At 62.2% G+C, this 57,197-nt stretch carries 52 protein-coding genes and 1 pseudogene (1 of these 53 running past the window's edge); 12 read left to right on the top strand and 41 right to left on the bottom strand.

The features are described 5' to 3' along the window. The 29 genes from hisA to B7G53_RS09810 form a co-directional block, all read right to left on the bottom strand. A protein-coding gene (gene hisA / locus B7G53_RS09950; protein ID WP_096667126.1) for a 1-(5-phosphoribosyl)-5-[(5-phosphoribosylamino)methylideneamino]imidazole-4-carboxamide isomerase crosses the window boundary here: on the bottom strand, positions 1-593 show its 5' portion. It extends 148 nt beyond the left edge of the window; 593 of the gene's 741 nt are visible here — the first part of the coding sequence; the start codon lies at positions 591-593; its stop codon lies off the left edge, out of view. A gap of 92 nt (positions 594-685) precedes the next feature. Continuing rightward, positions 686-1,354: an imidazole glycerol phosphate synthase subunit HisH gene (gene hisH, locus B7G53_RS09945; RefSeq protein WP_176491327.1), complete on the bottom strand. Its 669-nt coding sequence runs from the start codon at positions 1,352-1,354 to the stop codon at positions 686-688. Between the two features lie 83 nt (positions 1,355-1,437). After that, complete coding sequence (gene hisB / locus B7G53_RS09940) at positions 1,438-2,058, bottom strand: imidazoleglycerol-phosphate dehydratase HisB (RefSeq protein WP_096667122.1); 621 nt, start codon at positions 2,056-2,058, stop codon at positions 1,438-1,440. Then, positions 2,055-3,131 (bottom strand): histidinol-phosphate transaminase, encoded by a 1,077-nt coding sequence (gene hisC, locus B7G53_RS09935; RefSeq protein ID WP_096667120.1) that lies wholly within the window; start codon positions 3,129-3,131, stop codon positions 2,055-2,057. The genes hisB and hisC overlap by 4 nt, the downstream gene beginning before the upstream one ends. Continuing rightward, positions 3,128-4,447 (bottom strand): histidinol dehydrogenase, encoded by a 1,320-nt coding sequence (gene hisD, locus B7G53_RS09930; protein ID WP_096667117.1) that lies wholly within the window; start codon positions 4,445-4,447, stop codon positions 3,128-3,130. The genes hisC and hisD overlap by 4 nt, the downstream gene beginning before the upstream one ends. A gap of 7 nt (positions 4,448-4,454) precedes the next feature. Beyond that, positions 4,455-5,102: an ATP phosphoribosyltransferase gene (gene hisG / locus B7G53_RS09925; RefSeq protein ID WP_096667115.1), complete on the bottom strand. Its 648-nt coding sequence runs from the start codon at positions 5,100-5,102 to the stop codon at positions 4,455-4,457. Further along, positions 5,099-6,385: a UDP-N-acetylglucosamine 1-carboxyvinyltransferase gene (gene murA, locus B7G53_RS09920; RefSeq protein ID WP_096667113.1), complete on the bottom strand. Its 1,287-nt coding sequence runs from the start codon at positions 6,383-6,385 to the stop codon at positions 5,099-5,101. The genes hisG and murA overlap by 4 nt, the downstream gene beginning before the upstream one ends. 8 nt (positions 6,386-6,393) lie before the next feature. Further along, on the bottom strand, positions 6,394-6,642 hold the full coding sequence (locus B7G53_RS09915) for a BolA family protein (protein WP_096667111.1): 249 nt from the start codon (positions 6,640-6,642) through the stop codon (positions 6,394-6,396). Positions 6,643-6,660: 18 nt separating this feature from the next. Further along, positions 6,661-7,416, bottom strand: a complete 756-nt coding sequence (locus B7G53_RS09910; RefSeq protein ID WP_096667109.1) for an ABC transporter permease — start codon at positions 7,414-7,416, stop codon at positions 6,661-6,663. Then, a complete protein-coding gene (locus B7G53_RS09905; RefSeq protein WP_096667107.1) occupies positions 7,413-8,342 on the bottom strand; it encodes an ABC transporter ATP-binding protein in 930 nt (309 codons plus the stop codon). The genes B7G53_RS09910 and B7G53_RS09905 overlap by 4 nt, the downstream gene beginning before the upstream one ends. 112 nt (positions 8,343-8,454) lie before the next feature. Continuing rightward, a complete protein-coding gene (locus B7G53_RS09900; protein WP_369680277.1) occupies positions 8,455-8,754 on the bottom strand; it encodes an STAS domain-containing protein in 300 nt (99 codons plus the stop codon). Beyond that, a complete protein-coding gene (locus B7G53_RS09895) occupies positions 8,751-9,404 on the bottom strand; it encodes an MlaC/ttg2D family ABC transporter substrate-binding protein (RefSeq protein ID WP_096667103.1) in 654 nt (217 codons plus the stop codon). The genes B7G53_RS09900 and B7G53_RS09895 overlap by 4 nt, the downstream gene beginning before the upstream one ends. Before the next feature lie 148 nt (positions 9,405-9,552). Then, positions 9,553-10,305 carry an MlaA family lipoprotein gene (locus tag B7G53_RS09890; RefSeq protein ID WP_096667102.1) on the bottom strand — a complete coding sequence of 251 codons (753 nt, stop codon included), beginning with the start codon at positions 10,303-10,305 and terminating at the stop codon, positions 9,553-9,555. Continuing rightward, positions 10,302-10,808 carry an outer membrane lipid asymmetry maintenance protein MlaD gene (gene mlaD, locus B7G53_RS09885; protein ID WP_096667100.1) on the bottom strand — a complete coding sequence of 169 codons (507 nt, stop codon included), beginning with the start codon at positions 10,806-10,808 and terminating at the stop codon, positions 10,302-10,304. The genes B7G53_RS09890 and mlaD overlap by 4 nt, the downstream gene beginning before the upstream one ends. A gap of 10 nt (positions 10,809-10,818) precedes the next feature. Next, entirely contained in the window at positions 10,819-11,598 is a 780-nt protein-coding gene (gene mlaE / locus B7G53_RS09880) for a lipid asymmetry maintenance ABC transporter permease subunit MlaE (RefSeq protein WP_096667098.1), read from the bottom strand. Beyond that, positions 11,595-12,440: an ABC transporter ATP-binding protein gene (locus B7G53_RS09875; protein WP_096667096.1), complete on the bottom strand. Its 846-nt coding sequence runs from the start codon at positions 12,438-12,440 to the stop codon at positions 11,595-11,597. The genes mlaE and B7G53_RS09875 overlap by 4 nt, the downstream gene beginning before the upstream one ends. A gap of 366 nt (positions 12,441-12,806) precedes the next feature. Next, the gene (locus B7G53_RS09870) at positions 12,807-14,285 is read right to left on the bottom strand and encodes a glutamate synthase subunit beta (protein WP_096667094.1); all 1,479 of its coding nucleotides are present in this window, start codon (positions 14,283-14,285) and stop codon (positions 12,807-12,809) included. 24 nt (positions 14,286-14,309) lie between these two features. Beyond that, complete coding sequence (locus B7G53_RS09865) at positions 14,310-19,106, bottom strand: glutamate synthase-related protein (protein ID WP_096667092.1); 4,797 nt, start codon at positions 19,104-19,106, stop codon at positions 14,310-14,312. Positions 19,107-19,341: 235 nt separating this feature from the next. Further along, complete coding sequence (locus B7G53_RS09860) at positions 19,342-20,040, bottom strand: REP-associated tyrosine transposase (protein WP_096667090.1); 699 nt, start codon at positions 20,038-20,040, stop codon at positions 19,342-19,344. A gap of 81 nt (positions 20,041-20,121) precedes the next feature. Beyond that, the gene (locus tag B7G53_RS09855; RefSeq protein WP_096667088.1) at positions 20,122-21,273 is read right to left on the bottom strand and encodes an ABC transporter substrate-binding protein; all 1,152 of its coding nucleotides are present in this window, start codon (positions 21,271-21,273) and stop codon (positions 20,122-20,124) included. Positions 21,274-21,536: 263 nt separating this feature from the next. After that, positions 21,537-22,754 (bottom strand): MFS transporter, encoded by a 1,218-nt coding sequence (locus B7G53_RS09850; RefSeq protein ID WP_096667086.1) that lies wholly within the window; start codon positions 22,752-22,754, stop codon positions 21,537-21,539. Further along, a complete protein-coding gene (locus B7G53_RS09845; protein WP_096667084.1) occupies positions 22,751-23,965 on the bottom strand; it encodes a deoxyguanosinetriphosphate triphosphohydrolase in 1,215 nt (404 codons plus the stop codon). Before B7G53_RS09845 ends, B7G53_RS09850 begins: the two co-directional genes overlap by 4 nt. 84 nt (positions 23,966-24,049) lie before the next feature. Next, positions 24,050-25,165: a 3-dehydroquinate synthase gene (aroB, locus tag B7G53_RS09840; RefSeq protein WP_096667082.1), complete on the bottom strand. Its 1,116-nt coding sequence runs from the start codon at positions 25,163-25,165 to the stop codon at positions 24,050-24,052. Positions 25,166-25,275: 110 nt separating this feature from the next. Then, on the bottom strand, positions 25,276-25,818 hold the full coding sequence (locus B7G53_RS09835; RefSeq protein ID WP_255249959.1) for a shikimate kinase: 543 nt from the start codon (positions 25,816-25,818) through the stop codon (positions 25,276-25,278). Between the two features lie 177 nt (positions 25,819-25,995). Continuing rightward, the gene (gene pilQ, locus B7G53_RS09830; RefSeq protein WP_096667080.1) at positions 25,996-28,143 is read right to left on the bottom strand and encodes a type IV pilus secretin PilQ; all 2,148 of its coding nucleotides are present in this window, start codon (positions 28,141-28,143) and stop codon (positions 25,996-25,998) included. After that, positions 28,140-28,700, bottom strand: a complete 561-nt coding sequence (locus B7G53_RS09825; RefSeq protein WP_096667078.1) for a pilus assembly protein PilP — start codon at positions 28,698-28,700, stop codon at positions 28,140-28,142. Before B7G53_RS09825 ends, pilQ begins: the two co-directional genes overlap by 4 nt. Continuing rightward, complete coding sequence (locus tag B7G53_RS09820) at positions 28,697-29,371, bottom strand: type 4a pilus biogenesis protein PilO (protein ID WP_096667076.1); 675 nt, start codon at positions 29,369-29,371, stop codon at positions 28,697-28,699. The genes B7G53_RS09825 and B7G53_RS09820 overlap by 4 nt, the downstream gene beginning before the upstream one ends. A 27-nt stretch (positions 29,372-29,398) precedes the next feature. Next, on the bottom strand, positions 29,399-30,058 hold the full coding sequence (locus B7G53_RS09815) for a PilN domain-containing protein (RefSeq protein WP_096667278.1): 660 nt from the start codon (positions 30,056-30,058) through the stop codon (positions 29,399-29,401). After that, complete coding sequence (locus tag B7G53_RS09810; RefSeq protein WP_096667074.1) at positions 30,055-31,134, bottom strand: pilus assembly protein PilM; 1,080 nt, start codon at positions 31,132-31,134, stop codon at positions 30,055-30,057. Before B7G53_RS09810 ends, B7G53_RS09815 begins: the two co-directional genes overlap by 4 nt. Before the next feature lie 267 nt (positions 31,135-31,401). Between B7G53_RS09810 and B7G53_RS09805 the strand changes: the two genes are divergently transcribed. Next, the gene (locus tag B7G53_RS09805) at positions 31,402-33,831 is read left to right on the top strand and encodes a penicillin-binding protein 1A (RefSeq protein WP_096667072.1); all 2,430 of its coding nucleotides are present in this window, start codon (positions 31,402-31,404) and stop codon (positions 33,829-33,831) included. Here the strand turns inward: B7G53_RS09805 and cyaY are convergent. Beyond that, positions 33,821-34,183, bottom strand: a complete 363-nt coding sequence (gene cyaY / locus B7G53_RS09800) for an iron donor protein CyaY (RefSeq protein WP_096667070.1) — start codon at positions 34,181-34,183, stop codon at positions 33,821-33,823. The two genes, B7G53_RS09805 and cyaY, sit on opposite strands and share 11 nt — an antisense overlap. On the opposite strand from cyaY, the pseudogene B7G53_RS23200 reads away from it, so the two are divergent. The 4 genes and pseudogenes from B7G53_RS23200 to B7G53_RS09785 all read left to right on the top strand — a co-directional run. Next, a pseudogene (locus B7G53_RS23200) lies at positions 34,157-34,315 on the top strand (hypothetical protein); the annotation flags it as partial. The gene cyaY and the pseudogene B7G53_RS23200 overlap by 27 nt on opposite strands. A gap of 54 nt (positions 34,316-34,369) precedes the next feature. Beyond that, positions 34,370-34,495 (top strand): hypothetical protein, encoded by a 126-nt coding sequence (locus B7G53_RS23195; protein WP_255249966.1) that lies wholly within the window; start codon positions 34,370-34,372, stop codon positions 34,493-34,495. A gap of 11 nt (positions 34,496-34,506) precedes the next feature. Beyond that, positions 34,507-35,796: a diaminopimelate decarboxylase gene (gene lysA, locus B7G53_RS09790; RefSeq protein WP_096667068.1), complete on the top strand. Its 1,290-nt coding sequence runs from the start codon at positions 34,507-34,509 to the stop codon at positions 35,794-35,796. A gap of 85 nt (positions 35,797-35,881) precedes the next feature. Then, entirely contained in the window at positions 35,882-36,709 is an 828-nt protein-coding gene (locus B7G53_RS09785; protein WP_096667066.1) for an MBL fold metallo-hydrolase, read from the top strand. A 70-nt stretch (positions 36,710-36,779) separates the two neighbouring features. On the opposite strand, the gene B7G53_RS09780 is transcribed toward B7G53_RS09785, so the two are convergent. The 5 genes from B7G53_RS09780 to B7G53_RS09760 form a co-directional block, all read right to left on the bottom strand. Beyond that, entirely contained in the window at positions 36,780-37,424 is a 645-nt protein-coding gene (locus B7G53_RS09780; RefSeq protein ID WP_096667064.1) for a sulfite oxidase heme-binding subunit YedZ, read from the bottom strand. Positions 37,425-37,493: 69 nt separating this feature from the next. After that, positions 37,494-38,492, bottom strand: coding sequence for a protein-methionine-sulfoxide reductase catalytic subunit MsrP (gene msrP, locus B7G53_RS09775; RefSeq protein ID WP_096667062.1), 999 nt, complete (start codon positions 38,490-38,492; stop codon positions 37,494-37,496). 78 nt (positions 38,493-38,570) lie between these two features. Then, positions 38,571-39,917: a c-type cytochrome biogenesis protein CcsB gene (ccsB, locus tag B7G53_RS09770; protein ID WP_096667060.1), complete on the bottom strand. Its 1,347-nt coding sequence runs from the start codon at positions 39,915-39,917 to the stop codon at positions 38,571-38,573. After that, a complete protein-coding gene (locus B7G53_RS09765; protein ID WP_096667058.1) occupies positions 39,914-42,142 on the bottom strand; it encodes a cytochrome c biogenesis protein ResB in 2,229 nt (742 codons plus the stop codon). Before B7G53_RS09765 ends, ccsB begins: the two co-directional genes overlap by 4 nt. 180 nt (positions 42,143-42,322) lie before the next feature. Further along, positions 42,323-42,967 carry a c-type cytochrome gene (locus tag B7G53_RS09760; RefSeq protein ID WP_096667056.1) on the bottom strand — a complete coding sequence of 215 codons (645 nt, stop codon included), beginning with the start codon at positions 42,965-42,967 and terminating at the stop codon, positions 42,323-42,325. Positions 42,968-43,188: 221 nt separating this feature from the next. Between B7G53_RS09760 and yihA the strand changes: the two genes are divergently transcribed. After that, the gene (gene yihA, locus B7G53_RS09755; protein ID WP_096667054.1) at positions 43,189-43,917 is read left to right on the top strand and encodes a ribosome biogenesis GTP-binding protein YihA/YsxC; all 729 of its coding nucleotides are present in this window, start codon (positions 43,189-43,191) and stop codon (positions 43,915-43,917) included. A 108-nt stretch (positions 43,918-44,025) separates the two neighbouring features. Continuing rightward, entirely contained in the window at positions 44,026-44,952 is a 927-nt protein-coding gene (locus B7G53_RS09750) for an alpha/beta fold hydrolase (RefSeq protein WP_096667053.1), read from the top strand. 56 nt (positions 44,953-45,008) lie between these two features. On the opposite strand, the gene B7G53_RS09745 is transcribed toward B7G53_RS09750, so the two are convergent. Then, entirely contained in the window at positions 45,009-45,926 is a 918-nt protein-coding gene (locus B7G53_RS09745; protein WP_096667051.1) for an LpxL/LpxP family acyltransferase, read from the bottom strand. Further along, entirely contained in the window at positions 45,923-46,810 is an 888-nt protein-coding gene (locus B7G53_RS09740) for a lysophospholipid acyltransferase family protein (RefSeq protein ID WP_096667049.1), read from the bottom strand. The genes B7G53_RS09745 and B7G53_RS09740 overlap by 4 nt, the downstream gene beginning before the upstream one ends. 180 nt (positions 46,811-46,990) lie before the next feature. On the opposite strand from B7G53_RS09740, the gene metK reads away from it, so the two are divergent. Then, positions 46,991-48,172: a methionine adenosyltransferase gene (gene metK, locus B7G53_RS09735; RefSeq protein WP_096667048.1), complete on the top strand. Its 1,182-nt coding sequence runs from the start codon at positions 46,991-46,993 to the stop codon at positions 48,170-48,172. 488 nt (positions 48,173-48,660) lie between these two features. Here the strand turns inward: metK and B7G53_RS22490 are convergent, their stop codons facing one another. Further along, positions 48,661-48,873 (bottom strand): hypothetical protein, encoded by a 213-nt coding sequence (locus tag B7G53_RS22490; RefSeq protein WP_141396316.1) that lies wholly within the window; start codon positions 48,871-48,873, stop codon positions 48,661-48,663. A gap of 363 nt (positions 48,874-49,236) precedes the next feature. Here B7G53_RS22490 and groES point away from each other — a divergent pair, with 363 nt between their 5' ends. Continuing rightward, the gene (gene groES, locus B7G53_RS09730) at positions 49,237-49,527 is read left to right on the top strand and encodes a co-chaperone GroES (RefSeq protein ID WP_096667046.1); all 291 of its coding nucleotides are present in this window, start codon (positions 49,237-49,239) and stop codon (positions 49,525-49,527) included. Between the two features lie 106 nt (positions 49,528-49,633). Continuing rightward, positions 49,634-51,289, top strand: coding sequence for a chaperonin GroEL (gene groL, locus B7G53_RS09725; RefSeq protein ID WP_096667044.1), 1,656 nt, complete (start codon positions 49,634-49,636; stop codon positions 51,287-51,289). A gap of 180 nt (positions 51,290-51,469) precedes the next feature. Here the strand turns inward: groL and B7G53_RS09720 are convergent, their stop codons facing one another. The 3 genes from B7G53_RS09720 to tal form a co-directional block, all read right to left on the bottom strand. Next, complete coding sequence (locus B7G53_RS09720) at positions 51,470-51,793, bottom strand: DUF805 domain-containing protein (RefSeq protein ID WP_096667042.1); 324 nt, start codon at positions 51,791-51,793, stop codon at positions 51,470-51,472. 84 nt (positions 51,794-51,877) lie between these two features. After that, on the bottom strand, positions 51,878-53,443 hold the full coding sequence (gene pgi / locus B7G53_RS09715) for a glucose-6-phosphate isomerase (protein ID WP_096667040.1): 1,566 nt from the start codon (positions 53,441-53,443) through the stop codon (positions 51,878-51,880). 9 nt (positions 53,444-53,452) lie between these two features. Further along, complete coding sequence (gene tal, locus B7G53_RS09710; RefSeq protein ID WP_096667038.1) at positions 53,453-54,400, bottom strand: transaldolase; 948 nt, start codon at positions 54,398-54,400, stop codon at positions 53,453-53,455. Between the two features lie 122 nt (positions 54,401-54,522). On the opposite strand from tal, the gene zwf reads away from it, so the two are divergent. Then, positions 54,523-55,989, top strand: coding sequence for a glucose-6-phosphate dehydrogenase (gene zwf, locus B7G53_RS09705; protein WP_096667036.1), 1,467 nt, complete (start codon positions 54,523-54,525; stop codon positions 55,987-55,989). A 138-nt stretch (positions 55,990-56,127) separates the two neighbouring features. After that, positions 56,128-56,976, top strand: a complete 849-nt coding sequence (locus tag B7G53_RS09700) for a MurR/RpiR family transcriptional regulator (RefSeq protein WP_096667034.1) — start codon at positions 56,128-56,130, stop codon at positions 56,974-56,976. The last annotated feature ends 221 nt before the right edge of the window (positions 56,977-57,197 follow it).

The raw sequence follows: 57,197 nt of genomic DNA, 5'->3' as shown, positions 1-57,197 counted from the left end.
GAGGCAATCACGGGAATCGTCAGCGCCTGGGCGAGCTTGACGGTGGCCTCGATGTTGATGCCGGTGAGCATGCCGTCGCGGCCGATGTCGGTGTAGATGATGGATTCGACGCCGTAGTCCTGGAATTTCTTGCCGAGGTCCACCACTTCATGGCCGGTCATCTTGCTCCAGCCGTCGGTGGCGACCTTGCCGTCCTTGGCATCGAGGCCGACGATGATGTGGCCGCCAAAAGCCGTGCAGGCGTCCTGCAGGAAGCCGGGGTTTTTCACCGCGGCCGTGCCGATGATCACGTAGCGCAGGCCGGAGTCGAGGTAACGCTCGATGGTGTCGAGGTCGCGGATGCCGCCGCCGAGCTGCACGTCGATTTCGCTGCCCACTTCGGCCAGGATCTTGCGGATCGCCGCTTCGTTTTTGGGTTTGCCGGCAAAGGCCCCGTTCAGGTCCACCAGGTGCAGGCGGCGCGCGCCCTTGTCAACCCAGCTGCGCGCCATGGCGGCAGGGTCGTCACTGAAGATGGTGGACTGGTCCATATCGCCCTGTTTGAGGCGCACACAATGGCCGTCTTTCAAGTCAATCGCGGGGATGAGTAGCATGGGCAATGAGGCAACGGTGGATGAAAGTGAGACGTGAGGAAGCGGTGCGGCAGGGATGGGCGGGGACGGGGGCAGGCATGCCGGGTAGTGAGTCAGGGATTCCAGTGCAGGAAGTTGCGGTACAGGGCCAGCCCCTGGTCGGCGCTCTTTTCGGGGTGAAACTGGGTGGCGAAAATATTATCGCGCGCAACCACCGCCGTGAAGCGCGCACCGTAGTCGGCCTCGCCCGCGGTGTGGCGCGCATCCGACGGGCGCGCGTAAAAGCTGTGCACAAAATAAAACCAGGAACCATCGGGGATGCCCGCCCACAAGGGATGCGCCGGCAGCGACTGGTAGACCTGGTTCCAGCCCATTTGCGGCACCTTGTAGCGGCTGCCGTCGGGCTGCAGGCGGCCGGCCAGCTCAAACTTGAGCACTTCGCCCGGAATCAGGCCCAGGCCGCGCGTGCCTTCGCCGCCTCGCCCTTCCGCGCTGTGGTCCAGCAGCATCTGCATGCCGACACAGACGCCGAACAGCGGCTTGCTGGCAGCTGCGACCAGTACCGCCTCCAGCATGCCCGAGGCCTGCAGCTCATGCATGCAGTCGGCAATCGCGCCCTGACCAGGCAGCACGATGCGGTCGGCGTCCAGCACGTCCTGCGCGCTGGAGGTCACGACCACCTCGAAACCGCTGTCGGCCGTGACATGCTGGACCGCCTGCGACACCGAGCGCAGGTTGCCCATGCCGTAGTCCAGCACCGCGATTTTCTTGAATTTGGCCATCAGGAGGGGAATATGCTACTGTTTTTATAGCTGTCTGCGCAAGAACAGCAAAGGCTGGAGGGCAAAAACATATAAGAATCAGCCTACAGCGAGCCTTTGGTGGAGGGAATCACGCCCACCGACCGGGGGTCAATCTCCAGCGCCATGCGCAGGGCACGGGCAAAGGCCTTGAAGACGGTTTCGGCCTGGTGGTGCGCGTTGTCGCCCTTGAGGTTGTCGATGTGCAGGGTCACAAAGGCGTGGTTCACAAAGCCCTGGAAGAACTCGTAGGCCAGCTGGCTGTCGAAGGTGCCGATCATGCCGCTCTTGAACGGCACATGCATGTCCAGCCCGGGCCGGCCTGAAAAGTCGATGACCACGCGCGACAGCGCCTCGTCCAGCGGCACATAGGCATGGCCGTAGCGGCGCAGGCCCTTCTTGTCGCCGACGGCCTGGGCCACGGCCTGCCCCAGGGTGATGCCCACGTCTTCGACCGTGTGGTGGCCGTCGATGTGCAGGTCGCCCTTGGCCTGGATGTCCAGGTCAATCAGGCCATGCCTGGCGATCTGGTCCAGCATGTGGTCGAAAAAGCCGATGCCGGTGGACAGCCTGGACTGGCCGCTACCGTCGAGGTTGAGCTTGACGGTGATCTGGGTTTCGGCAGTGTTGCGCGAAACTTCGGCCGTTCTCGGGGCAAGGGGCGCCATGGCGGTGGGGGTGGTCATAGGGATTCTTTGAGGGCTGCCAGCATCTGTGCATTCTCGTCGGCGGTGCCGACGGTCAGGCGCAGGCAGTTGGCCAGCAATACATGCATTTTAGAAACGTTTTTGACCAGCACCCCGCGCGACCGCATGCCCTCGAAGGTTTTCTGGGCATCGGGCACCCGCACCAGGATCATGTTGGCATCGCTTTTCCAGGGCTTGAGCCCCGGCAGGGCCTGCAGCGCTTCGAAAAGAATAGCACGCTGCACCCGTATCTCCTGGGCCTGCGCCGCAAACACGTCGGCATGTTCGAGCGCAAACAGCGCGCACTCGTAGTTCAGCACGCTGATGTTGTAGGGCGGACGCACCTTGTCGATCTCGGCAATCAGGGCCTTGGGGCCCATCATGTAGCCAATCCGCACGCCGGCCAGGCCGAACTTGCTCAGCGTGCACATCAGCAGCACGTGGCTGTGCCGGCCGATGCGGTCGATGTAGCTTTTGCTCGAAAACGGCTGGTAGGCCTCGTCGATCACCACCAGGCCGGGGGCGGCGGCGATGACCTTCTCGATCACCGCGTCATCCCAGAGGTTGGCCGTCGGGTTGTTCGGGTAGGCGATGTAGATGATGGACGGCTGATGCTCCGCAATAGCGGCCAGCATGGCGGCTTCATCGAGCTCGAAGTCAGCCGTCAAAGGCACACCGATGAACTTCAGGCCCTGCAGTTGCGCACTCATGGCGTACATCACAAAACCGGGCAGCGGCGCCAGAATCGAGGCGCCGGGTACATCGCAGGCCATGGCCAGCAGTGAAATGAGTTCGTCGGAACCGTTGCCCAGCATGAGGTCGAAACCTTCGGGCATCTGCGCGTAGCCGGCCAGCGCCTGGCGCAGGTCGTTCACGCGGCCGTCCGGGTAGCGGTTCAGGGCCAGTGCGCCCAGGCGCTGGCCCAGCTGCGCCTGCAAGGCCGGCGGCAGGCGATGCGGATTTTCCATCGCGTCGAGCTTGATCAGCCCCGCCGAGTCCTGAATGGCGTAGGCGTGCATGGACTGGACGTCCTGCCGGATCAGTTTTTTCAGCGCGGGCGCGACATCGCTCATTTTTTCAACCTCATTTCGGCGGCACGCGCGTGCGCCTGCAGGCCTTCGCCATAAGCCAGTTCGGCGGCAATTTTCCCCAGGGTCTGCGCGCCGGCTTCGCTGACCTCGATCAGGCTGGAGCGCTTCTGGAAATCGTAAACGCCCAGCGGGCTGGAAAAACGCGCCGTGCCGCTGGTCGGCAACACGTGATTCGGGCCGGCACAGTAGTCACCCAGGGACTCGCTGGTGTAGGCGCCCAGGAAAATCGCGCCGGCGTGTTTGAGCAAGGGTTCCCACTTGTGCGGCTCGCGGCTGGAGACTTCCAGGTGTTCGGGCGCAATGCGGTTGCTGATGGCGCAGGCTTCTTCCATGCTGCGCGTGTGGATCAGGGCGCCGCGGCCGGTGAGGGACTTGGCGATGATCTCCGCACGCGGCATGGTGGGCAGCAGGCGATCAATGGCCTCCTGAACGGCATCGATATAGGCCGCATCCGGGCACAGCAGGATGCTTTGCGCGAGTTCGTCATGCTCGGCCTGGCTGAACAGGTCCATCGCCACCCAGTCGGCCGGCGTGCTGCCGTCGGCCAGCACCAGGATTTCGCTGGGGCCGGCAATCATGTCGATGCCCACCGTGCCAAACACGCGTTTCTTGGCGCTGGCCACGTAGGCGTTGCCGGGGCCGGTGATCTTGTCGACCTTGGGCACGGTCTGCGTGCCGTAGGCCAGCGCCGCCACCGCCTGCGCGCCGCCGATGGTGAAGGCGCGTGTGACGCCGGCCACATAGGCGGCAGCCAGCACCAGCGCATTTTTTTCGCCTTTGGGCGTGGGCACCACCATGATGATTTCACCGACACCGGCCACATGGGCGGGAATGGCGTTCATCAGCACCGAAGACGGATAGGCCGCCTTGCCGCCCGGCACGTAAATGCCGACGCGGTCCAGCGGCGTGACCTTCTGGCCGAGCAGGCTGCCGTCTTCGTCGCGGTAGCTCCAGCTCTCGCCATTGGCCTTTTTCTGCGCCTCGTGGTAGCTGCGCACGCGCCGCGCCGCGGCTTGCAGCGCTTCGCGCTGCGCCGCGGGAATCGTGTCGAAAGCGACCTTGAGTTCGGCCTGCGTCAGTTCCAGCGCCTGCATGCTGGCTGCGCTGAGCCCGTCGAAACGCGCGGTGTATTCGAGCACGGCCGCGTCGCCGCGCTGCTGCACATCGGCCAGGATGTCGGCCACACGCTGCTCGATCGCCGCGTCGGTGTCGGCCGACCAGTGCAGGCGCGCCGTGAACAGGGCCTCAAAAGCAGCGTCAGCCGTTGAAAGACGGGCGGGAGTAGCTATTAAATTCATAGCATTTTCAGGCGACAGGCCGGGTTATGGCCGACGAAAAGGCATCGATGATGGCGCGTATCGGTGCCTGCTTGAGCTTGAGCGCCACCTGGTTGACCACCAGGTGCGAGCTGATGTCCATGATGCGCTCGACCTCGACCAGGTGGTTGGCCTTGAGCGTGTTGCCACTGCTGACCAAGTCAACAATCGCGTCGGCCAGGCCCGTCAGCGGCGCCAGCTCCATGCTGCCGTAGAGCTTGATCAGGTCCACGTGCACGCCCTTGGTGGCGAAAAAATCGCGCGCGATGCTGACGAACTTGGTCGCCACTTTCAGGCGCGAGCCCTGCTTCACCGCCGCTTCATAGTCGAAACCGGCACGCACCGCCACACTCATGCGGCATTTGGCAATCTGCAGGTCCAGCGGCTGGTACAGGCCCTGGCCGCCGTGTTCGATCAGCGTGTCCTTGCCGGTCACACCGATGTCGGCGCCGCCGTACTGCACATAGGTCGGCACGTCGGTGGCGCGCACCAGCACCACACGCACGTCGGGCCGGTTGGTGCCTATGATCAGCTTGCGCGATTTTTCCGGGTCTTCCAGCACCTCGATGCCGGCGGCCTTGAGCAGCGGCAGGGTCTCGTCGAAGATGCGGCCTTTGGAAAGTGCCAGCGTGATCATGACTTGAGCCGTTCAATATCGGCGCCAATGCCACGCAGCTTGGCTTCCATCTGGTCGTAGCCGCGGTCCAGGTGGTAGATGCGGTCAATCAGCGTCTCGCCCTCGGCCACCAGGCCGGCGATCACCAGGCTGGCGGAGGCGCGCAGGTCGGTGGCCATCACGGTGGCACCAGAGAGTTTTTCCACCCCTTCGATGACCGCGAACTTGCCGTCGATCTCGATCTTCGCGCCCAGGCGCACCATTTCGTTGACGTGCATGAAACGGTTTTCAAAAATCGTTTCCGTGACCTTGCTCGGACCTTCGGCAATCGCGTTGAGCGCCATGAACTGGGCTTGCATGTCCGTTGGAAAACCCGGGTACTCGGTGGTGCGGAAGGACTGCGCCTGCATACGCCCCGAGGCCTGGACCCGGATGAAGCCGTCACCCGCTGTGATCACCGCACCGGCGTCGCGCAACTTGTCGATCACGGCTTCGAGGTGCTCGGCGCGGCCGTGGCGCAGCACCACATCGCCGCCGGCGGCCGCCACGGCGCACAAAAAGGTGCCGGTCTCGATGCGGTCGGCCACCACCTGGTGGGTGCAGCCGTGCAGGCGCTCCACACCCTGGATGCGGATGCGGCTGCTGCCATGGCCTTCGATCTTCGCGCCCATCTTGATCAGCATTTCAGCCAGGTCGCCGATTTCGGGCTCCTGCGCCGCGTTTTCGAGAATGGTTTCGCCCTCGGCCAGGCTGGCCGCCATCATGAAATTCTCGGTGCCGGTGACGGTGACCATGTCGGTCAGGATGCTGCAACCCTTGAGGCGGCCACGTTGTCCTTGGGGCCCGGCCGGCAGTTTGGCGATCATGTAGCCGTGTTCCACCACGATGTCGGCGCCCATCGCCTGCATGCCCTTGATGTGCTGGTCCACCGGCCGCGAGCCGATGGCACAGCCACCGGGCAGCGAGACGGTCGCCTCGCCGAAGCGCGCGAGCAGCGGACCCAGCGCGAGCACCGAAGCGCGCATGGTCTTGACCAGCTCGTATGGTGCTTCAGGCGAACTCAGGGCGCCCGCGTTGATGACCACGCTGCCGGGCGTGCTGTCGCTGCGCTCGGCCGTCACCCCCATGTTGCGGATCAGCTTGAGCATGGTGGCCACGTCCTGCAGGCGCGGCACATTTTCAAGCGTCACCGTGTCTGCCGTCAGCAAGGCTGCGCACAGTTCCGGCAGTGCGGCGTTTTTGGCGCCAGAGATTTCGACGGTGCCGGCGAGCGGCCGGCCGCCCCTGATGAGTAGTTTGTCCATAGGTCTGTTTATTCTTCCGCGCCGCTGGCGGCCCACTCGGCCGGTGTGTAGGTTTTCATGGACAGGGCATGCACCTCGTCCGTCTGCATGCGCCCGCCCAGCGTGGCATAGACCCGCTGGTGACGCTGGATCAGGCGCTGGCCTTCAAAAGCGGCAGACACGATGGTGGCATACCAATGCCGGCCGTCGCCGGTCAGGGCAATGTGTTCGCAGGGCAAACCCGCGGCAATGATGGTTTGGAGTTCTTCGCTGGTCATGTTGTGCTGTGGATCCGGTCAGTGTCTTATTTTGTAGCCAATGCGAAGCAAATTCACCGCGATGCCGCTGACCACCAGCAGCGCGCTGCCCACGATGGCCAGACTCAGCCACGGGGACACGTCGCTGACGCCGAAAAAGCCGTAACGAAAACCGTCAATCATGTAGAAAAACGGGTTCAGGTGGCTGACGGTCTGCCAGAACGGCGGCAGCGAGTGGATGGAGTAGAAAACGCCACTCAGGAAAGTCATGGGCATGATCACAAAATTCTGGAACGCCGCCATCTGGTCGAATTTTTCAGCCCACAGGCCGGCGATCAACCCCAGGGAGCCGAGCAGCGCCGCACCGAGGACCGCGAACACGATGATCCACAAAGGCGCCACAAAGCTGGGCTGGCCGAAATACACGGTGACCACAAACACCCCCAGACCAACCACCAGGCCGCGCACGACCGACGAACCGACGTAGGCAAAAAACCAGTGCCAATGCGACAGCGGGCTGAGCAGCACAAACACCAGGCTGCCCATGATCTTGCTCTGGATCAGCGAGGACGAGCTGTTGGCAAAGGCATTCTGCAACACACTCATCATGACCAGGCCTGGCACCAGAAAGGCCGTGTAGCCGACCGTGCCGTAAACCAGCACCTTGTCCTCCAGCACATGGCCGAAGATCAGCATGTACATGACCGCCGTGAGAATGGGCGCGCCGACGGTCTGGAAGCCGACTTTCCAGAAGCGCAGCACTTCCTTGTAGAACAGGGTTTGCCAGCCGGTCATGCCGCCACTCCGATTTTCTCCGCCATGACTTCCAGGAATACGTCTTCCAGGTCGGCCTTGCGGATTTCGACGTCTTCGGCCACCAGGCCGGCCTCGCGGATGGCGCTCAGGTACTGCTCGATTTCATGCGCGTTGTGAGCCGGCAGCTGCACGATGCGGCCGGTGATACGGGCCTTGTCGGCCAGCGCCTTGGGCAGCTCGCTGTCAATTTTAAAACGCAGCACGTTCGATGACGCGGACTTGAGCAACTCGGAGGTCTGGGCCAGCGCCACCATGCGGCCCTGCTTGAGCATGGCAATCCGGCTGCACAGCGCCTCGGCCTCTTCGAGGTAATGCGTCGTCAGCAGCACGGTGCTGCCCTGCTTGTTGAGTTTGGCGACAAATTGCCACAAGGTCTGGCGCAACTCCACATCGACACCGGCGGTGGGTTCATCCAGCACGATGACCTGGGGTTTGTGCACCAGCGCCTGCGCCACCAGCACGCGGCGCTTCATGCCGCCCGACAGCTGCCGCATATTCGCATCGGCCTTGTCGGCCAAGCCAAGACTGAGCAGCAACTCGTCGATCCAGTCGTCGTTGTTCTTGACGCCGAAATAGCCGGATTGAATGCGCAGCGCCTCACGCACCGTGAAAAAGGGGTCAAACACCAGTTCCTGCGGCACGATGCCGAGCTTGCGGCGGGCCGCGGCGTAGTCGGTCACCACATCGCTGCCATGCACCAGCACGCGGCCGCTGCTGGCCCGCGAGAGGCCGGCCAGGATGCTGATCAGCGAGGTTTTGCCGGCCCCGTTGGGACCCAGCAGGCCGAAAAACTCGCCCTGCTGGATGTCAAAGCTCACATTGTCCAGCGCCCGGACGCCGGGACCAGTCTGGCTGCGTGTCGATGGGTAGATTTTGGAGACGGACTGGAATGAGATGGCGGGCATGAGCGGGCTATTTTAAGGGCTGACGCCTGTTTCTTTCGGCCGGCAGCGCAAATGCCCCCAGCCGTGCACCCAGGCAGGCCCCGCCCTCCCAAAAACCCACCCGCCTTCAGGTTCAGGCCGTGGCAGCTGCTGCTGGTGGAATCAGCTCCGCGACGCCGTACAGCTCGGCCAGTTCCAGCAGACGCGCGGGAGCACCGCACACAGAGAAGCGCTTGCCGGCTGCCAGCGCATGGCGTCGGCACTCCAGCAGAACCGCCAGCGCAGAGGAGTCAAACTGCTGAAGCGCACGGGCATCGGCTACCACTTCCGCAGGCCCGGCAAACAGCTCGGGTTTCAGGCCGCGGGCAAAACCAGCCGCCACGGCGTGGGTCAGGACAGGAGGAAGCGTCAGCACGGCAGCATTTTCGTTCAGGACTTTTTCTCGCCCGCGTTCGTTTTCTCGGCTGCGTTCGACTTGTTGCGCTGGGCCAGTGCAGCAATCAGTCCATCCACGCCCTTGGTCGAGATTTCCTGCGCAAACTGGGTCCGGTAGGTTTCCACCATCCAGATGCCAAGGACGTTCAGGTCGTAGATTTTCCAGCCGCTGGGCGTTTTTTCCATGCGGTAATCCAGCTGGATCGGTTCGCTGCGGCCCAACACCTCGGTCCGTACGATCACTTCGTTGTCCGTTGGCGCGGCGCGCAGGGGCTTGACGCTGACCGTCTGGTCCTTGACCTGGGCCAGCGCCCCGGAATAGGTGCGCACCAACAGAATCTTGAACTCATCCTGCAGGCGCTTTTGCTGCTCAGGGGTGGCTTGGCGCCAGTTCCGGCCCACGGTCGCCGCCGTCATGCGCGTGAAATTCACATGGGGCATGACCTTGCCATCGACCAGGGCGATGACCTTCCCGGTGTCGCCGGACTGGATGGCCTTGTCGGCCTTGATGATGTCCAGCACTTCGGTGGATGTGCGTTTGATCAGCGCGTCCGGGGCTTCGTCGGCCGCACCGGCAACAGGGCCCGCGACCAGCAGGACGCCTGCGAGGCAGGCACCGAGGACATGGCTAAAAATTCGACGGTTCATGGTTTTCTTTCGGTTCGGAACACAGGCCTGGCCGGCCGGACGGATGCCCCTTTGGCTCAATTGGCAGGCAAGTAGTTGATTTGACAGCGTTTTTCCGGCTTTGGTTCATGCGATTCAGTGAAGTTATGACATCGCATGTAAGTGTTCTTTACTTGGCCGGTGCCGGCGAAGGCTCCTCGGGCAGGTCATAACGCTCCTCGGTGTCGCCATTGCTGTCTGTGTCTATCACCACGCCGCGGCGCTGCAGGTAGGCGTCGCGCGTGAAACTGTATTTGTCCAGGGCCGCCTGATCCAGCACCTCCCCGGCGCGCAGCAAGCCGGCGCGAAGGTCTACCGCGCGCAGCACATACAGCGAATTACGGACAGGCACATTGTTGATCTGCATCACCAAGTCGCCTTGGGCGTCGACCACACGGGCGGCCGCATCACGCACCGTCGAGGGGCCTAGCACCGGCAACACCAGGTAAGGGCCGGCCGCCATGCCCCAGCGCCCCAGCGTCTTGCCAAAATCCTCGCTGTGACGCTCTATGCCCATGGGCGTGGCCCAATCGAGCACGCCGCCCAGGCCAATCAGCGTGTTGACGCTGACACGCATGAAGCTGTCGACGGCCGCTTGCGGCTTGGCTTGGAGCACGTTGTTGACGAACGACCAGGCGTCCGACAGGTTGCCGAAGAAGTTGTTGACACCGGTACGCACCGGCGAGGGCACCGTATTCTGGTAAGCCTGCGCCACCGGCTTGACGATGGCTTCGTCGAGGCCGTCGTTGAAACGGGTCACGCTGCGGTTGAACGGTTCGAACGGGTCGCGCGGGTTGGGGCCGACGGCGCAGCCCTGCAGCAGCGCCAGCGCCAGCAGCCCTGCCCACAGGCCGGTTCGGTTCATGGTGATTCGTGGCTTCATTTTTTTTCTTTACTCCCTGTAGGCGGTGTAGTCACCGGGCCAGAACTGCTGTCCGCCGCCTTGCTGTACAAAAACTGGCTGATGAGATTTTCCAGCACAACCGCTGATTGCGTACTGGAAATGGTGTCGCCAGCCACCAGATTCTTCTCGCTGGCCCCGGCCTCGATGCCGATGTACTGTTCACCCAGCAAACCGCTGGTCAGGATCTTCAGCGAACTGTCCTTGGGGAAGGCGTAACGGCTTTCCAGGGCCAGCGTCACGCTGGCCTGGAAGGCCTTGTCATCGAACACCAGCGACTCGACGCGGCCGACCACGACCCCGCCGCTGCGCACCGCGCCCTTGGGCTTGAGGCCGCCGACGTTGTCAAACTTGGCCGTGATCCGGTAGGTGGACTGGAAACTCAGGTTCAGCAAATTGGCGGCCTGCAGCGCCAGAAACAGGATGGCCGCAGCGCCGATCATGACAAAAATACCAACCCACACATCAATTTTTGAGCGTTGCACAACACCCTCCTCAGGTAAACATCATCGCGGTCAGGATGAAATCCAGACCCAGGACCGTCAGGGACGCCACCACCACCGTGCGCGTCGTGGCGCTGGCCACGCCTTCCGGCGTAGGTTGCGCCTCGAACCCCTGCAACAGGGCAATAAACGTGACGGCAAAGCCGAAAACAACACTCTTGATCACACCGTTGCCCACATCTTTCCAGACATCGACCCCCCCTTGGATCTGGCTCCAGAAAGACCCTGCATCGACCCCAATCATGACCACGCCAACGGCCCATCCGCCAATCACGCCCATCGCGCTGAACACGGCAGCCAGCAGGGGCATGACAATCACGCCCGCCCAGAAGCGGGGCGCCAGGATGCGTTGCACCGGATCGACGGCCATCATCTCCATGACGCTGATCTGCTCGCCCGCCTTCATGAGGCCGATTTCGGCGGTCAGCGAGGTGCCGGCCCGCCCCGCAAACAGCAAGGCCGTCACCACCGGCCCGAGTTCACGCACCAGGGTCAGCGTCACAAGCAAGCCCAGCGCATCCGACGAGCCAAAACGCTGCAGCGTGTAATACCCCTGCAGGCCGAACACAAAACCGACAAACAGGCCGGACACCGCAATGATGACCAGCGAATAGTTGCCCAGGAAGTGGATCTGGTCGCGCACCAGGCCAAAACGCCGGAACGTCGAAGGCAGGGAAAGGAGAAGCCGAAAGAAAAGGCGCGCGCCCAGACCCAGATCGGCGAGTTTGCTGCGGGTGGCACAGCCGACATCCGAAGGTTTGTACCAGCTCATGCGGCGGCTCCTGGCTGCCGGGCGACGGCCTTGGGGCCGGGGCCAAAATCTTCCTCCACCGACAGGCCGGGATAGTGGAACTGAACCGGGCCGTCCGGCAGGGCATGGACATACTGATAGACCAGCGGATCGGTGCTTTGCCGGACTTGCTCGGGCGTCCCCTCGGTCGCAATTTTCCCGTTGGCCAGGATAATCACATGGTCGGCCACGGCAAACGTCTGCTCGAGTTCGTGGGAGACAAAAATGCTGGTCAGCCCCATGGCATCGTTCAGGTGCCGGATCAGCCGCGCCGCAGTTCCCAGTGAAATCGGGTCCAGGCCGGAAAAAGGTTCGTCGTACATCACCAGCTCCGGGTCCAGCGCGATGGCGCGGGCCAGCGCGATGCGCCGCGCCATGCCGCCGGACACCTCGCTGGGCATGAGATCGCGCGCGCCGCGCAGGCCGACCGCGTTGAGCTTCATGAGCACAATGTCGCGAATCAGGGCTTCGGGCAGATCGGTGTGTTCGTGCAGCGGAAAGGCCACATTTTCATAAACGCTCAGGTCGGCGAACAAGGCCCCGAACTGGAAAAGCATGCCCATGCGACGCCGCGCCGCATAGATCTGCTCCTGATCCATCCGGGTGACATCCTGGTCATCGAACAGCAATTCGCCGGATTGGGCACGGATCTGGCCGCCAATGAGACGCAAAATAGTCGTTTTTCCGCCGCCGGAAGCCCCCATCAATGCCGTCACTTTGCCGCGCGGCACCGACAGGGAAATGTCGTCCAGGATGACCCGCTCACCGTAACCAAAGGTAAGGTGACGCAGTTCAACAAGCGATGGATTGGAAGAGGGGGCCATAAAAAGACAAAAGCCGGTTAGCCGGCTTATTGATCATAAGGGATTACTCTGCCCCACGTGGGCGATCGGATTCGTTCATTTTTCACAGGAATAGCCCGGGACGGTGCCCCATTCAGGCCGGCCGCCCGACTTTCCTGCCCCCGCCAAAAAGATGGCGGAACGCCTGCCGTTTCGCGCGACAGGTCGCGGCAAGGCGCACCGTCGTTACACTTTTCTGCCATCACACCGGTTTCGCAGCTGTGGTGCGGTTGGGACGCAGTCTTCAACCAGAGCCAGGACCACCTGCAACAGGCTCAACTGCGGCGCTGCCAGCAAATCCCGGCCTTGATGTCACACCCCTCGGCCATTCGGGAGTGGCTATGGCTTTCAGCGCGGCAAGTCGCTGAAGCCCATCAGGAACTCGTCGACCGAGCGGGCCGCCTGGCGACCCTCGCGAATCGCCCAGACCACCAGACTCTGACCACGACGCATGTCCCCCGCCGCAAAGACCTTGGGGACATTGGTGGCATAACCGCCCGTGAAGTCGGTGGTCGCCCTGGCGTTACCGCGTGTGTCTTTCTCGACCCCAAAGGCCTCCAGCACCGGCGCAACCGGCGCCACAAAACCCATGGCCAGAAGCACCAGATCGGCCTTCAGCAACTGCTCGGAGCCGGGTACTTCCTGCATCTTTCCGTCTTTCCACTCCACGCGCACCGTTTTCAGACCAGTGACCTTGCCCTTGTCGCCGATGAATTCCTTGGTGGAAATGGCGAATTCGCGTTCGCAGCCCTCCTCATGGCTGGAACTGGTACGCAGCTTGATGGGCCAGTAAGGCCAGGTCATGGGACGGTTTTCCTCGACAGGGGGCTGCGGCAGCAGTTCGAACTGCGTGACGCTGGCCGCGCCATGACGATTGCTGGTACCGACACAGTCCGAACCGGTGTCACCGCCACCGATCACGATCACGTGTTTACCATCGGCGCGCAACTGGTCCTTGACCTTGTCGCCGGCGTTGACCTTGTTTTGCTGTGGCAAAAACTCCATCGCGAAATGGATGCCTGCGAGTTCACGGCCGGGCACGGGCAGGTCACGCGACTGCTCGGCACCGCCAGTCAGCACGATCGCGTCGAAGTCCTTTTGCAGTTGCTCGGGCGTGATGGTTTCCTTGGCCCAGTTGATGACTTTCGAGTCCTTGCCCAACCCGTCCTTCGCACGCCCAACCATGATGCCGGCACGAAAGGTCACCCCTTCGGCCTGCATCTGCTCGACACGGCGGTCGATATGGGTTTTTTCCATCTTGAAGTCGGGAATGCCGTAACGCAGCAGGCCGCCAATGCGGTCATTTTTCTCGAACACCGTCACATCGTGACCGGCCCGCGCCAGCTGCTGGGCCGCAGCCATGCCCGCCGGCCCCGACCCCACCACGGCCACTTTTTTTCCGGTCCGGTGCGCGGGCGGCTCGGGCTGGACCCAGCCCTCGGCCCAGGCGCGATCAATGATGGCGTGTTCGATGGACTTGATGCCCACCGCACCGTCGTTCACGTTAAGCGTGCAGGCCGCCTCACAAGGTGCGGGGCAAATCCGGCCCGTGAATTCCGGAAAGTTATTGGTGCTGTGAAGGGTTTCAATCGCACTTTTCCAGTTGCCCCGAAACACCATGTCGTTGAAATCCGGAATGATGTTGTTGACCGGGCAGCCGCTGTTGCAAAACGGCGTGCCGCAGTCCATGCAACGCGCGGCCTGCTTGTTGGCCTGCGCATCGTCGAGCCCGATCACAAACTCCTTGTAGTTTTTCAGCCGCTCGGGCACAGGCTTGTAGCCTTCCTCGATGCGCTCGTATTCCATGAAACCGGTGACTTTTCCCATGAGGCTACTCCAGATACTTCTTGTTTAGGCTGCGGCTTTGGCGGCTTTTTCGCCAGCCGGTTTGGAAGCCGCTTTGGCGGGTGCGGCGGCGGCGAGTTTCCTGGCCGCCATTTCGCCGAGTGCCCGCTTGTATTCCAGCGGGAACACCTTGACAAACTTGCCGCGCGCTTCCGCCCAGTTGTCCAGCAACTCGCGGGCACGCTTGCTGCCGGTCCAGCGGTTGTGGTCTTCCAGCAGTTTCTTCAGTTGCGCCTCATCGGTCTTGCCGCCGTGCCACAAGGCGTGGTCGGTCCCGGCCTCCTGCTGGGCAGCAGGCTGGACTTTCTCCAGCGACACCATGGCCGTGTTGCAGCGCTTGGCAAACTGGCCGTCCTCGTCGTACACGTAAGCCACGCCACCGCTCATGCCGGCCGCGAAGTTGCGTCCGGTTTTCCCAAGCACCGCGACGGTGCCGCCGGTCATGTATTCACAACCGTGGTCGCCCGTACCCTCGACGACCGCCGTGGCACCCGACAGGCGCACCGCAAAACGTTCGCCGGCCACGCCACTGAAGAAGGCCTCGCCGGTCGTCGCGCCATAGAGCACGGTGTTGCCGACGATGGTGTTCTTGACCGCGTCACCGCGAAAATCGATGCTGGGCCGCACCACGATGCGGCCACCCGACAGGCCCTTGCCGGTGTAGTCGTTGGCATCGCCGATCAGGTACATGGTGATGCCCTTGGCAAGGAAGGCGCCGAAAGATTGCCCCCCCGTCCCCTCAAGCTGGATGCGCAAGGTGTCGTCCGGCAGACCCTCCGGGTGGCGCCGCGTCAACTCGCCGGACAGCATGGCGCCGACGGTGCGATTGACGTTGCGTACCACTTCAATGAACTGGACTTTCTCGCCTTTTTCGAGGGCTGCTTTCGATTTCTCGATCAGGCGCACGTCCAGCGCTTTTTCCAGCGCATGGTCCTGTTCCATGACATGTTTGCGCGGTACATCGGCGGGCACATTCGGCTGGTAGAACAGCCGTGAGAAGTCCAGGCCATCGGCTTTCCAGTGTTCAATGCCTTTCTGGGTATCGAGCAGGTCTGCGCGACCTATCAGGTCTTCGAACTTGCGCACGCCGAGCTGGGCCATCAACTGACGCGCCTCTTCAGCGACGAAGAAGAAGTAGTTCACGACGTGTTCGGGCTTGCCGCTGAATTTCTGGCGCAGCACCGGGTCCTGCGTGGCGACGCCGACCGGGCAGGTGTTGAGATGGCATTTGCGCATCATGATGCAGCCCTCGACCACCAGCGGCGCCGTGGCGAAGCCGAATTCGTCAGCGCCGAGCAAGGCGCCGATCACGACGTCGCGGCCGGTTTTCATCTGACCGTCGGCCTGCACACGGATGCGGCCGCGCAGGCGGTTCAGCACCAGCGTCTGCTGGGTTTCCGCCAGGCCGATTTCCCAGGGTGATCCTGCGTGCTTGATCGACGACCATGGGGACGCACCGGTGCCGCCGTCATGCCCGGCGATCACCACGTGATCGGACTTGGCTTTGGCCACGCCGGCAGCAATCGTTCCGACCCCGACTTCACTGACCAGCTTGACGCTGATGCTGGCGCGCGGGTTGACGTTTTTCAGATCGTGGATCAGTTGCGCCAGGTCCTCGATGGAGTAAATGTCGTGGTGCGGCGGGGGCGAGATCAGGCCCACACCCGGCACGGAATAACGCAACTGACCAATGTACTCGCTGACCTTGCCGCCCGGCAGCTGCCCCCCCTCACCTGGCTTGGCGCCCTGCGCCATCTTGATCTGGATCTGGTCGGCCGACACCAGGTATTCCGCCGTGACGCCGAAACGCCCCGAAGCCACCTGCTTGATGCGCGAACGCAGCGAATCCCCGTCCTGCAAGGGCAGGTCGACCTCGACCACGCTTTCACCAATCACACTCTTGAGCGTCTCACCCTTTTTGATCGGGATGCCCTTGAGCTCCTGACGGTAACGGTTCGGATCTTCGCCGCCCTCCCCGGTATTGCTCTTGCCGCCAATGCGGTTCATGGCCACGGCCAGCGTGGCATGCGCCTCGGTGCTGATGGAGCCCAACGACATCGCGCCGGTGGCAAAACGCTTGACGATCTCCTTGGCCGGCTCGACCTCGTCGATCGGGATGGCCCGGGACGGATCGATCCTGAACTCGAACAGGCCACGCAGGGTCATGTGGCGACGGTTCTGGTCGTTGATCAACTGGGCAAATTCCTTGTAGGTGTTCCAGTTGTTCGAGCGTGTGGAATGCTGCAGCTTGGCAATCGCATCCGGTGTCCACATGTGGTCTTCACCGCGCACGCGCCAGGCGTATTCACCGCCGGCGTCCAGCATGTTGGCCAGCACCGGGTCGTTGCCGAAGGCAGCCTTGTGCATGCGCAGCGCTTCTTCGGCGATTTCAAACACGCCCATGCCTTCGACCTGGCTGGCGGTACCGGTGAAGAACTTGTCGACGGTCACGCGATTCAGGCCGATCGCCTCGAACAGCTGGGCACCGCAGTAACTCATGTAGGTGGACACGCCCATCTTGGACATGATCTTCGACAGGCCCTTGCCAACCGCCTTGGTGTAGTTGTAGATCGCCTTGTCGGCACTCAGGTCACCGGGCAAATCCCTGGCGAGTTCGGCCAGCGTTTCCATGGCCAGATACGGGTGCACGGCTTCCGCGCCGTAACCGGCGAGCACGGCAAAATGATGGACTTCCCGGGCCGAGCCGGTTTCCACCACCAGGCCCGCCGTCGTGCGCAGGCCCTCCTTGACCAGATGCTGGTGAATGGCCGACAGCGCGAGCAAGGCCGGAATCGCGACCTGGGTCGGGCTGATGCCACGGTCACTGACGATCAGGATGTTCTTGCCGCTCTTGATCGCGTCGACCGCCTCCGCACACAGCGAGGCGAGCTTGGCTTCCACCCCCTCGTGGCCCCAGGCCAGCGGGTAGGTGATGTCCAGGGTGTAGCTTTTGAATTTCCCCTGGGTGTGGGTTTCGATGTCGCGCAGCTTGCGCATGTCGGCGACATTGAGGACCGGCTGACCGACCTCCAGCCGCATCGGCGGGTTGACCTGGTTGATATCGAGCAGGTTGGGCTTGGGGCCCACAAAGGACACCAGCGACATCACAATCGCCTCGCGGATCGGGTCGATGGGCGGGTTGGTCACCTGCGCGAACAGCTGTTTGAAGTAGTTGTACAGCGGTTTGTTCTTGTTGGACAGCACGGCCAGCGGGCTGTCGTTGCCCATGGAGCCGGTGCCTTCCTCGCCATTGACAGCCATGGGCGACATCAGGAACTTGATGTCTTCCTGAGTGTAGCCGAAGGCCTGCTGGCGGTCCAGCAGGGAGTGGGACTCGGTCAGGCCGGAGCTTGATGCCGAGGTCGCGCTCGCCTCGTCGGCGCCCATCTTCAGGCCGTCCGTCGGCGCAGGCACCGTCGTCGCCTGCACATCATCGAGCCGGATGCGCAGGTTTTCAATCCATTGTTTGTAGGGCTTGCTGTGGGCCAGCGTGGCCTTGATCTCTTCATCGTCAATCATGCGGCCCTGCTCGAGGTCGATCAGGAACATCTTGCCGGGCTGCAGACGCCATTTGCGCACAATCTTGTTTTCCGGAATCGGGAGCACGCCCGATTCGGACGCCATGATGACCAGGTCGTCATCGGTCACGCAATAACGGGACGGACGCAAGCCATTGCGGTCCAGCGTTGCGCCGATCTGGCGCCCGTCGGTGAACACGATGGACGCCGGACCGTCCCAGGGCTCCAGCATGGCAGCGTGGTACTCATAAAAGGCCTTGCGGCGCTCGTCCATGGTGGTGTGCTGCTCCCACGGTTCGGGAATCATCATCATCACCGCCTGGCTGATCGGGTAACCCGCCATCGTCAGCAGTTCCAGGCAGTTGTCGAACGTGGCGGTGTCGGACTGGTCGGAAAAGCTGATCGGGTAGAGCTTTTGCAGGTCGGCACCCAGCACCGGTGAAGACATCACGCCTTCGCGCGCCTTCATCCAGTTGTAGTTGCCCTTGACGGTGTTGATCTCTCCGTTGTGGGCGACATAACGGTAGGGGTGAGCCAGCGGCCACTCGGGAAAGGTGTTGGTCGAAAACCGCTGGTGCACCAGACCCAGCGCCGACACGCAACGCGGGTCCTGCAGGTCCAGGTAATAAGTGCCCACCTGGTCAGCCAGCAACAGGCCCTTGTAGACCACGGTACGGCTGGACATGCTGGGGACGTAATATTCCTTGCTGTGGGTGAGCTTCAGGCGCTGGATCGCGGCACTGGCGGTCTTGCGGATCACGTAAAGCTTGCGCTCCAGCGCGTCCTGCACGATCACATCGTTGCCGCGGCCGATGAAAATCTGGCGCAGGATGGGCTCTTTTTCGCGCACCGTCGGCGACATCGGCATGTCGCGATTGACCGGCACATCACGCCAGCCCAGCAGCACCTGGCCCTCCATGCGCACGGCACGCTCAAGCGCCTGCTCACAGGCCAGCCGCGAGGCATGCTCTTTGGGCAGGAACACCATGCCCACGCCATACTCGCCCGGAGGTGGGAGGTTAACACCCTGCCCGGCCATCTCTTCACGGTAAAGGGCGTCAGGCAGCTGGATCAGGATGCCGGCCCCGTCACCCATCAGTTTGTCAGCACCCACCGCGCCCCGGTGGTCCAGGTTCTCGAGGATTTTCAGGCCCTGCTGCACGATGGCATGGCTTTTGTGGCCCTTGATGTGCGCAACAAAGCCGACGCCGCAGGCGTCATGCTCATTGGCCGGGCTATAAAGACCGTTTTGTTCAAAATGCTTGATTTCAGCAGCCGTGGTCATGGCTTACTCCTGGGTCGGTAGGGAGAACAGCGCTGGTGTACACGTTGCACGCCAGCCTGTCCGCCAAATTTTGTAATGGATCGCGAGAAGCGAAAGCATAGTGCAGTGCAACAACAATGCCAAGCACAAAAATTAGGGTCAGATTCTAATTAAAATACGGCAAATGCTTTTTAATTTAAATGGGGGACAGATTAATAACGAAGTCCGCATTGGAACGGCAGCTCGCAAGTCCCACTCAGGGGATGTCTGGCTTTCGCGCCGGGCGTCCCACCCGCGCTTTGACGACCCGGCGTTCCGTACGTTTTTGCAGGTCCCCCAAGAAATCAGCATCTCCCAAGGCCCAGCCGCTCAGGGCCGACTCCGTCAGCGCTGCCTGCTGATGGGCCGACACACCGGAGCGCACCATGTCGGCGTAGGCCGCCTCTCGCGCAAAAGGCGTGTTCCCCAAAGTCCAGAACAGGGGATGTGGCGTTACCAGTTTGTCGCTGCGCAAGCCGACGTAGTGGCCGTGGCTGGACCAAGGGTAGTCGCGCGCCTCAGCGACCAGCCCTGCCCGCACCGGATTGAGATCGATATAGGCCATGCAGGCCAGCAGATAGGTTTCGGTCTGGATGGGCGTGGAACGGTAGCGCCCCTCCCACAAGGTGCCCGATCGCCCCTGCCTGTCATTGAAATAACGCACATAACGCCTGCCCACGGCCTGCATCATGCGTGGCAGGGAATCGGCGGCCTCCGGTGTGACCAGCAAATGAACGTGGTTGCTCATCAGCACATAGGCGTGCACAGCAACGCCTGATTTTCTGGCGTGTTCCTCGATCAGATCCAGCATGGTCTGGTAATCGGCGGGACACGAAAAAATGGCCTGCTGGTTGTTACCGCGCAGGATGACGTGGTGCGGATAGCCGGGAAGGCTCAGACGGGGAAGGCGGGCCATGACAATGTACGCTGTGATTCAGCGCCATCATAGGGGCACTCGCCTCCCTGGATGCATTTCCCGATCAGACGCGCGTTGCGCTTAGCGGACCACTTTGCCGTCCGGGGTGATGGTCACCAGATCCACCAGGCGGACTGACTCGTATTTTTTGGCGCGCAGATTGACGCGAAAGCCGCCCACGTCATAGTCGGTCATGGATTCAAAGGCTTTCTGAAGCCCGGCGCGATCGGCTTTTCCACCGCCTGCGGCACTGCGCCGCACACCCTCCGCAAAGGTGCGCGCTGCGATGTAACCTTCAACACTTTCATAACTGGGCGTCTGGTCGGTCACATTGAGGACATCCAGGTATTCCTTGATGATGGGGGTTCCCGCGCTGCGCGGCGAAGGTACAACCTGCGAGATGACCACGCCACCGATTTCCTTGCCCAGCGCCGTGAACAGCGGGTCAATCCCAACCACCGAGAAGTTCAGGAACTGGCCGGCGAAACCAGTCTTTCGCATGGCGCGGATAAAGGCCGCCGAGGTGTTGAACAAACTGACCTGGATGATGGCTTGGGGCTGGGCCTTGGCCAGCATGGCAACTGCAGCTCCGACCTTGTCGCTGTTGACCGGCGCGAAGGCGCTCGCCACAAGAGGCGGCCGTTTCAGATCAACCAGGGCCTGGTTCACGGCCACCAGCCCTGCCCGGCCCATGGCATCGTCTTCTGCAAAAACAGCGATGCGGTCCTGGCTCAGGGTCGCGCAATGGCGCACCATTTTGTAGGCCTCGTCAGCCAGCGCCGGACGGACATGAAATGCGTTGGTCAGCGCAGCTTCACGCAGGGCGTCCGATGCGGCGAACGGGGCGACAAACAGGGTGTTGGCCGGTTTGGCGACGGCAAAAGCAGCATCGCAACTGGCTGTTCCTACAAAACCGAACAAGGCATCCACACCCTCGTCAATCAACTGCTTGGCGTTGCTGGCAGCCTTGGCCGGGTTGTAGCCGTCATCCATCGCCTTGACTTCTATCCTGTAGCCTGCCGCACCGTTTTTGGCATTGATCGCATCAAAATAGAGCTTCGCACCGTTGAGATAGGCCAGTCCGATTTGATCGGCCGCCCCCGTCAAAGGGACCGATTGCCCGATCACCAGCTTGCGGCCGCCCTTGCCCGCCTGTGCATGGGTCAACGGGGTGAAGGTCGCCACGCCAGCTGCCAATCCGCCCATCACGAGCGCACGTCGATTGAGTCTCATGCAATGCCTTTTTGAAATGTCATCTCGTTAAGCACGATGGATGCCTGAATGCGGGCAAACGATCCAGGCGCTCTCTTCGTAACAAATTGAACAAGTCCTGCAGCGTAGTCGCTCGGCGCAAAAAAAGGCGGTGTGGAGAATGCCAACACGTCATAAGGCTATGCAAGGGCGAGTTTCCGGCCATGGGTAAACCAGGCAAGGCCACGTCAATGGCATGGCATGGCCAATTCGTGCTGCGACCCCGGAGCGAGGTCGGCACGAAGCTAGCGCTCGCGTCCCAACAGGCCGTGAATCTGCCAGGCCAGCCCCATGCCGGCCAGCGCGCACGCACCGGTCACGGTCCAGGTCAGCTGCCAGTGTCCCGCCAGACCCGCCACCCACGCCACCAGCGGCGGTCCGCAGAACTGGCCAAAGGCCGACCATTGTTGCATCCAGCCCACCGTGGCGGGCACGGTGGCCGTGCTCGGAGCCAGACGAACCGCCAGGCTGAACAGTGTTCCCGGGATCAGGCCCCCCAGCATGGAGAAAGCCAGCACCGCCAGATAACGTACCCAGGGGCTGGCATCCACCCCAAAGGCCAGCAGGGCGCCCCCGCCCATGGCGGCAAAGCCTGCAACAAGCAAGGCAAGCGGAGGTACACGCAGGTGCAGCAAGCGACCAGCCGCGAGGTTGCCGATGATGTTGACGGCCGCCGCCAGTGCGGTGAGCCAGGCAGCGGAGGCAGCAGGCAATCCAGCCTGGGCGTAAATCGACGGCAAAAATCCGACCACAGCCAGCCACTGACCCGAATACATGGAAAAACAAAGCGCCACCAGCCAGACGCCGCGTGAGCGCAGCGTCAGGCGCAGCAGGTCATGGCTACCGGAAAAAAGCGACGTCGCCGGGGATGGGGTACGCGATGGCGCCAGCCCCGGAGACTGGTCCGCAGGGACGCTGCGATACACCCCGGCGGCGAGCAAAACGGAAAAGGCGGACAAGAGCCACCACCAGATTCGCCATCCCCAGGCGACATCGGCCTGCGCCATCACCCACGGCCCCACGAGCATGGCCAGTGCTGCGCCCAGCGGCATGTAAGCCCCCCACGCGCCCAACGCGCGACTCAAGCGCCCGGGAGCCACCAGCGCACGCAGAAGGCCGGGCGCGGGCAACACCACACACAGAAACCCCAACCCTTCAAAGACGCGGCTTGCGAGCAGCCCGGCGGTCCCTTGCGCCGCGCCACCCAGGGCACTGGCCAGGCTGAGCACCAGCAAACCGGCGAGCATGCTGCGCCGCGCACCGTAGCGCTGAATCAGCAAGCCGGCCGGCAAACCGAGTGTCATCCCGGCGAGCTGAAACAGCGCCAGCAGAAAACCCGCCTGCACCAGGGACACACCCAACACCTGCTGCAGCGCCGGCAAGGCCGGCGGCAGCTTGCCCACATGCAGCGCCGCCACCACGCCAGCGGCGATTACCAGGCTGGCAGGGTGAATGGCCTTCACACAGGGAACACCACGCGGCCGTTCAGGCGCTCGTGTTCCCTGGCGGCAAACCGGTCTGTCATGCCAGCGATGTAGTCGGCCACCACGCGCTCGGGCCTGGCCTGGTGTCGTGCACTGCCGAACGGCCGGCTGTCAAGTTGGTCGAACCGGTCGCTGTGCGCCTGCGGCATCTGCGCCGGGTCGGCCATGTAAGCGGCAAACAGGTCCCGCACCACCTGCTGGGCGGTCTGTGTGGTCTCGACCACCTGCGGGTGGCGATATAAATTTTGTAGCAGAAAACGCTTGAGGGTCGCGGACTTCATGGCCATTTCATCGCTGAAACAGACCAGCGGCGGATAGTGGCGCACGGCCTGCACATTGGCCGGCATCGCCGCGCGCAAGGCGGCGCCCGTGGCGTCCATCACGTCGTACACCTGGGCACTGAGCATGCGGCGTATGGTTTCAAACAACAGTCGCCGTCCCTGCAAACCAGGGTGACTCGCCAGAGTTTCCCGGTGGTACGCCTCAAACAACTCGACCTCCATGAGCTGCTCCAAGCTGAGCAGCCCGGAACGCACGCCATCGTCAATGTCATGGGCGTTGTAGGCGATCTCGTCGGCGAGATTGGCAAGCTGGGCTTCGAGGCTGGGCTGCTGCGTGTGCGGGCCGTCGCCGCATGGCGCCAGGAAACGCTGCGCCACGCCACCGGGTTCGCGCGCTTCCATCCGCCGGGCGTTGCGGCGGGAGCAATGCTTGAGAATGCCTTCCCGGGTCTCAAAGGACAGGTTCAGGCCGTCGTAGTCCGGGTAACGCTCCTCGAGCGTGTCCACCACACGCAGGCTTTGCAGGTTGTGCTCGAAACCGGCGCTGTCCGGGTTGTGGCTTTTCAGGCAGCTGTTGAGCGCATCCTGACCGGCGTGGCCAAACGGCGTGTGGCCGAGATCGTGCGCCAGCGCGATGGCTTCAACCAGGTCCTCGTTCAATTGCAGCGTGCGGGCGATGGAACGGCCAAGCTGTGCGACTTCGAGCGAATGGGTCAGGCGGGTACGAAACAAATCGCCCTCATGGTTCAAGAACACCTGGGTCTTGTAGACGAGGCGGCGAAATGCGGTGGAATGCACGATCCGGTCGCGGTCGCGCTGAAAGGCCGAGCGGGTCGGCGCAGCGGGCTCGGGGTAGCGACGGCCGCGCGACTGGGCCGGGTCGCAGGCGTAAGGAGCCAGTGCAGTCATGAATCAAGCATCCAATCGGGTCTCCACCCTTTCAATACGTGCGCAGATAGCTATTATTTTGATAGCAATTGATCAGGAAAACACTCATTCGCAGCATGCGTCGATCACCTCGCGCACCAGTGCATCCGGCGCGCTGCGCACAGTTGCGTTGCCGGGACCGTTGATCAAGACAAATCTGATTTCGCCAGCTTCCGCCTTTTTATCCACACGCATCAGTTCCAGGTAGCGCCCCGCATTGTCGGTGGCAGACAGTCTGGGGCCGACCACCGGAAGGCCGGCGCGCTGGACAAGCACACGCAAGCGGTCGACAAACGCCGTATCAATGAGGCCCAGCCTCTGCGAGAGCCGGGCAGCCATCACCATGCCGCAGCCCACGCCTTCACCATGCAGCCATTGGCCATAACCCAGCCCCGACTCGATCGCATGCCCAAAGGTGTGCCCGAAATTGAGGATGGCGCGCAGCCCAGCCTCCCGTTCATCCTGGCCCACCACCGCGGCCTTGATCTCGCAACTGCGCCGGACGGCGTGTGCCAGCGCCGCCGGTTCACGCGCAAGCAGGGCCCCGATGTTCGCCTCGATCCAGTCCAGAAAAGCCATGTCGGCAATCGGCCCGTACTTGATGATCTCCGCCAGCCCGGCACTCAACTCGCGCGGGGGCAAGGTCTGGAGCACGTCCAGGTCGCAGATCACGCGTTCCGGCTGGTAAAACGCGCCCACCATGTTTTTGCCCAGCGGGTGATTGATGCCCGTTTTTCCACCGACCGAAGAGTCCACCTGCGCCAGCAACGTGGTGGGCACCTGCACAAACGGCACACCGCGCATGTAGCAGGCCGCCGCAAATCCCGTCATGTCACCCACCACGCCGCCGCCCAGCGCAAAAAGCACGGTCTTGCGGTCGCAGCCGTTGGCCAGCAAGGCGTCGAAAATCAGTTGCAGGGTGGGCCAGTCCTTGTGCGCCTCGCCGTCGGGCAGGATCACCTGCAGCACCTTGTTGTAATGCCCCTGCAGTGCCTGTTGCAAGGCCTGGGCATAAAGAGGCGCCACCGTGTCATTCGACACAATCAATGCAGTGCTTGCGGCTGGCAAATTCAGGTAGGTGCCGGGGTCGCCGAGCAGGCCGGCACCAATGATGATGGGGTAGCTGCGCTCGCCCAGGTCAATGAAAACCTGCTGCGTCGCCAAGGGGGAATTTGAAGCCATGGCCCAAGTGTAGAGGCTCTGCTGGCTCGTACGGCGCCCTGTGGCCTGCCTCACGGCGCTCCGCTGTCGCACCGCGTTGGCTGGAGCTGGCGTCCGCAGCCGAGGGTGTGTCAGGCACCCGGAGCGGGGAGGACACCCGCCAGTTCAAGCTGCATCACCACCATGTTGACCAGTGCCGCCACCGAAGGCCGCCCGGTTTCCACCACAAACCGGGCGCTTTCGCGGTACAGAGGGTCACGCAGCGCATACAACTCCCGCAAGCGCGCCAACGGGTCAGGCACCTGCAACAGTGGTCGATTCCGGTCGTGCCTCAAACGGCGAAAAACCTCTTCGGGCGCCGAATGCAGGTACACCGCCTGCGTGCGCTGCTTCAAATGCTGGCGATTGGCCAGCCGCAACACCGCCCCGCCACCCGTCGATAAAACGCAGGGCTCACCCAGCGTCAATTCGTCGATGACGCTTTGTTCAAGGTCACGGAAGGACTCCTCGCCCTCCCGCTCAAAAAACTCCCGGATGGACAAGCCGACGCGCTGCTCGATGACCTGGTCGGTGTCAATGAAGGGGCGGCCGAGACGTCGGGCCAGTTGCCGTCCGACGGTGGACTTCCCCGATCCGGGAAGACCGACCAGGGCCACATGCGCTGGTCCGCTCAACAGCTTCTCCTGTCAGGATGGATCACGGCAACAAAAAATGGGAAAGAAGGCGTTGTTGAACATATCTACCGCGGACCGGGTCCATGCAGAATTTGCCTGCAACGCACCCAAGCGATACCGCAAGCCTGCAATAACGAGCCGGGAGGCCATCCCGGCTTCGCGTTGCGCGGCCAACGCTCAGCGCAGGGGCGCGCCGTTGGAAATCATTTTGGGCGAGATGAAGACCAGCAACTCGGACTTGTTGGCGGTACGCGTCCTGGTTTTAAACAGATTGCCCACTCCCGGCAGATCACCCAGCAAAGGAACCTTGGTTACGTCCTCACGTTCGTTCTGCTCAAAAATGCCGCCGATCACCACCGTGCCGCCGTTTTCAACCAGTACCTGGGTCTGGATGTGTTTGGTATCGATCGCAAAACCATTGGTTGTCGACCGCCCCACACTGTCCTTGTTCACGTCAACATTCAGGATGATGTTTCCTTCAGGCGTGATTTGCGGGGTCACTTCCAGCTTCAGGTTGGCCTTGCGGAAGGCGATGGAGGTCGCGCCACTGGAGGTCGCTTGCTGGTAGGGCAACTCGGTACCTTGCTCGATCAGGGCCTTGACCTGGTCGGCCGTCACGATACGCGGGCTCGACACAATTTTGCCTTTGCCATCGGCTTCCATGGCAGAAATTTCAAGATTAAGTAGCCGGGTGGCACCTGACGAGAACAAGGAAACTGCAAAAGTGGCCGCACTGAATCCGTTTTGGCCGATGCCGGGGAGGTTTAAAAAGTCGCCGGTGGTGGTTCCGTAGTTCACGCCCTGGACCGGAGCCCCCGGCGTGGTACCCGGATTGATGTAGGTTGGCCCGAACGATGCGTTGCTTGAGCCATTGAGCGTGAACGGCCGGCCACCTAGCCGAACACCCAATGATTTCCCGAAAGTATCCGAGGCTTCCACGATACGCGCCTCAATCAGGACTTGCCGCACGGGGATATCAATTTTCGCGATGAAGGCCTGCACCTGCTCGAGCTTCGAGGGAATGTCGGTCACAAACAGCTGGTTCGTTCTGGCCTCGGCAATCGCGCTGCCGCGATTGGACAGGATGCGGGCACTGGTCGGCCCGGTGCCGCCCGCCGTGATTTGGGCACCGATATCTGCTGCCTTTGCATAGTTGATCTGGAAAGATTGCGTGCGCACAGACTCCAGGGTCTGGATCGCGTTGCGCGACTCCAGCTCGAGCTTGTCTTTGGCAGCCAGTTCGTCCTTGGGCGCAATCAGCAATACATTGCCTGTTTTCCGCATACCCAGACCTTTGGCCTGCAAAATGATGTCCAGGGCCTGATCCCATGGCACATCCTTGAGGCGCAGGGTCACGGCACCCGACACACTGTCGGACGTGACGATATTGAAGTTGGTGAAATCGGCAATGACTTGCAACAGGGACCGTGTCTCGATGTTCTGGAAATTCAGAGAGAGTTTTTCACCGGTGTAGCCCGGCCCCTGCGACAGTTTGGACTCGTCCACTTTTTGCTGGCGGACTTCCAGCACAAACTGGTTGTCGCTCTGGTAAGCACTGTGTTCCCACGAACCTTTGGGTTCAACCACCATGCGAACCTTGTCCCCCAGCTGGGAAGTGGTCACGCTTTGAACCGGCGTGCCGAAATCGGACACATCCAGCCGGCGACGCAAGCCTTCGGGCAAGGCGGTTTTCAGGAATTCCACCACCAGGGTCTGCCCCTGCTGGCGGATGTCGACGCCCACCTGGTTGTTGGCGAGATCGACCACAATGCGGCCGGAAGCGTCCGTCCCCCGTCGGAAATCGATGTCTTTCAGCGGCAAGGTGTCGCGGTTGCGATTTTCGGCGAAAACAGGCGCCACGACGGGCGAGGGTGTGGCAACGGCGACCGGGTCCAGCGTGATCAGCAAGGATTTCCCCTGAATCTGCGCCGTGTAGGCCGTCGAAGCCTTCAGATTGAGGACAACGCGCGTTCTTTCGCCGGCCTGGACCACGTTGGCGGACCGAAGATTGCCCAGGTTCAGATCAAGGGCCGAGCGCCCCATGGAGTTGCTGACGCCAGGAAAATCAAGCGCAATCCGCGCGGGGGACTGAATCGTGAAGCCAGTGGGAACGGCCGTCAGGGCCTCTTTCAGGTCGATACGAATAACTTCAGAGCCTCCCTGGACGGAACCCGACACCGCCTCGATGGCATTGGGCGCCTGGGCCCAGGCCTGCGTTGCCAGCGCGAGCGTCACCCAGGCTGTAGCGATGGCCAGGCCACCCGATATCCGCGACCACGCACCCCGCACCGGGACTGCCTGCGTCGTCCATGCATTCTTGTTCATTTCGACCCCTCTTGAAGCTGTAAAGTCGCTGTCCGCTCTAACCACTCGCCTGCAGCGTCCTGCACAATTTCCCGCAGGGCGACCTCAGTCTCAGAAATTTTTGTGATGCGCCCGTAGTTCTGGCCCAGGTAGTTGCCCACCCGCACCTGGTAAAGCAGGTTATCCACCCGCACCAGCGCCACTGGCTGGCCCTGCTTGATCAGGCTTCCCACCATGGCGACCGCATCGAGCGGCATGGCTTCCAAAGGCTCTTTGCGCCGGCTCAACTCCGGCGCAATCAGGCCGGCGTTGGCAGTCGCCCGATTGGAGTCGCGGTTCAGCGCCTGCGTCAATTTCTGGGGGCTAAAGGGCTCGACAGCCCCCTCCTGCGTATACGCCTGTGGCGAAAACTTGGTGGGCTCCGGCAAGGGTTCCACTTTGGGTTTTGTCAGGTTGCGTTGCTCGGTCATCCACTGCTGCAATTCCTCCTGCCCGGAAGAACTGCAGGCCGTCAGAACCAAGCACACCACGGCTGTAGACACCAGCGTCAACGCCTTTTCAATACCTGTCCGCTTCATTTTTTGGGGCCTTTCGCGGGCGCTGCTTTACGCTGCAAGGCAACTTCTTCGGGATCCAGATAACGGAATGTCTTGGCGGTGGTGTCCATGCTCATCATCCCGTCCTTGAGCGGAGTAATCGTCATGTTGTTGAGCGTCACAATGCGCGACAGGTTGGCAATATCAGCTGCAAAAGCCCCGATATCGTGATAACGCCCAGACACCTTGATCGCAATGGGCAGTTCCGCGTAATACTCCTTGACGCTGACCTGCCCGGGCCGAAACAGCTCAAACTGCAGACTCCGGCCCAGTCCGGCCTGGTTGATATCCGACAGCAGCGCATCCATTTCAGCCTTGCTCGGCAACTGCTTCTCCAACTGGGTCACGTACTGCTGCACCTGTTCGCGCTGCTTCTTCAAAGCCTCCAGATTGACTGCTTGCGCCAGTTTTTTCTTGAAATCTTCGCGCAACTGCACTTCTTTGGCCTGTTCTGCCTTGAGTTCCTCGTCAGAATCGGCGAGCCATACAAACCAGAGTGCAACCACCACGGCGGCGGTTACAAACAAACACAGAAGAAAACGAGGGAACGCCGGCCAGGACGACGGGTCATTCGGGTTGAGGCCGACAAACTGCGCCTTCAGACCGTCCTGAAGTGCAGAAAAATCCACATTGAATTTGGGTTTACGTGCCATAGTCAGTGTTTGTTCCGGACCGGTGGGTCAGCTCTTGGCCGCAATCGGGCTTGGCAGGGCGGGCTTGCCCGCGGCGGCGCCGGAAGGCCCCGCCGCTGATGCGGCAGCGGCGGCTTTCTGCACATCCGTGGCCCGTTTGAGCCCCACACGCATCGAAAAATTCGCCACACGCCTTTGGTCGCGTGCGCCCAGCGTGATGGTTTTGCCCGTGATTTCAATCAGCTCGGGCCGGGTCAGCCAGGGGCTGTTGTTGCTCAGATTGCGCAGCAACTCGGAGACCCGCTCATTGGACTGAGCCACCCCCGTCAACAACACCACCTGGTTCTCCTGTTTCATGCTGGTGACGTAAACGCCATCAGGCAATTGCCTGACCAGCTCATCGAGCAGGTAGACCGGCAGATTCCGGTTGCCCTGCAGGTCTTCCACCGCCATTTGCCGGGCACGCAAGGCGGCAATTTCCTGCTGAAGGCCCGCAATTTCCTTGATCTGGCTCTCAAGACGGGTAATTTCGGTTTTCAGAAACGTATTCTTGCCCTGCTGCCCCGAAATTTGGGCCTGATACCAGGAATAAACCGCGCCACAGAGCAGAACGCCGGCAATGGCGGCAACACCCAAGGCGACGAAGAAAGCCTCGCGGCGGCGTTTACGCGCCGCTTCGCGGTGGGGAAGCAGATTGACCAGAATCACTGGAAAAACCTCCGCAAAGCCAATCCACAAGCGGTCAGATAAGACGCTGCTTCACGCTTCACTTTGCTCTCCCTTACGTTGTTGCCCAGAACCATGCCTTCAAAGGGATTGGCGACCATGCAGGCAAATGAGGTCTGCTGGGTCACCGCTTCGGTCAATCCCGGCAATGCCGACGAGCCGCCCGCCAGCATCACGTAATCCACCTTGTTGTGTGGCGTGCTGGTAAAAAAGAACTGGAGCGCGCGGCCAATTTCCTGCGCCATGCTGTCGACAAAGGGCTTGAGCACGCTGGCATCGTAGTCATCCGGCAGGTCCCCGCTGCGCTTTTTTCCTTCGGCCTCTTCCGGAGAAAAACCATACTGGCGCACGATCAACTGAGTCAGCTGAGCCCCGCCAAAAGCCTGGTCGCGCTCATAAAGCACTTCATCGTTATTGATGACCTGCATGCTGGTGGTCAGGGCACCGACTTCGAACAGGGCCACCATGGTGTCCAGGCCCTTGTTCGGCAGGCTTTCGATCAACCGGGCTGTCGCCAGTCGTGAAGCATAGGATTCCACATCCACCACCACCGGCTTGAGACCTGCCGCCTCGGCCAAGCCCTGCCTGTCGTTGACTTTTTCCTTGCGGGAGGCGGCGATCAGCACCTCCACATCACCCGCCGAGCTGGCGCTGGGGCCTATGACACAAAAGTCAAGGCTGACTTCATCCAGCGAAAAGGGGATGTATTGATTGGCCTCGGCTTCGACCTGGATCTCCAGCTCCTGCTCGCTCATTCCGCCGGGCAGGATGATTTTTTTGGTGATCACGGCCGACGCGGGCAAGGCCATGGCCACATTTTTGGTGCGTGTCCCGCTCTTTTTGACCAGTCGGCGCACGGCCTCGGCCACTTCGTCAAATTTCTCGACGTTGCCGTCGGTGATCCAACCCCGCTCCAGAGGCTCGATGGCGCACCGGTCCAGCACCAGGTTGCCAGCCTTGTCGCGGCTGAGCTCCACCAGCTTGACGCTGGACGAACTGATGTCCAGACCCAGCAAGGCTGACGATTGACGGTTGATTAAAGACCCCAGAGAGATCAAAACGGTCCCCAGATGACGGCTAATATGTAGCCCTACAAACTTAAGAAATCACTTGAATGCTATCAGTAAGGTCCTTGTACAACAAAGGATTTTCCTGTTTTAGCTTACTATCACCGTTGTCAAAAGTTGACGCTTTCGATAGCTTGGCCGGCGTGGCGCCGGCGCGGCGACAAGGCCACAATTGCAAAATGTGAAATTCCTGACAACCTGCCAAGTCTTCCCAGCATCGGGGTTTTTTACAATGCTGGCGCGAACTTACGTTAAACCATGCCGTCCAATTCATCGACCTCCGAATCCCATCCCTCCTCCGCCCACCGGCGGGCCTGGTTGCCCAAGCTGCTCAAGGTCTTTGCATGGGGCCTGGGTCTGGCGCTGGCTGGCCTTGTCTCACTTCTCATCATCATTGCGGTTGCGCTGGCGGTCGCCTACCCGAACCTGCCGGATGTGTCCGATTTGCTGGACTACCGTCCCAAGCTGCCTCTGCGCGTCTATTCAGCAGATGCCGTTCTAATTGGTGAGTTTGGCGAGGAGCGCCGTAACCTGACACCGATAGGCGAGATACCCAAAGTGATGAAGGACGCGGTGCTGGCCATTGAGGATGCGCGCTTTTTCTCCCATGGCGGGGTTGATTACATCGGTGTGATCCGGGCCGGCCTCGCCAATGTGGGGCGGGCCAAGAGTCAGGGCGCGTCAACCATCACCATGCAGGTCGCCCGCAACGTCTACCTGTCGACCGAAAAGAGCTACACGCGGAAGATCTATGAGATTCTGCTGACCTTCAAGCTGGAACACCTTCTGAGCAAGGACCAGATTCTGGAGATCTACATGAACCAGATTTTCCTGGGACAACGCGCTTATGGCTTTGCCGCCGCGTCGGAGATCTATTTCGGCAAGCCGCTGAAATCCATCAGCATTGCGGAGGCCGCCATGCTCGCAGGCCTGCCCAAGGCCCCGTCCGCCTACAACCCGGTCAGCAACCCCAGGCGGGCCAAGGCGCGCCAGCTCTACATCATTGAGCGCATGGAAGAAAACGGATTTATCACGCCGGAACAGGCGGTGGCAGCCAAAAACGAGGACCTCAAGGTCAAATCCGGCCCTGACGCCGGGCGGGTTCATGCCGAATTCGTGGCGGAAACTGTGCGCCAGCTGGTGTACAGCCAGTATGGCGACGAAACCTACACGCGCGGGCTCAATGTCTTTACCACCTTGCGGGCTGCCGACCAGACCATGGCCTACAGGGCGCTGCGCAAAGGCATCATGGACTATGAAAGGCGGCAGATCTACCGCGGCCCCGAGAAATTCATTGCCCTGTCCAGCGACCCCCGGGAAAACGAAGACGCGATTGACGATGCACTGGCGGAGAGTCCGGACAACGATGATGTGATGTCGGCTGTGGTGCTGGAAGCCGGCCCGAAAAAAATCGTCGCCCTTCGCCAGAACAGCGAAACCATTGAAATCACCGGCGACGGTCTCAAACCGGCCCAGTCGGGCCTGTCCGAAAAAGCGGCGCCCAACATCAGAATCCGTCCCGGCGCCCTGATCCGTGTGACCAAAACGCCCAAAAACACCTGGGAAATCACGCAGCTACCGGAGGTCGAGGGCGCTTTCGTGGCACTTGACCCGCGCAACGGCGCCGTCAAGGCATTGGTCGGCGGCTTCGACTATGAGAAAAACAAGTTCAACCATGTGACGCAGGCCTGGCGCCAGCCTGGCTCCAGCTTCAAGCCGTTTATCTATTCAGCCGCCCTCGAAAAAGGCTTCACCCCGGCGACGGTCGTTAACGACGCCCCCCTGTTTTTTGACGCCGGCGTCACCGGCGGCCAGCCCTGGGAGCCCAAAAATTACGACGGCACCTTCGAAGGCCCGATGAGCCTGCGCCGAGGTCTGGCCAAGTCAAAAAACATGATTTCCATCCGGATACTGCAGGCCATAGGTCCCAAATATGCACAGGAGTGGGTCACCCGGTTTGGTTTTGACGGCGAGAAACACCCCGCCTACCTGACGATGGCCTTGGGTGCCGGCTCGGTCACACCGCTGCAAATGGCCTTGGGCTATTCCGTGTTTGCCAATGGCGGCTACCGCGTCAATCCCTATCTGATCACCAAAATCACCGACCAGAAAGGCAAGGTCGTGGTCGACAGCCCGGCGCCGACACTCGTCGAGTCAGTGCGTGGCATCGAAGCGCGCAACGCCTTCATCATGTCCAACCTCTTGCAGGAAGTGGCCCGCAGCGGCACCGCCGCCAAAGCCCAAGCGACACTGAAACGGCCCGACCTCTATGGCAAAACCGGCACCACCAACGATTCGATCGACACCTGGTTTGTGGGCTTCCAGCCGACCCTCACCGCGGCCGTGTGGATGGGCTACGACACGCCGAAAAAACTCGGTGATCGGGAGACCGGGGGCGGCCTGAGCTTGCCGGTCTGGATCAACTTCATGGAATACGCGCTCAAAGGGGTGCCAGTGACCGAGTTTTCAGCGCCAGAGGGTGTGGTCAATATCGGCGGTGAGTGGTTTTATGACGAATACGCCAAAGGTTCCGGCATCAGCAGCGTGGGGCTGGGAAGCCGCCCCGCCGCCACCGGCGCCGGTGTGGACAACCCGGTCACCGGCCAACCAGTGCCGCCCGGCGCCGTCATCCAGACCCCGCCACCGAGCGACGAACGCCGCCGGATTCTGGATCTGTTCAAGAACTAGCGGAGCGCGCGCCTGACGGTGCGCTGAACACCAGCGGCTGCCCGGCCTGTGCGCTGGCGTAACGCGAGAGTTCCGCAAACAGCGCGCTGCCGTCCTTGGTGTCGGTCCACTGGCCCAGGCCCTGGCTGAACCGGTAATGAAAACCACCCGCGCGGGCGGCCATCCAGATTTCCTGAAGCGGCTTCTGGAGATTGATGATGATCTGGCTGCGGTCGGCAAAAGTCAGCGTGATCATGCCCCCGGTCCTCTGGTTGTCGACGTCGGCATCGGTTTCGTCGTTGATGCGGTCACACGCCATTTCAATCGCCTTGAGGGCGGCTTCGGCATGGTCCAGATACTCGAGGTCGGTCATTACAATCCCATCATGTTTGCAAGATTTCAAATCCAGCGTCAAATTCTAGGCCGCCGCCCACCTGCCTCCTGCGCTCATGGCCTTTCAACGGTGGCCGCGGCCCTCGCCTTGGCCATGGGTCTTGCGGCTTGCGGCCAGAAGGGCCCCCTCTTTCTCCCGCCGCCGCCCAAGGCGCGCCCGGCGGGCATGACCCCTTTCACGGCGCCCGCACCCGCTGCCGCCGCCAGCGCACCGGAGAGCGCCACGGTCACCCCGAGCGATCTGCCGGCACCGCCACCCGCCTCCGGCCCCACGACCTTGCCGCTGCGATGAAAGCACCGGCCATGAACACGACGGCATCGACCGCCCTGCCGGGCGCACCCCAGCTGGCCTACCGCCAGGACGGCCTGTACCTGGAAGCGGCCCGCCTCGATGACCTGGCCAGCCAGTACGGCACACCGCTGTTCGTGTACTCCAAAGCTGCCATGCTGGCGGCCCTGGCGGCCTACCAGCAGGGCTTTGCCGGACGCGATGCGCAGATCTGCTACGCCATGAAGGCCAACTCCTCGCTGGGCGTGCTGCAGGTGTTTGCCCGTGCCGGCTGCGGTTTTGACATTGTTTCCGGCGGCGAACTCGAGCGGGTGCTGGCGGCCGGCGGTGATATGCGTAAAGTCATTTTTTCCGGGGTCGGCAAGACACGCCCGGAAATGCGGCAGGCCCTGGCCGCCGGCATCGGCTGCTTCAATGTCGAGAGTGAAGCTGAACTGGATGTGCTGTCCGGGGTGGCGCTGGCCATGGGCCGCGTCGCACCGATCAGCATTCGCGTCAACCCCAATGTCGACCCGAAAACCCACCCCTACATCTCGACCGGCCTCAAGGGCAACAAATTTGGCGTGGCGCATGAGGATGCACTGCGGATCTACCGGCACGCGGCGTCGCTCCAGGGGCTGCGAGTGGTCGGGATCGACTGCCACATCGGCTCGCAGATCACCGAGACCACGCCTTACCTGGACGCCATGGACCGGATACTGGACCTGGTCGACAGCATCGAAGCGGCGGGCATCACGATTGAACACATCGACTTTGGTGGCGGCCTGGGCATCAACTACAACCAGGACGCACCGCCCGCGGCAGATGTGCTTTGGCAGGAACTGCTGGCGAAACTGGATGCACGCGGCCATGGCGGCAAAAAGCTCATGGTCGAGCCGGGCCGCTCGCTGGTGGGCAATGCCGGCGTCTGCCTGACCGAGGTGCTTTACCTCAAGCCCGGCGAGCAGAAGAATTTTTGCGTGATCGACGCCGCGATGAACGACCTGCCGCGTCCCGCCATGTACCAGGCGTTTCATGCAATCGTGCCGCTGGAGCCGCACCGGGACAGGCAACAGGCGTCCTACGACGTGGTAGGCCCGGTCTGCGAAAGCGGCGACTGGATAGGCCGGGACCGCACGCTGGCTGTGGCCGCCGGCGATCGTCTGGCCGTGCTTTCAGCGGGGGCCTACTGCATGAGCATGGCCAGCAACTACAACACCCGGGGCCGTGCCGCCGAGGTGCTGGTCGATGGTGAACAAGCCCACCTCATCCGCGAGCGCGAAACAGCGGCCGACACCTTCCGCGGCGAAAAACTGTTGCCATGAGGACCACGTCTCTTGATACCCATCAAGAGACGTCTGCAGAGGTGGAAGTACAGTCGGTTTTTTCAAATCGACGTTACGCACGCACATGCCTCTGGAACTTTATCGCGACAAAAATCACGCCTGCCTGATGTTCACCGACCTCATCGAGGAAGATGGACAGGCGGTTCAGGCCAACCAGTTTCTCATCGTGGACCACGGCACGGGGGCCATCATTGATCCCGGCGGCAACCTGGCCTACAACGAATTGTTCATGGGCATGACGCAGCATTTTCCACCGCACAAGCTGTCCTACATCATCGCTTCACATGCAGACCCCGACATCATCGCTTCGCTGGATCGCTGGCTGAGCAGTACCCAGGCCATGCTGGTGATCTCGCGGGTGTGGGAGCGTTTTGTTCCGCATTTCACCAAGGTCGGCAAGACCGACAAACGCGTGATCGGCGTGCCCGACGGGGGCGGGCGCCTGCCTCTGGGCGCCAATGAACTGTGGTTGATCCCGGCGCACTTCATGCACTCTGAAGGCAATTTTCACTTCTATGATCCGGTCAGCCGCATCCTGTTCACAGGGGATCTCGGGGTGTCGATGATGTCCGGCGCCCAGGCGCGCCAACCGGTCACCAGTCTCAAGCCGCACATTCCGCTGATGGAAGGTTTCCACCGCCGCTACATGGTCTCGAACAAGATCCTGCGGCTGTGGGTCAACATGGTGCGTCCCCTGGACATCGCCATGCTGGTGCCGCAACACGGCGCACCCATCGTCGGCAAGCAGGCGGTGAACGAATTTTTCGACTGGATTGAAAACCTGATGTGCGGGATCGACCTGTTTGACGATCGCGCCTACCAGCTGCCTGTGGCAGGCATCGACCCGGTCGGACGCCAGACCCGGCCGGCGCTGCGCGCGGTGAACGCCTAGGTTTCAGGTAAAAACCTGCGCCAGCCCTTATCAGTCGTGCGTCGTCAGCTCCTGAATCAGGAGCAGTCAGTCACTGCAGCCGCGTCGCTGTGGCAGGACGGGGAGCCGCGGGATGCTTGCGCCGCCCCCAGCGCTGCCATACACGCCAGCCCAGCAGCGCCGCGATGATGGCCGCATAAACCGCCACCTCGGCAAAATCGTTTTTGCCGGAGCGCATCCAGAAAAAATGCAAAAGGCCCAGGCCTGCAATCAGGTACACCAGCTTGTGCAGCATCTGCCAGCGCTTCGCGCCAAGCCGGCGGATGGCTGCATTGAAGGAGGTCGCGGCCAGCGGTGTCAACAGCAGGAAAGCGGCAAATCCCACCAGAATGAACGGCCGCTTGATGATGTCCCTGACAATGTCGGCCACATCAAAACCCATGTCGAACCAGCTGTAGCTGAGCAGGTGGACCAGCACGTAAAAATAGACAAACAACCCCAGCATGCGGCGAAAACGCGCCAGCGCGGGCGTGCTGCTGATCACCCGCAGTGGCGTGACGGCCAGCACGATACACAGGAAACGCAGGGTCCAGTCGCCTGTTGCCCGGATCAGCGCTTCCGCGGGGTTGGCGCCCAGCTGGTTGGTCAACGCGCTGTAGAACAGCCAGATGAACGGCAACAGGCAGGCAAAAAAGACCGCGGGCTTGGCCGCCGGATGGAGGAGAAGTTTTTTCATGGTTGAAAAGCCGAACCGGCGCCGGGGTGCCGGACCAGAGGTCAGGTCCTGGCGCGCCCCGGCTGCGAATCAATAAAACTTCTTCAGATCCATGCCCGCATACAACTGCCCCACCTGGGCCTCGTAGCCGTTGAACATCAGGGTTTTGCGCTTCTTGGCAAACAGGCCATCTTCGCCAATGCGGCGCTCGGTTGCCTGGCTCCAGCGCGGATGGTCCACGGACGGGTTCACATTGGAATAAAACCCGTATTCGTTGGCCGCCGCCTTGTTCCACGCGGTACGCGGTTCCTTGTCGGTAAAGCGGATCTTGACAATGCTCTTGCCGCTCTTGAAACCGTATTTCCATGGCACCACCAGGCGCACCGGCGCACCGCTCTGGTTGGGCAGCACTTCGCCGTACATGCCGAAGCTCAACAGGGTCAGCGGGTGCATCGCCTCGTCCATGCGCAGTGCCTCGACATAGGGCCAGTCCAGCACACGCGAGCCGACAAACGGCATGGTCTTGGGGTCGGCCTGGGTGATGAACTCGACATATTTGGCGCTGCCCAGCGGCTCGACCTTCTTGATCAGCTCCGCCAGCGAATAGCCGACCCAGGGAATCACCATGGACCAGCCTTCGACGCAGCGCAGGCGGTAAATGCGTTCCTCCTGGGCGCTGAGCTTGATCAGGTCTTCGATGGCATAGGTCCTCGGCTGCTTGACCAGGCCTTCGATGGCCACCGTCCAGGGCTTGGTCACCAGGGTGTGGGCATTTTTGGCCGGGTCCGACTTGTCGGTACCGAATTCATAGAAGTTGTTGTAGCTGGTGACGTCCTTGTAGTCGGTCACTTTCTCCATCGTGACCGCGCCCGCCACCCCCGATTTGGCACCGGGCAAAGCAGCCAGCTTCCCGGGCTTGGTCACAGCCTGCGCCATCGCGTCACGACCGGCCCAGGAAGCGATGGTCGCACCGACGGTGCCAGTGGCCATCAGCTTGATCAGGTTGCGCCGCTGCTGGTAGACGCCCTCGGGCGTGATGTCGCTGGGAACGGTGTGGTCGAAGCCACTGTGGTCGGTCTTGATCAGCATGGTGTGTCCTTGTTATGGCGTGGATGATTGAAAGTTAGTCTTGGTACGCAGCCACTTCTTACAAGGATTCAACCCCGGCTACAAGGTTCCGTAACTGTGCAGGCCCGACAGGAACATGTTCACCCCCAGGAAGGCAAAGGTGGTGACGGCCAGCCCCACCAGGGCCCACCAGGCGGCCACGGTGCCGCGCAGGCCCTTCATCAGCCGCATGTGCAGCCAGGCCGCGTAGTTGAGCCAGACGATCAATGCCCAGGTTTCTTTCGGGTCCCAGCTCCAGTAACCGCCCCAGGCCTCGGCCGCCCACAAGGCGCCCAGCACGGTGGCGATGGTGAAAAACGCAAAACCGACGGCAATGGCCTTGTACATCACGTCGTCGAGCACCTCGGCGCTCGGCAGGCGTGCTGCAATGCGCTGGCGGCCCAGCAAAATGGCAGCGGCAATCAGGCCGGAAACCAGCAGGTAACCGAGCCAGTAATTGGTACCCCCGATTTCGGTCGACTTGCGAAACACAATCGGCACAAAACACAGGACCACGCCCAGCAGCCACAGTGGCGTCAGTTTGTACCAGCGGGTCTCCAGCGCCTGTTGCTTGATCAGGTAAGCCAGCGACACCATGGCCGCCAGCGAGAACATGCCGTAACCGATGAAGTTGGCCGGCACATGCAATTTCATCCACCAGCTCTTGAGGGCTGGCACCAGCGGCTGGATTTCATGCGCCTCGCGGACCACGGTGTACCAGAGCAGAAAACCCACGGCCGCACTGACCACCAGCATCACAAACGCACCCATGGTGCGGGTCTTGTACTGCGCTTCGAAATAAAGGTAGAACGCCGCGGTCATCCAGCTGAACAGCACGAACACCTCGTACAGGTTGCTGACCGGAATGTGGCCCACATCGGTGCCGATGAGGTAACTTTCGTACCAGCGCACCATGGTGCCGACCAGTGCCATGCCCACAGCCACCCAGGCAATCCGCGAGCCCAGCAATTCCATCGTGCCGCTCTGCCCGCGGGCAAACATGCCGATCCAGTAAAACGCGGTGCTCATGAAAAACAGCACGCTCATCCACAGGATGGCCGACTGGCTGGACAGGAAATACTTGAGCCAGAACACCTGTTCGGCGCGTGCCAGATCGCCCTGGTAGGACACGATGCCGAGCAGGGAAAAGCCGGCCACCAGCAGCATCAGCGCACGCAGCGGACGCCAGAACCAGCCCATCGCGATCACGGCAGGAATCGCGCCCAGCAAAATGCCTTTTTCATAGACATCCATGAAGGCGCTGTAGCGGGCAAATCCGTACAGCCCGCCCGCCAGGACGATGGCCGCAAAAATCCAGTCCAGCGCATTGCGCCGGGCGAAATAGCCTTCCTGCAGGCTGATGGTGGTCGCGTTTGTGGTGCGCGAGTTCAGGGTGGTGGTGTTCATCGTGGCACCTGTAAAAGTTTGGTTTTCAGCATTTCAAATTCCTTGCCGCCATCCATGGTCTGGCGGTTGGTCGACATGGCCATGGTCGCCTGGCTGCCTGCGCCCGATTCTGGCCTCTTTTCGAGTCCTGTTCCGGGTTCCGCCGAATCCGCACCTTCTCCCGCCGGCGCCAGCCAGACCCAGAGGCGGCGCTCGCGCACATACAGCATGGCAAAGATGCCCAGAATCAGCAGCGCACAACCGAGGTAAACGATATTTTTTCCGGGTGTACGCGCCACCTGGAACACGCTGGCCTGCAATTGGGTGAAGTCCTTCAGCTCAAACGCCATGGGCGCCGGGTAATGGTGGGCATCACTGAGGGACAACACGGCCTGCGCCATGAAAGCCTGGGTTTTTTCGTCGCGCGGCAATGGCGGCAAGCCGTTTTGCTCCCGCGTAAGCTGCGCCAGCTCGAACAACACGCCATTCAGAATGCGCACCAGCACTTCGCCGGCGCGGTTGCGCTCGTCTTCCGGCACGTTGGTTTCCATGAAGTCGGAAATCGCCTGCAGCCCGGCCAGCGGCCTGGCCTGGGCGCCGCCCGCCGGCTGGTCGGGGCCGGCGAACAGGGCCAGTGCCCGCGACGCGGACGCGGACAACTGCTCGGCCAGATCGGGGCGGTCCGTGGCGATGGCCTGTCGCACATAACGCTGGACGGCCTTGTCGCGCTGGGCCGGATCGGCCAGCGCGCGACGCAGGCGCAGGAAACCTTCCATGCTGCCCTGCTCGTCGGCGGGAATACGCAGGTACTGGAAAGGCTCGGCCGGGGTTTCGCGCACACCCAGCAAAAACAGCGCCGGGCTGAACTCGGCCGTGTCCATCTTGACCGGCAGCATGTAGTTGTGAAACTCCCTGGCCTGGCCGGACGCGTCGCGCAGCTTGTAGGTCACGCTCGGACCGACATTGCGCAGTTCCTTCTTTTCGCGGGTCTTGTTGGCCGCGCCCAGGCGTGCATCGAGGGCCTGGCGCAAATCGACCTTGCGCACATCCGCGCCCGACGTCGCGCCCATGCTGCCCGAGCCACCAAAATTTTCGACGTTGATGACACGCAGCGCGGTGTACTCCAGCGTCATCTTTTCGGCCCCGTTGGTCAGGCTGCTGGAGCCGCCAATCGTGCCCTGGATTTCAAAAGCCTTGCTGGCCACCTGGCTGCCGGTGGCCAGCGGCACCGCCTTGAGCGTGACGCTGGAACCACCGTCGTCAAAACTGGACTGGTAGATTTCGATGTCCTTGTGACGGGCCGGATGGTTGACCTCGACCCGGGCCGGGATCTTCTCGCCGGTTTCCTTGTCGTGAATCACGATCTCGCTGGCAAACAGCTTGGGCATGCCGGTCGAGTAGTACTCGACAATGAATTTTTTCAGTTCCACCGCAAAAGGCAGATCCTGCAGCAGAACGCCGCCGGGCTGGTTCAGGATGGCGGTGCTTGACTGCGTGCCCTCGGCGACCAGCAGGTTGGCACGGAAGGTGGGGTTGCGCTCGCTCAGCCGGTGCTGGACCGGCACATCGGCAATCAGTCCACCGCCGGCGTACACCGCCTTGTTGTTGAACCACATCTGCGCACGCACGATCAGATCGCCATCAAGCAGGCCGCCCACACACACCAGCACGATGGCGCTGTGTGCCGCAATGTAGCCCAGCTTGTTGGCAGCGCCGGCCTTGGCCGCCACCATCCAGCCTTCGCCGCCGGATGTGCTTCTCTGCTGCAGCTTGACCTTCCAGCCGCCCTGCACCAGCGTCTGCCCGATGCGCCGCGCGGCCGCCTCGGGCCCTTCAGCCAACGCCGCTTCGGCGCGGTGCCCGAAAGCCTTCAGGCTTTGTTCACGGATATTTTCCTTCAGCTGGTTCAGGTCAGCGAGGATTTTCGGCGTGTTGCGGCTGATGCACAGGGAGGTGGAGATCACCAGGAAGGCCAGGATCAGCATGAACCACCAGGCGCTGTACACCGTGTACAGGCTGACGGCGCCAAACACCTGGGCCCAGAACGGGCCGAACTGATTGACGTAGTTGCCGATCGGCTCCTGCTGCTTGAGCACCGTGCCTATCACCGAGGCGATGCAGATCACCGTGAGCAGCGAGATGGAAAAGCGCATCGACGACAGCAACTCCACGGTGGAGCGCAGGGCGTGCGAGCCCGCCTTGAGCCTCAGGCCGTGGGTGGAAACTGCGTGGCTGGGAACGGTCATGCGTGGTGGTCGGTGGTAGAGCGGCAATAAAAAAGGCGGGTCTTCTGAAAAAGACCCGCCCTGTATGGAGTAACTATTCTGGCTGAGGTTCAACACAAACTGGGCGAGCCCCTGTATTTTCCGGGGAAACAGGTTTCACCTTTCCCCCCAGCCAAGGATTCCATGGATTTTTCAGGGAATTCAGCGCAAACCGGCGATGTAGTCAGCCACGGCGCGGATTTCCCTGTCGTTCAGTTTGGCGGCAACCTGCGTCATCTGCAGGTTGTTGTTGCGCCCACCATCGCGGAAGGTCGTCAGCTGGGTCGCGGTGTATTCGGCATGCTGGCCGCCCAGACGTGGGTACTGCGACGGGATGCCGGCGCCGTTCGGGCTGTGGCAACCGGCGCAAGCCGGCACCTGGCGATCGGAGATGCCACCGCGGTAGATGCGCTCACCCAGCGTCACCAGTGCCTTGTCCTTGGCGAAACCGGGCTTGGCCTTTTTACTGGTCACCCAGTAAGCGATGTTTTTCATGTCATCGTCGCTGAGGGCGCTGGCAAACCCCTTCATGACGGGATTGTTGCGCTTGCCCGACTTGAATTCCTGGAGTTGCTTGACCAGGTATTCGGGGTGTTGCTGCGCCAGTTTCGGATTGGCGGCAATCGCGGAATTGCCATCCGCCGCGTGGCAGGCGACACACACCGCGGTGTAAGTGGCCTCCCCCTTGACCAGATCCGGCTTGGCCACCTTGGCCGGAGCGGCCTCGCCGGCCGCCCGCGAGATAGCCGGGACAAGCAGCAGGGCGGCAAATAAATAAGTAATCAACGAAGTGGAAACAAGCTTCATATCGGGGGTTTAATAGTTGACTCTAAGGTGGACCAGGCAATCGGCGCACAGCCTTGGGCTGAAATTAATAGCCCGCTGGGGCGCCAACCAACGCAAAACCCCCTGATTTTACAATGGCTTGGGGGACAATCCCAAATATGAGCATATCTCCCCGATCTACACCCGTTAAAACGCAGAAGCCGACCGCCAAACGGGCGCCGCCCAAAGAAGCGGCAGCCAAAATGGCCGCCGCGCTGGCCGCCCAGCCGCCCCAGTCCGCCGAGGCAAAAATTGCCATGGGCTGGCTGCACACCGCCAAGTTCCTGACAACGGCCCCCGAGCTCAAGCACCTGCCGGTGTATGAGTATCCCGAGATTGCCTTTGTCGGCCGCTCCAACGCGGGCAAGTCCACCTGCATCAACACGCTGACGCAGATCAACCGCCTGGCTTTTGCCTCCAAGACCCCGGGCCGCACGCAGAGCATCAATTTGTTCTCGCTCGGCAAACAGGGGGTGACCGATGCGGTGCTGGCCGATTTGCCGGGTTACGGCTACGCGGCCGTGCCCAAGGCCGCCAAATACCGCTGGCAGCAGGTGATGGGCAACTACCTGCAGACGCGGGAGAACCTCAAGGGCGTGGTGCTGCTGTGCGACCCGCGCTTGGGCCTGACCGAACTCGACGAAATCCTGCTGGATGTGATCCGACCGCGGGTCGCGGAAGGCCTGAAGTTTCTGGTGCTGCTGACCAAGTCGGACAAGCTCAACAAAACCGAGGCGGCCAAGGCGCTGTCCATTGTGCGACTGCAAGCCGGTGGCGGCGATGTCAAACTGTTTTCTGCGCTCAAGCGGCAAGGCGTGGAAGAAGTGGCCCAGCACCTGTGGCAGTGGGCCCATCCGCCGGTCAAGCCTGACAAGGCAGCCAAGGCGGCAACCCCGCCGCCGGAAGAAGAGCCACCGTCCGGCGACGCCTGAGTCCCCTCCGGCAGGCGGGGCCGGCCCTGCCGCTTGTGCATTTTTCAAGCAAAAACTGCCTGCAGCCCAAGTAATACGGACGCAGTCAGCTACTAAATGCATAGCACCATGATTGCCACCCGCCTCATTCCCCTGCCCCACGGCATCACCCTGTCCTGCCGCATGGCGGGTGAAGCGGGCCGGCCCGTCCTGATGTTTCTGCACGGTTTTCCGGAAGGCGCTTTTGTCTGGGACGCCCTGCTGGCGCATTTTGCCAAGCCGGAAAACGGTGCCTATTTCTGCATCGCGCCCAACCTGCGCGGTTTCGAGAAGTCGAGCGCACCGCCGGAGGTGGACGCCTACCGCCCCAAACACCTGATGCAGGACATCGCCGCGCTGGTGGCAGAAGTCTGTCCGTCCGACAAGCGCCAGCTTGAATGCCTGGTGGCCCACGACTGGGGCGGCGCCATCGCCTGGAACCTGGCCGCCGCCATGCCGCAGCTGATGAAAAAACTCGCCATCATCAACTCGCCCCATCCCGGCACGTTTTTGCGCGAGCTGCAGCACTCGCCGGCCCAGCAGGCCGCCAGCGCCTATATGAATTTCCTGATCCGTCCGGACGCGGAGGCGCTGCTGGCCAGGGACGATTTCCGCCGCCTCTGGCAATTTCTGACCAACGGCAGCGACCACCCGCCGGCCTGGCTCACCGACAGCGTCAAGGACCAGTACCGCGAAGTCTGGCGCGCCGGGCTCACGGGCGGCTGCAACCTGTACCGCGCTTCGCCGCTGCGCCCGCCCCGGCCCGGGCCACCGCACAACGACCCGGCCGCCGCCGCGGTCACGCTGGCGCGCGAGCGCTTGATGGTCCTGCTGCCAACGCTGGTGATCTGGGCGCTCGACGACATCGCCTTGCCGCCGGCGCTGATCGACGGCCTGGCCGACTACGTGCCGGCCATGCAGCTGCAACCGGTGCCGGGCGCCTCCCACTGGATCGTGCACGAACAGCCCGAACGGGTGGCGGCTTATCTGCAGGATTTTCTGGGCCCAGTCCGGTAGCTACTGTTTTTATAGCGACTGGCGCCCGTCGTACAAGGGCCGGATCCCGAAATCGCCTATAAGCCGGCTGATCCGGCCTGGTAGAGCGAGGGCTCACCTTCCGGCCGCGTCTTGAAGCGTTTGTGCACCCAGTAGTACTGCGCCGGCATGGTGTCGATGTAGGCCTGCAACTGGGCATTCATGAAAGCGGTATCTGCCACCGGATCCGCCGACGGGAAGTGGGTCCAGGCCGGCAGAACCTCCACCTCGTAGCCCCAGGGCGTGAGGCGCGGCACCAGCGGCACCACCTTGGCGCGGCCCAGGCGGGCAAAGCGGGACAGCGAAGGCACGGTCGCTGTCGGCAACCCGTAAAACGGCACGAACACGGAATCGTCGGGACCAAAGTCCATGTCGGGCAGCAGGTACAGCGGCTGCCCTTCGCGCAAGGCCGTCACGATGGGCTTGACGCCGTCGACCCGTCCGAACAGCCGCAGGTGGCCAAAACGCTGGCGCCCGCGCAGTATCCACCGGTCCACCAGCTTGTTCGACTGGTCGGTGTAAATGGTGGTCGACTGGCGCGGCGAATACAGGGCGGCGGCGGCCCAGGCCGCGTCGAGACCGACAAAATGCGGCAGAAAAATCACCGTGGGCTCGTTGCCGGCGAGTTCGTGCACCGCGCCGGTCAGGCGCACGCGCTGCTGCACCCAGGCTTGCGGTGCGTGCCACAGCCAGGCGCGGTCCAGCCAGGCCTGCGCAAAATACACAAAGGTCTGCCGGGTCAGCTGGCGCCGTTCGGCCTCGCCCAGCGAGGGGAAACACAGCCGCAGATTCGCCTGCACGACGCGCCGGCGCGCCCCGACCAGGCCATACAGCGCCCAGCCCAGGGCCACGCCGAGCGCCCGCGCCAGCGGCAACGGAAATACCGCCAGCACCTGCATCAGGCCGATGCCGGTTCGGGTGACCAGACGGCCAAGCCATTGGCGGGCGGGCTTCAAACCGCGTCCTTGCGTGGAGCCTTGTAGCGCGCGTAGCCCCACAGGTATTGCCCGGGCTGACTCAGGACAATGGCCTCGATCGCCTGGTTGATGCGTGTCACGACATGGAGGATGTCGGCCTGCAATGGCCCGCCGCGCGGGCCGCCTTCAGCCGGCGGCAATTCCTCCGCCTGCAGGCCGGCCACCGGTGGCCAGATCTTGAGAAAATAACCTTCGCCGCGCGGCAGGCGCTCGCAGCTCACCGGCAGCAGCACGGCCCCGCTTTGCAGCGCCAGCCGCGCCGCCAGCGTCATGGTGTAGGCCGGCTGGCCGAAAAACGGCGCCCACACCCCCAGCCCCTGGGGCGGCACCTGGTCAGTCAGCAGGGCCACGGCCTGGTTGGCCTTGAGCGCCTTGTGCATCAGCCGGATGCCGCTCAGGCTGGCGGGCACCACCGTCAGTTGCGGCCGCTGCCGGGTCGCCTGTTCAATCGCCGCCAGCCAGGGCTTGCGGGCCGGCCGGTAAATCGCGGTGATCGGGCCATAGAGCTCGGCCAGCGCCTGCGGGCCCAGCTCGAAGCTGCCGCAATGCGGTCCGAAAAAAATCACCCCCCGCCCCTGGCCAAAGGCCTGCTCGGCATGCCGTTGGCCTTCGACCTGCACGTTCCCGAGGCAGGACTCGGTCTGCGGCCGCATCCAGAGCTTGGGCAGCTCGGCGACAAAACGTCCGGCCTCGCCAATCGCCGGCCGGGCCGCGTCGAAAGTGATGCCGGCCTGCGCCACGTTGGCGCGAAACTGCCGGCGGTAAGCGGGGCTGAGCAGCCAGACCAGCCAGCCCAGGGCCGCGCCCAGCGCATGCAGCGCGCGCAAAGGCCAATGGGAGAAAAAACGGAACAGCAGGATCATGAAAAGGCTGGGAACGGGGCTGAGGGGGGCGGACTGCGCTGGCGGAAGGAAAACAATATAATGGCCGCTGTCGCCGAGTTACTGAACAACTTGCAGGGCGACATTAAACCAAACTGCTAAAGCGTTCGCCGAGGCACCCCAAGCCGGCAACGCGCCGACTAACTTCATGGAGTGTACGCAATGGCGAACGATTTTCTCTTTACTTCCGAATCCGTCTCCGAAGGCCATCCCGACAAGGTCGCCGACCAGATCTCCGATGCCATCCTCGATGCCATCTTCAAGCAGGACCCGCTTTCGCGCGTGGCCGCCGAAACCCTGACCAACACCGGCTTGGTCGTGCTGGCCGGTGAAATCACCACCAATGCGCATGTGGACTACATCCAGGTCGCACGCGACACCATCAAGCGCATCGGCTACGACAACACCGAGTACGGCATCGACTACAAGGGCTGCGCGGTGATGGTCTGCTACGACAAGCAGTCCAACGACATCGCCCAGGGCGTGGACCATGCGTCTGACGACCACCTGAACATCGGCGCCGGCGACCAGGGCCTGATGTTCGGCTACGCCTGCGACGAAACGCCCGAGCTGATGCCCGCGCCGATTTATTACGCCCACCGCCTGGTCGAGCGCCAGGCCCAGCTGCGCAAGGATGGCCGCCTGCCGTTCCTGCGCCCGGACGCCAAGAGCCAGGTCACCATGCGTTACGTGGACGGCAAACCGCACAGCATCGACACCGTGGTGCTGTCGACCCAGCACAGCCCGGACCAATCCGAGTCCGCCACGAAGATGAAAGCGTCATTTACTGAAGCCATCATCGAGGAAATCATCAAGCCGGTGCTGCCCAAGGAATGGCTCAAGGACACCAAGTACCTGATCAACCCCACCGGCCGCTTTGTCATCGGCGGCCCGCAGGGCGACTGTGGCCTGACCGGACGCAAGATCATTGTGGACACCTACGGTGGCGCCTGCCCGCACGGCGGCGGCGCGTTTTCGGGCAAGGACCCCTCGAAAGTGGACCGTTCGGCTGCTTACGCCGCCCGTTATGTGGCCAAGAACATCGTCGCCGCCGGCCTGGCGCGCCAGTGCCAGATCCAGGTGGCCTACGCGATTGGCGTGGCACGCCCGATGAACGTCACGGTGTACACCGAAGGCACGGGCGTGATGTCCGACGAGAAACTCTCGGCGCTGGTCAATGAACATTTCGACCTGCGTCCGAAGGGCATCATCCAGATGCTGGACCTGCTGCGTCCGATCTACGAAAAAACCGCTGCCTACGGCCACTTCGGCCGTGACGAGCCGGAATTCACCTGGGAGCGTACCGATAAAGTTGCGGCCCTTCGGGCGGCAGCCGGCCTGTAAGGGCCGCCGCGCATCGCGCGGTATCGGTAGGCGGGCGAAGTTCATCTTCGCATTGCGAATGTGAACGCAGACCAAAAGACAGACAAGGTGGCGGCGCTTCGCGCGGCCGCAGGCCTGTAAGGCCTCGAGCAAAGCGAGCTTGTCTGCTTTCAGCGCAGGCTAACTTCGCGAAGCGGAGTTAAGGGCCGTCGGCCCGGCCGAAACTAACGTACCGATAAAGTTGCGGCCCTACGGGCGGCAGCCGGCCTGTAAGGCAATAAACGCCCGCGTGGCAACAAAAAAGCCACCCGACAGGGTGGCTTTTTTGTTGAAGGGGCCCTTGGAGCCCATGTCAGCGGACAGAAGGCGATGGCTCGATGAGTTGGCAGCAACCCAGTCCATCAGAGGGCAAGGCATGAGGATTCGGTTGGAGCTGCGTTTTGTTCGTGCCGTCTTGTCCTGCACTCACTTCTTGCATCGGCATTTCTTCGGAGGTGTTTGCGGCCTGCTCAACTTGAAAAGCTCAGCGGATCCGGGTTGCCCGAAACCTGCGGCTTTTCCTGATCGCGTTTGGCGGCCACCAGAAATGGCCAAACCGGGCGGGTGAAGCCCATACGGCCAGCGCCCGCCGGATTTTTCCGGTCATGGGAGGGTCTGTCGCCCGAGCGGAGCCCAGCGGACCGGCTTGCCAGGTCGGCGGGAAAGTGATTCATGTGATTCATCGCTGCTCCTTGGGGATGGGGGCCCACACCGTTTCATGAAGTGATCGCCATGGGATCGACTATAGGCAAGCCGGGTGGCCGCCTGCTGTCAGAAGGCGATGAAAGCGATGTAGGACAAAAACGGCCAGCCGGTTGCGGGCCGGCATGCGCCTCCCCGCAACGCGGGAGGGGGCATTCAGTGGTGCCCGATTGGCGCTGTTTTGCAGCGGCATGCTTGAAACTGCCATCAAACGGCCTTATGATTAGCACTCGCCGATATGGAGTGCTAACAGCAGCCACTTCATCTCAGCCAGTTCACAGGCAGCACGCTTGCGCGTGCTGTTTTTTGATCCCCAACCCACTGTTTCAAAACAAGGAGCTCCCATGAAACTTCGTCCCCTGCACGATCGCGTGATCGTCAAACGTGTTGAAAACGAAACCAAAACCGCCTCCGGCATCGTCATTCCTGACAGCGCCGCCGAAAAGCCTGATCAAGGCGAAGTGCTGGCTGTGGGCCCGGGCAAAAAGAACGACAAGGGCGAAATCAGCGCCATGGCCGTCAAGGTCGGTGACCGCGTGCTGTTCGGCAAATACAGCGGCCAGACCGTCAAGGTCGACGGCGACGAGTTGCTCGTCATGAAAGAAGACGACCTGTTTGCTGTTGTCGAGAAGTAATTCTCCGGCGACCTTCAGTCACTATTAAATTAATAGCTGCTTGCGCCCGTATTCATTGGGCTGGCGGCTTAATTAAACCTTATTTAACCCTTTTTAGGAGCCACACATGGCAGCAAAAGACGTAATTTTCGGCGGCGAAGCCCGCGCACGCATGGTCGAGGGTGTGAACATCCTGGCCAACGCAGTCAAGGTCACCCTGGGCCCCAAAGGCCGCAACGTGGTGCTCGAGCGCTCTTTCGGCGCCCCTACGGTGACCAAGGACGGTGTGTCCGTCGCCAAGGAAATCGAACTCAAGGACAAGCTGCAGAACATGGGCGCGCAGATGGTCAAGGAAGTTGCTTCCAAGACTTCCGACATCGCTGGTGACGGCACCACGACCGCTACCGTGCTGGCCCAGGCCATCGTCCGCGAAGGCATGAAATATGTCGCCGCCGGCATGAACCCGATGGACCTGAAGCGCGGCATCGACAAGGCTGTGACGGCCCTGGTCGAAGAGCTGAAAAAAGCTTCCAAGCCCACCACCACCAGCAAGGAAATTGCCCAGGTCGGTACGATTTCCGCCAACAGCGATGAAGAAGTCGGCAAGATCATCGCCGAAGCGATGGACAAGGTTGGCAAGGAAGGCGTCATCACCGTTGAAGACGGCAAGTCGCTCAACAGCGAACTCGACGTGGTTGAAGGCATGCAGTTTGACCGCGGCTACCTGTCGCCCTACTTCATCAACAACCCGGAAAAGCAGTCCGCGATTCTGGACAACCCGTTTGTGCTGCTCTACGACAAGAAAATCAGCAACATCCGTGACCTGCTGCCGACCCTGGAGCAAGTGGCCAAGTCCAGCCGTCCGCTCTTGATCATCTCGGAAGACGTCGAAGGCGAAGCCCTGGCAACGCTGGTGGTCAACACCATCCGCGGCATCCTGAAGGTTGTGGCTGTCAAGGCCCCTGGTTTCGGCGACCGCCGCAAAGCCATGCTGGAAGACATCGCCACCCTGACCGGCGGCAAGGTCATCGCTGAAGAAGTCGGCCTGACCCTCGAAAAAGTCACGCTGGCCGACCTCGGCCAGGCCAAGCGCATCGAAGTGGGCAAGGAAAACACCATCATCATCGACGGCGCCGGCGCGGCGGCTGACATCGAAGCCCGCGTCAAGCAGGTTCGTGTCCAGATCGAAGAAGCCACGTCCGACTACGACCGCGAAAAACTGCAGGAGCGCGTTGCGAAACTCGCCGGCGGTGTGGCCGTGATCAAGGTTGGCGCTGCCACCGAAGTCGAAATGAAAGAGAAAAAAGCCCGCGTCGAAGACGCCCTGCACGCTACCCGCGCTGCTGTGGAAGAAGGCATTGTGGCTGGCGGCGGCGTGGCTCTGCTGCGCGCCAAGCAGTCGGCCGGCGTCATCAAGGGTGACAACGCTGACCAGGACGCCGGCATCAAGCTGATCCTGCGCGCCATCGAAGAGCCGCTGCGCATCATCGTCTCCAACGCCGGCGAAGAGCCAAGCGTTGTCGTGAACGCTGTGCTGGCCGGCAAAGGCAACTACGGCTACAACGCCCAGAACGGCCAGTACGGCGACATGATCGACATGGGCATTCTGGACCCCACCAAAGTGACCCGCACGGCCCTGCAAAATGCAGCGTCCGTCTCGTCGCTGATGCTGACGACCGAGTGCATGGTGGCCGAGGCTCCGAAAGACGAGTCCGGCGCTGGCGGCGGCATGGGTGGCGGCGACATGGGTGGAATGGGCGGCATGGGCGGCATGGGCATGTAAATGTCCTTGCCTGAGGGCTGATCGCCGCGTTGCGGGGTCTGGCCGTACCTCTGGTACTGTCTGCGACCCCGCGCCTTGCGCTAAGCCCTCATGCTGCGTCCGGCAGCGCTCCAGTTGGCGGACACAAAGAAAAACCCGCAGGGCTCGCGCCCTGCGGGTTTTTTCATGTGCGTTCGAAACTCAGGCCGGCGCGTATTCGTTGCCAGCGTCACGGGCCGGCTGGGCCCACCAGTAAACCAGCACGAACCAGCCGATGACGGTGAGCATGATGAGCTGCCACCAGCCGCTTTTGCCAATGTCGTGAAGACGGCGCGTGCCTGCGGCCAGGGCCGGCAGCAGCAGGACCAGACCGACCAGGCCGCTGAGCATGTCACCCATCATCGAAGCGGCAATGGAGACCAGGACCTGGAACAGGAAAAACCACCAGAATTCAGGGCGCGATGCGCGACCGGAAAAGGTCGCGTACTTGGCGAAACAGGTGGAAATGGCTTGACCGAAGTTCATGTTTTTTCTCCTCCTCAGGATAAAGACGGGGCAAATACCCCGCGCCATGATAGGCCAGACCCGCGCTTGCGCTGCGGCTGCCCCTCAGCGCAAGCGCTGCAGCAAGCCCGCCGTCGAGGCGTCCAGCCCCGAAACATTTCCACTGCGCAGACGCGGCTCAATGTCTTTGGCCAGCACCTTGCCGAGCTCGACGCCCCACTGGTCAAAGCTGTTGATGCCCCAGATGGCACCGCTGACAAACACGCGGTGTTCCTGCAGTGCAATCAGCGCGCCCAGACTGGCCGGGTTCAGTTCTTCGAGCAGCAGGAAAGTGCTGGGCCGGTTGCCCGGGAAGTGTTTATGGCCGGCGGCGTCGCTCTGACCCAGCATCAGCGCCTGGGCCTGGGCCAGCACGTTGGCGAGCAGCTTGTCGTGGTGGCCCGGCAAGCCAGGGGAGGATTTTTTGACCGCGACAAACTCGACCGGCACCACGTCCGTGCCTTGGTGCAGCATCTGGAAATAGGCGTGCTGGCCATTGGTGCCGGGCTCGCCCCAGAGCACGGGCGCGGTGGCAAAAGGCAGCGCCTGGCCCTGGGCGTCCACGCGTTTGCCGTTGCTCTCCATTTCCAGCTGCTGGAGATACGCCGGCAAGCGGCGCAAGGCGCTGCTGTAGGGTGCCAGGCTGCGGCTGGTGAAACGGTGAAAGTTGCGGTACCAGACATCGAGCAGACCCAGGCGCACCGGCAGGTTCTGCGCCAGCGGTGCCGTGCGGAAATGACCGTCCATCGCGTGGGCGCCCGCCAGCAACTCACGAAAACCCTGGGCGCCTATGCTGATGGCCAGCGGCAGGCCAATGGCTGACCACAGCGAATAACGCCCGCCCACCCAGTCCCAGAAGCCAAACGTCGTACTGATGCCAAAGGCCTGGGCCGCTGCGACGTTGGTCGTCAGTGCCGCGAAATGGCGCGCGATGTCCTGTCCACCCTGTGCCTCGAACCAGTGCTTTGCCGACAGGGCATTGGTCATGGTTTCGGTGGTCGTGAAGGTTTTTGACGCGATCAGGAACAGGGTGTTCTGCGGTTGGACCCGCGCCAACACGCTGGCGAGCTCCTGCCCGTCGATGTTGGAGACGAAGTGAAAGCGCTTGCCGGGAATGCGAAACGCGTCGAGCGCCAGCACCGCCATCTGCGGACCGAGGTCGGAGCCGCCTATGCCGATGTTGACGATGTCGGTGATGGCAGGGTCTGCACGCACCTGCTCGGCGTAGGCCAGCATGGCGGCCAGGGTCTCGTGTACTTGGCGAAGCCCGGTCGCTATATTTTCAGGAGCTTCTGACGCCCGTCCCGTCTGGGCTGGAGCCGGATTTCTCAATAAAAAATGCATGACCGCACGGTCTTCGCTGCGGTTGATCTTCTCACCGGCAAACATCGCGTCGCGGTAGGGCTCCACGCCACGCTGACGCGCCAGGTCCAGCAGCAAGGCCTGGGTGGGTGCGTCGACCAGGTTTTTGGAGAGGTCGGCAAAAACGTGCGGCGCCTCCTGGCTGAAGGCAGCGAACCGGCCGGGATCGGCCGCAAAGGCCTGGCGCAGGTCGAAACTTTTCCCGGTCGCCTCAAACTGCGCCTGCAGCGCAGCCCAGGCCGGGGTCTGGTGGCAAGGGGGTCGGTTCATCGGCCGGACTCAGGCAGCCTGCATCAGCTGTTCAAGCTTGACCGCGTCCGCGGCAAAGGCACGTATGCCTTCGGCCAGCTTGTCGGTGGCCATCGCATCTTCGTTGAGTGCGTAGCGGAAGATCACCTCGTCAAAGCCGACGGCCGGCAGGTCCAGCGCCTGGGCGGCCCGGGCGTCCAGCGCGCGCGCCAGCGGCGCCTCGCTGGCGGCCAGCTGGCCCAGCAGCTCAGGGCTGATGGTCAGCAGGTCGCAGCCGGCCAGGGCGGTGATCTGCCCGATATTGCGAAAACTCGCACCCATGATCTCGGTCTTGATGCCGAATTTCTTGTAGTGGTTGTAGATCTGGCGCACTGACTGGACGCCGGGGTCGTTGGCGCCGGCATGCGCGGCCTCGTCCCACGTGGCCCCGGCCGACTTTTTGTACCAGTCGTAAATACGGCCGACGAAGGGTGAAATCAGCTGTACCCCGGCCTGGCCGCAGGCCACCGCCTGGCAGAAGGAAAAGAGCAGGGTCAGGTTGGTGTGGATGCCCCGGTCTTCGAGCCGGCGCGCGGCCTGGATGCCCTCCCAGGTGGCAGCCACCTTGATCAGCACGCGGTCGATGTGGATGCCCTCGGCTTCGTACAGCTCGATGATGCGTTCGCCGCGCGTGAAGGTGGCATTGCTGTCGAAGCTCAGGCGCGCATCCACTTCGGTCGACACCCGGCCCGGAATGATGGACAGGATCTCGCAGCCAAAACGCACCAGCAGCCGGTCCATGGTTTCATCCAGCGCGCGGCCGCGAAACTTCGCCACGGTATCCGCCAGCAGTGGCTGGTAGTCGGGCTTTTGCACGGCTTTCAGGATCAGCGAGGGGTTGGTGGTCGCGTCCTGCGGCTTGTAGGCGTCCAGCTGTCTGAAATCACCGGTGTCGGCCACCACGGTGGTGAACTGCTTGAGGGCTTCGAGTTGGTTCATGGTGAAAGTGTAGATGGGTCACGGCCAGGGCATTCACTGTAAGACCATAACCTGGTTGAGTTACCATTATGGCAAAATAATATGAAACTTTATTACATATCGGGCGATCCGGAAGGTGGAACATGAGTTTTGATCTGGTCCTGTTTGGTGGCACGGGCGACCTGACCTGGCGCAAGTTGATGCCCGCGCTGTTCCAGGCCTTCCGGCACGGCTCGCTGCCCGCGGATGGCCGGATTGTGGGCGTGGGCCGCGACGCCATGAGCGATGCAGAATACCGCGCCTTGATACGCGCACGTTTTGACAGTGTCGAGCTGGCCAAACGCCCCACCGGTGACGAATTCGAACGTTTTGCCGCGTTGCTGCACTACCTGCGCATGGACCTGTCCGGTCCGGCCGACTATGCGGAACTCGCCACCCTGCTCAAAGCACGCCAGGCCGACACCGTGGTGATGTACCTGGCCACCGCGCCGACACTGTTCAAGGCGATCTGCGAAAACATGGCGACCGTCGGGCTCAATGGCCCGCAAACCCGCGTGGTGCTGGAAAAACCACTGGGCCATGACCTCGCCTCGAACCGCGCCATCAACGAAGCGGTGCTGCGTGTGTTGCCGGAAAAGCAGATCTTCCGCATCGATCACTACCTCGGCAAGCCTTCGGTGCAAAACCTGTTTGCGCTGCGTTTTGGCAACTCCCTGTTCGAGCCGCTGTGGCGCCGCGAGACGATTGCCAACATCCAGATCACGATTGCCGAAGAGCTCGGCGTGGAAAAACGCGGCGCCTTTTACGACAGCACCGGCGCCCTGCGCGACATGGTGCAAAACCATGCGCTGCAGTTGCTCTGCGCCATTGGCATGGAGCCGCCGATCAACGCCCACGCCGATGCGATCCGTGACGAAAAGCTCAAGGTGCTGCGCTCACTCAAGGCGTGGACACCGGAAACCCTGAAGCATCACGTGATTCGCGGTCAGTACACCGCCGGCACCATCAACGGCGAGGCCGTGTCCGGCTACCTGCAGGAAAGCGGCGTCAGCCCGGACAGCCAGACCGAAACCTTTGTCTCCCTGCGCGCCGAAATTGCCAACTGGCGCTGGGCCGGGGTGCCGTTTTACATACGCACCGGCAAACGCCTGGCCGACCGCGACGCCCACATCGAGGTGAACTTCCGCCCGACGCCGCACGCCATCTTCAAGTCGCCCCTGGGCGCCGGCAACCGGCTGGTGATCAACCTGCAACCCAAGGACGGGCTGGAACTGCACCTGCTGGCCCAAGGCCAGGACAACCGGCTGGGCGCACGCGCGGCCAGCCAGACGCTGGCACCGGTGCAGTTGGACCTCGACTTTGACAAGCGTTTTGGCACCGAGCGTGTTGGCGCCTACGAGCGCCTGTTGCTGGACGTGATCGATGGCCGGTTGAACCTGTTTGTGCGCAGCGACGAGCAGGAAGAAGCCTGGCGCTGGGTCGAGCCGATCCTGGACGCCTGGCAACATGACACCGATGGTCCGCGACCCTACACGGCCGGCACCTGGGGACCCAGCGCCTCCAGCGCCATGATTGCGCGGGACAGCCACTGGTGGAGCGAGGAATCTTGACCCCCACGCTTGTCGCTTCGCGTACTGCGCTGCCCCCCGGGGGGGCCGCTGCGCCTGCGGCCCGGCAAAGCCGGTTCCGCGGCCCCTGCTTGAAATACGCCATCGGGGACGTAGTTCGCGACGTTTGGGGCTCATCCAGTGCTTGACCGCATCAAAGCCTGCCTGCCCTCCCTAGCGCCCGCCGAGCAGCGGGTTGCGCGCCTGGTGCTCAGCGATGCGCGTGCCTTTGCCAGCCTGCCGGTGACCGAGCTGGCCGCACGTGCCCATGTCAGCAAACCGACGGTGATCCGGTTTTGCCGCAGCGTCGGGTATGACGGCCTGTCGGACTTCAAGCTCAAGCTGGCCGGCAATGTCAGCGAAGGTGTGCCCTTCATTCACCGCAGTGTCGATGCGGATGACAAGACCGGCGACGTGATGGTCAAGGTGATTGACAACACGGTGGCAGCCTTCCTGAAGTACCGCAACGACGCCAGCTCGGCGCTCATCGAAAAGGCCGTGCTGGCCCTGGTGGCGACCTGCTCCAGCGGCCAGCGCATCGAATTTTTCGGCGTTGGCAATTCAGGCATCGTTGCGCAGGACGCGCAGCACAAGTTCTTCCGCCTCGGGGTGCACGCCATCGCCTACAGCGACGGCCACCTGCAGGTCATGAGCGCCTCGTTGCTCAAGCCGGGTGACTGCGTGGTGATCATCTCCAACTCGGGCCGCACGCGTGACCTGATGGACGCCTGTGACATCGCGCGCAAGAACGGCGCCACCACCATCGTGATCACGGCCAGTGGCTCGCCGCTGGCCGCCGCCGGCCACATCCACCTGGCGGCCGACCACCCGGAGGGCTACGACCGCTACAGCCCCATGGTGTCGCGCCTGCTGCACCTGATGATCATCGACATCCTCGCGACCTGCGTGGCGCTGCGCATTGGCAGCCCGACCCTGCACCCGCTGCTCAAGGAAATGAAGAACAATTTGCGGAGCAAACGCTACGCATAGGTTCTTGGGTTCTGGCAGAAGCTGTTTAAGCCGCCTTGCCATTGAACGTTTTTGTTTTGTCGGCGCCTGTTGGCCGGGGGTTGCCCGGCGGCAAGTAACTTTCTTTTGCGTCGCTGTATAGACCGGACACATGGTGGACAGGTGTACGGGGACATGGTTGACGGTTTGAATTAATCCACAGCCGGCTGTCTCAAGTCAATTTCCAGGCAATGGTGGTGTGC

It is taken from the genome of Polaromonas sp. AET17H-212 (genome assembly GCF_002379085.1).
Taxonomy (GTDB): Bacteria; Pseudomonadota; Gammaproteobacteria; order Burkholderiales; family Burkholderiaceae_C; genus Polaromonas.
Note: the sequence above shows the minus strand (reverse complement) of the source record. Positions and strands in the feature narration are given on the sequence as shown.

Excerpts from the sequence above, each read along its gene's own strand:
- lysA (WP_096667068.1), top strand. The coding sequence starts at position 34,507 with ATGAACACGACGGCATCGACCGCCCTGCCGGGCGCACCCCAGCTGGCC.
- msrP (WP_096667062.1), bottom strand. The coding sequence starts at position 38,492 with ATGCTGATCAAGACCGACCACAGTGGCTTCGACCACACCGTTCCCAGC.
- B7G53_RS09780 (WP_096667064.1), bottom strand. The coding sequence starts at position 37,424 with ATGAAAAAACTTCTCCTCCATCCGGCGGCCAAGCCCGCGGTCTTTTTT.
- B7G53_RS09855 (WP_096667088.1), bottom strand. The coding sequence starts at position 21,273 with ATGAGACTCAATCGACGTGCGCTCGTGATGGGCGGATTGGCAGCTGGC.
- hisH (WP_176491327.1), bottom strand. The coding sequence starts at position 1,354 with ATGGCCAAATTCAAGAAAATCGCGGTGCTGGACTACGGCATGGGCAAC.
- zwf (WP_096667036.1), top strand. The coding sequence starts at position 54,523 with ATGAGTTTTGATCTGGTCCTGTTTGGTGGCACGGGCGACCTGACCTGG.
- B7G53_RS09760 (WP_096667056.1), bottom strand. The coding sequence starts at position 42,967 with ATGAAGCTTGTTTCCACTTCGTTGATTACTTATTTATTTGCCGCCCTG.
- groL (WP_096667044.1), top strand. The coding sequence starts at position 49,634 with ATGGCAGCAAAAGACGTAATTTTCGGCGGCGAAGCCCGCGCACGCATG.
- B7G53_RS09750 (WP_096667053.1), top strand. The coding sequence starts at position 44,026 with ATGATTGCCACCCGCCTCATTCCCCTGCCCCACGGCATCACCCTGTCC.
- B7G53_RS09875 (WP_096667096.1), bottom strand. The coding sequence starts at position 12,440 with ATGGCCCCCTCTTCCAATCCATCGCTTGTTGAACTGCGTCACCTTACC.
- B7G53_RS09910 (WP_096667109.1), bottom strand. The coding sequence starts at position 7,416 with ATGACCGGCTGGCAAACCCTGTTCTACAAGGAAGTGCTGCGCTTCTGG.
- B7G53_RS23195 (WP_255249966.1), top strand. The coding sequence starts at position 34,370 with ATGACCCCTTTCACGGCGCCCGCACCCGCTGCCGCCGCCAGCGCACCG.
- B7G53_RS09905 (WP_096667107.1), bottom strand. The coding sequence starts at position 8,342 with ATGCCCGCCATCTCATTCCAGTCCGTCTCCAAAATCTACCCATCGACA.
- groES (WP_096667046.1), top strand. The coding sequence starts at position 49,237 with ATGAAACTTCGTCCCCTGCACGATCGCGTGATCGTCAAACGTGTTGAA.
- B7G53_RS09870 (WP_096667094.1), bottom strand. The coding sequence starts at position 14,285 with ATGGGAAAAGTCACCGGTTTCATGGAATACGAGCGCATCGAGGAAGGC.
- pgi (WP_096667040.1), bottom strand. The coding sequence starts at position 53,443 with ATGAACCGACCCCCTTGCCACCAGACCCCGGCCTGGGCTGCGCTGCAG.
- B7G53_RS09915 (WP_096667111.1), bottom strand. The coding sequence starts at position 6,642 with ATGACCAGCGAAGAACTCCAAACCATCATTGCCGCGGGTTTGCCCTGC.
- murA (WP_096667113.1), bottom strand. The coding sequence starts at position 6,385 with ATGGACAAACTACTCATCAGGGGCGGCCGGCCGCTCGCCGGCACCGTC.
- B7G53_RS09820 (WP_096667076.1), bottom strand. The coding sequence starts at position 29,371 with ATGGCACGTAAACCCAAATTCAATGTGGATTTTTCTGCACTTCAGGAC.
- aroB (WP_096667082.1), bottom strand. The coding sequence starts at position 25,165 with ATGGCTTCAAATTCCCCCTTGGCGACGCAGCAGGTTTTCATTGACCTG.
- B7G53_RS09890 (WP_096667102.1), bottom strand. The coding sequence starts at position 10,305 with ATGAAGCCACGAATCACCATGAACCGAACCGGCCTGTGGGCAGGGCTG.
- tal (WP_096667038.1), bottom strand. The coding sequence starts at position 54,400 with ATGAACCAACTCGAAGCCCTCAAGCAGTTCACCACCGTGGTGGCCGAC.
- hisG (WP_096667115.1), bottom strand. The coding sequence starts at position 5,102 with ATGATCACGCTGGCACTTTCCAAAGGCCGCATCTTCGACGAGACCCTG.
- B7G53_RS09895 (WP_096667103.1), bottom strand. The coding sequence starts at position 9,404 with ATGAACCGTCGAATTTTTAGCCATGTCCTCGGTGCCTGCCTCGCAGGC.
- cyaY (WP_096667070.1), bottom strand. The coding sequence starts at position 34,183 with ATGACCGACCTCGAGTATCTGGACCATGCCGAAGCCGCCCTCAAGGCG.
- B7G53_RS09785 (WP_096667066.1), top strand. The coding sequence starts at position 35,882 with ATGCCTCTGGAACTTTATCGCGACAAAAATCACGCCTGCCTGATGTTC.
- hisB (WP_096667122.1), bottom strand. The coding sequence starts at position 2,058 with ATGACCACCCCCACCGCCATGGCGCCCCTTGCCCCGAGAACGGCCGAA.
- B7G53_RS22490 (WP_141396316.1), bottom strand. The coding sequence starts at position 48,873 with ATGAATCACATGAATCACTTTCCCGCCGACCTGGCAAGCCGGTCCGCT.
- B7G53_RS09765 (WP_096667058.1), bottom strand. The coding sequence starts at position 42,142 with ATGACCGTTCCCAGCCACGCAGTTTCCACCCACGGCCTGAGGCTCAAG.
- B7G53_RS09860 (WP_096667090.1), bottom strand. The coding sequence starts at position 20,040 with ATGGCCCGCCTTCCCCGTCTGAGCCTTCCCGGCTATCCGCACCACGTC.
- B7G53_RS09825 (WP_096667078.1), bottom strand. The coding sequence starts at position 28,700 with ATGAAGCGGACAGGTATTGAAAAGGCGTTGACGCTGGTGTCTACAGCC.
- B7G53_RS09845 (WP_096667084.1), bottom strand. The coding sequence starts at position 23,965 with ATGACTGCACTGGCTCCTTACGCCTGCGACCCGGCCCAGTCGCGCGGC.
- B7G53_RS09865 (WP_096667092.1), bottom strand. The coding sequence starts at position 19,106 with ATGACCACGGCTGCTGAAATCAAGCATTTTGAACAAAACGGTCTTTAT.
- ccsB (WP_096667060.1), bottom strand. The coding sequence starts at position 39,917 with ATGAACACCACCACCCTGAACTCGCGCACCACAAACGCGACCACCATC.
- B7G53_RS09740 (WP_096667049.1), bottom strand. The coding sequence starts at position 46,810 with ATGATCCTGCTGTTCCGTTTTTTCTCCCATTGGCCTTTGCGCGCGCTG.
- B7G53_RS09720 (WP_096667042.1), bottom strand. The coding sequence starts at position 51,793 with ATGAACTTCGGTCAAGCCATTTCCACCTGTTTCGCCAAGTACGCGACC.
- metK (WP_096667048.1), top strand. The coding sequence starts at position 46,991 with ATGGCGAACGATTTTCTCTTTACTTCCGAATCCGTCTCCGAAGGCCAT.
- hisD (WP_096667117.1), bottom strand. The coding sequence starts at position 4,447 with ATGAATTTAATAGCTACTCCCGCCCGTCTTTCAACGGCTGACGCTGCT.
- B7G53_RS09805 (WP_096667072.1), top strand. The coding sequence starts at position 31,402 with ATGCCGTCCAATTCATCGACCTCCGAATCCCATCCCTCCTCCGCCCAC.
- pilQ (WP_096667080.1), bottom strand. The coding sequence starts at position 28,143 with ATGAACAAGAATGCATGGACGACGCAGGCAGTCCCGGTGCGGGGTGCG.
- yihA (WP_096667054.1), top strand. The coding sequence starts at position 43,189 with ATGGCCGCCGCGCTGGCCGCCCAGCCGCCCCAGTCCGCCGAGGCAAAA.
- mlaE (WP_096667098.1), bottom strand. The coding sequence starts at position 11,598 with ATGAGCTGGTACAAACCTTCGGATGTCGGCTGTGCCACCCGCAGCAAA.
- hisC (WP_096667120.1), bottom strand. The coding sequence starts at position 3,131 with ATGAGCGATGTCGCGCCCGCGCTGAAAAAACTGATCCGGCAGGACGTC.